The organism is Bacillus sp. FSL K6-0138, from assembly GCF_037982765.1.
GTDB classification, from domain to species: domain Bacteria; phylum Bacillota; class Bacilli; order Bacillales; family Bacillaceae; genus Bacillus; species Bacillus glycinifermentans.
In genome coordinates this window covers 1,566,602-1,624,272 of sequence record NZ_CP150286.1, presented here as the reverse complement: position 1 = coordinate 1,624,272, position 57,671 = coordinate 1,566,602, and the positions used below count along the sequence as shown (strand labels likewise).

Annotated in this window: 45 protein-coding genes and 6 pseudogenes (2 of these 51 running past the window's edge); 19 read left to right on the top strand and 32 right to left on the bottom strand. The window is 45.8% G+C overall.

Going from position 1 to position 57,671, the window contains the following annotated elements; translation table 11 throughout:
• Both MHB78_RS08745 and MHB78_RS08740 read left to right on the top strand, forming a co-directional pair.
• A protein-coding gene (locus tag MHB78_RS08745) for an AraC family transcriptional regulator (protein WP_046131542.1) crosses the window boundary here: on the top strand, positions 1–266 show its 3' portion. It extends 763 nt beyond the left edge of the window; only the last 266 of its 1,029 coding nucleotides appear in the window; its start codon lies beyond the left edge, outside the window; its stop codon occupies positions 264–266.
• 38 nt (positions 267–304) lie between these two features.
• Positions 305–1,099 (top strand): SDR family oxidoreductase, encoded by a 795-nt coding sequence (locus MHB78_RS08740; RefSeq protein ID WP_046131541.1) that lies wholly within the window; start codon positions 305–307, stop codon positions 1,097–1,099.
• Positions 1,100–1,264: 165 nt separating this feature from the next.
• Here the strand turns inward: MHB78_RS08740 and MHB78_RS08735 are convergent.
• From MHB78_RS08735 to MHB78_RS08715, 5 genes and pseudogenes are all read right to left on the bottom strand, one after another.
• Positions 1,265–2,526 (bottom strand): annotated as a pseudogene (locus MHB78_RS08735) (autotransporter-associated beta strand repeat-containing protein).
• Positions 2,527–3,227: 701 nt separating this feature from the next.
• Positions 3,228–3,617, bottom strand: coding sequence for a tautomerase family protein (locus MHB78_RS08730; protein WP_046131539.1), 390 nt, complete (start codon positions 3,615–3,617; stop codon positions 3,228–3,230).
• Between the two features lie 875 nt (positions 3,618–4,492).
• Positions 4,493–5,245 (bottom strand): metal-binding protein ZinT, encoded by a 753-nt coding sequence (locus MHB78_RS08725; protein ID WP_046131538.1) that lies wholly within the window; start codon positions 5,243–5,245, stop codon positions 4,493–4,495.
• Positions 5,246–5,721: 476 nt separating this feature from the next.
• Positions 5,722–5,844: a hypothetical protein gene (locus MHB78_RS08720; RefSeq protein ID WP_269082047.1), complete on the bottom strand. Its 123-nt coding sequence runs from the start codon at positions 5,842–5,844 to the stop codon at positions 5,722–5,724.
• Positions 5,845–6,065: 221 nt separating this feature from the next.
• Positions 6,066–7,280 carry a cytochrome P450 gene (locus tag MHB78_RS08715; RefSeq protein ID WP_046131537.1) on the bottom strand — a complete coding sequence of 405 codons (1,215 nt, stop codon included), beginning with the start codon at positions 7,278–7,280 and terminating at the stop codon, positions 6,066–6,068.
• Positions 7,281–7,508: 228 nt separating this feature from the next.
• Here MHB78_RS08715 and hpaB point away from each other — a divergent pair, with 228 nt between their 5' ends.
• On the top strand, positions 7,509–8,954 hold the full coding sequence (gene hpaB, locus MHB78_RS08710) for a 4-hydroxyphenylacetate 3-monooxygenase, oxygenase component (RefSeq protein ID WP_046131536.1): 1,446 nt from the start codon (positions 7,509–7,511) through the stop codon (positions 8,952–8,954).
• Between the two features lie 700 nt (positions 8,955–9,654).
• Positions 9,655–9,996, top strand: coding sequence for a DUF4064 domain-containing protein (locus MHB78_RS08705; protein ID WP_046131535.1), 342 nt, complete (start codon positions 9,655–9,657; stop codon positions 9,994–9,996).
• A 65-nt stretch (positions 9,997–10,061) separates the two neighbouring features.
• Here MHB78_RS08705 and MHB78_RS08700 read toward each other — a convergent pair whose 3' ends face one another.
• The 3 genes from MHB78_RS08700 to MHB78_RS08690 all read right to left on the bottom strand — a co-directional run bounded on the left by MHB78_RS08700 (position 10,062) and on the right by MHB78_RS08690 (position 14,739).
• A complete protein-coding gene (locus MHB78_RS08700; RefSeq protein WP_046131534.1) occupies positions 10,062–11,480 on the bottom strand; it encodes an amino acid permease in 1,419 nt (472 codons plus the stop codon).
• Entirely contained in the window at positions 11,477–13,165 is a 1,689-nt protein-coding gene (locus tag MHB78_RS08695) for a M20/M25/M40 family metallo-hydrolase (RefSeq protein WP_046131533.1), read from the bottom strand. Before MHB78_RS08695 ends, MHB78_RS08700 begins: the two co-directional genes overlap by 4 nt.
• A gap of 308 nt (positions 13,166–13,473) precedes the next feature.
• The gene (locus MHB78_RS08690; RefSeq protein ID WP_046131531.1) at positions 13,474–14,739 is read right to left on the bottom strand and encodes a Glu/Leu/Phe/Val dehydrogenase; all 1,266 of its coding nucleotides are present in this window, start codon (positions 14,737–14,739) and stop codon (positions 13,474–13,476) included.
• A gap of 254 nt (positions 14,740–14,993) precedes the next feature.
• Here MHB78_RS08690 and MHB78_RS08685 point away from each other — a divergent pair.
• Positions 14,994–16,373, top strand: a pseudogene (locus MHB78_RS08685) (FAD-binding oxidoreductase).
• Between the two features lie 120 nt (positions 16,374–16,493).
• Here MHB78_RS08685 and MHB78_RS08680 read toward each other — a convergent pair.
• From MHB78_RS08680 to MHB78_RS08660, 5 genes and pseudogenes are all read right to left on the bottom strand, one after another.
• Positions 16,494–17,381 (bottom strand): TauD/TfdA family dioxygenase, encoded by an 888-nt coding sequence (locus tag MHB78_RS08680; protein ID WP_046131530.1) that lies wholly within the window; start codon positions 17,379–17,381, stop codon positions 16,494–16,496.
• Between the two features lie 271 nt (positions 17,382–17,652).
• Positions 17,653–17,838 carry a YezD family protein gene (locus MHB78_RS08675; protein WP_046131529.1) on the bottom strand — a complete coding sequence of 62 codons (186 nt, stop codon included), beginning with the start codon at positions 17,836–17,838 and terminating at the stop codon, positions 17,653–17,655.
• Positions 17,839–18,028: 190 nt separating this feature from the next.
• Positions 18,029–18,205, bottom strand: coding sequence for a hypothetical protein (locus MHB78_RS08670; RefSeq protein ID WP_197672603.1), 177 nt, complete (start codon positions 18,203–18,205; stop codon positions 18,029–18,031).
• Positions 18,206–18,544: 339 nt separating this feature from the next.
• Positions 18,545–20,146 (bottom strand): xylan 1,4-beta-xylosidase, encoded by a 1,602-nt coding sequence (gene xynB, locus MHB78_RS08665; protein WP_046131527.1) that lies wholly within the window; start codon positions 20,144–20,146, stop codon positions 18,545–18,547.
• 40 nt (positions 20,147–20,186) lie between these two features.
• A pseudogene (locus MHB78_RS08660) lies at positions 20,187–21,547 on the bottom strand (MFS transporter); the annotation flags it as partial.
• A gap of 552 nt (positions 21,548–22,099) precedes the next feature.
• On the opposite strand from MHB78_RS08660, the gene MHB78_RS08655 reads away from it, so the two are divergent.
• From MHB78_RS08655 to MHB78_RS08645, 3 genes are all read left to right on the top strand, one after another.
• Positions 22,100–23,011: an AraC family transcriptional regulator gene (locus MHB78_RS08655; RefSeq protein ID WP_046131525.1), complete on the top strand. Its 912-nt coding sequence runs from the start codon at positions 22,100–22,102 to the stop codon at positions 23,009–23,011.
• Between the two features lie 177 nt (positions 23,012–23,188).
• Complete coding sequence (locus MHB78_RS08650) at positions 23,189–24,130, top strand: sugar phosphate isomerase/epimerase (protein WP_046131524.1); 942 nt, start codon at positions 23,189–23,191, stop codon at positions 24,128–24,130.
• Between the two features lie 12 nt (positions 24,131–24,142).
• Positions 24,143–25,321 carry a Gfo/Idh/MocA family oxidoreductase gene (locus tag MHB78_RS08645; protein ID WP_046131523.1) on the top strand — a complete coding sequence of 393 codons (1,179 nt, stop codon included), beginning with the start codon at positions 24,143–24,145 and terminating at the stop codon, positions 25,319–25,321.
• A gap of 113 nt (positions 25,322–25,434) precedes the next feature.
• On the opposite strand, the gene MHB78_RS08640 is transcribed toward MHB78_RS08645, so the two are convergent.
• The 6 genes from MHB78_RS08640 to MHB78_RS08615 form a co-directional block, all read right to left on the bottom strand.
• Positions 25,435–27,465: a GH32 C-terminal domain-containing protein gene (locus MHB78_RS08640; RefSeq protein ID WP_046131600.1), complete on the bottom strand. Its 2,031-nt coding sequence runs from the start codon at positions 27,463–27,465 to the stop codon at positions 25,435–25,437.
• A gap of 129 nt (positions 27,466–27,594) precedes the next feature.
• Positions 27,595–28,422 carry a PTS fructose transporter subunit IID gene (gene levG / locus MHB78_RS08635; RefSeq protein ID WP_046131522.1) on the bottom strand — a complete coding sequence of 276 codons (828 nt, stop codon included), beginning with the start codon at positions 28,420–28,422 and terminating at the stop codon, positions 27,595–27,597.
• 24 nt (positions 28,423–28,446) lie between these two features.
• The gene (locus MHB78_RS08630; protein WP_046131521.1) at positions 28,447–29,253 is read right to left on the bottom strand and encodes a PTS mannose/fructose/sorbose transporter subunit IIC; all 807 of its coding nucleotides are present in this window, start codon (positions 29,251–29,253) and stop codon (positions 28,447–28,449) included.
• 19 nt (positions 29,254–29,272) lie between these two features.
• On the bottom strand, positions 29,273–29,761 hold the full coding sequence (locus tag MHB78_RS08625) for a PTS system mannose/fructose/N-acetylgalactosamine-transporter subunit IIB (protein WP_046131520.1): 489 nt from the start codon (positions 29,759–29,761) through the stop codon (positions 29,273–29,275).
• Positions 29,761–30,192: a mannose/fructose/sorbose PTS transporter subunit IIA gene (locus MHB78_RS08620; RefSeq protein WP_046131519.1), complete on the bottom strand. Its 432-nt coding sequence runs from the start codon at positions 30,190–30,192 to the stop codon at positions 29,761–29,763. The genes MHB78_RS08625 and MHB78_RS08620 overlap by 1 nt, the downstream gene beginning before the upstream one ends.
• Before the next feature lie 188 nt (positions 30,193–30,380).
• Positions 30,381–33,179, bottom strand: coding sequence for a sigma-54-dependent transcriptional regulator (locus tag MHB78_RS08615; RefSeq protein ID WP_046131518.1), 2,799 nt, complete (start codon positions 33,177–33,179; stop codon positions 30,381–30,383).
• Positions 33,180–33,726: 547 nt separating this feature from the next.
• Between MHB78_RS08615 and MHB78_RS08610 the strand changes: the two genes are divergently transcribed.
• The gene (locus tag MHB78_RS08610) at positions 33,727–35,097 is read left to right on the top strand and encodes an amino acid permease (RefSeq protein ID WP_231947370.1); all 1,371 of its coding nucleotides are present in this window, start codon (positions 33,727–33,729) and stop codon (positions 35,095–35,097) included.
• A 122-nt stretch (positions 35,098–35,219) separates the two neighbouring features.
• Here MHB78_RS08610 and MHB78_RS08605 read toward each other — a convergent pair whose 3' ends face one another.
• On the bottom strand, positions 35,220–35,633 hold the full coding sequence (locus tag MHB78_RS08605; protein WP_046131517.1) for a YjdF family protein: 414 nt from the start codon (positions 35,631–35,633) through the stop codon (positions 35,220–35,222).
• A 536-nt stretch (positions 35,634–36,169) separates the two neighbouring features.
• Between MHB78_RS08605 and MHB78_RS08600 the strand changes: the two genes are divergently transcribed.
• Positions 36,170–36,406, top strand: coding sequence for a hypothetical protein (locus MHB78_RS08600; protein WP_046131516.1), 237 nt, complete (start codon positions 36,170–36,172; stop codon positions 36,404–36,406).
• 95 nt (positions 36,407–36,501) lie between these two features.
• The gene (locus MHB78_RS08595; protein WP_046131515.1) at positions 36,502–37,284 is read left to right on the top strand and encodes a thermonuclease family protein; all 783 of its coding nucleotides are present in this window, start codon (positions 36,502–36,504) and stop codon (positions 37,282–37,284) included.
• Between the two features lie 129 nt (positions 37,285–37,413).
• Here MHB78_RS08595 and MHB78_RS08590 read toward each other — a convergent pair whose 3' ends face one another.
• Entirely contained in the window at positions 37,414–38,268 is an 855-nt protein-coding gene (locus MHB78_RS08590) for a helix-turn-helix transcriptional regulator (RefSeq protein ID WP_046131514.1), read from the bottom strand.
• Positions 38,269–38,515: 247 nt separating this feature from the next.
• Complete coding sequence (locus tag MHB78_RS08585; protein ID WP_046131513.1) at positions 38,516–39,718, bottom strand: MFS transporter; 1,203 nt, start codon at positions 39,716–39,718, stop codon at positions 38,516–38,518.
• A gap of 234 nt (positions 39,719–39,952) precedes the next feature.
• On the opposite strand from MHB78_RS08585, the pseudogene MHB78_RS08580 reads away from it, so the two are divergent.
• Together MHB78_RS08580 and MHB78_RS08575 are read left to right on the top strand one after the other, a co-directional pair.
• Positions 39,953–40,066: pseudogene (locus tag MHB78_RS08580) on the top strand (YrhK family protein); the annotation flags it as partial.
• A 36-nt stretch (positions 40,067–40,102) separates the two neighbouring features.
• Positions 40,103–40,360: a YciI family protein gene (locus MHB78_RS08575; protein ID WP_046131512.1), complete on the top strand. Its 258-nt coding sequence runs from the start codon at positions 40,103–40,105 to the stop codon at positions 40,358–40,360.
• A gap of 46 nt (positions 40,361–40,406) precedes the next feature.
• Here MHB78_RS08575 and catA read toward each other — a convergent pair.
• Positions 40,407–41,058 (bottom strand): annotated as a pseudogene (gene catA / locus MHB78_RS08570) (type A chloramphenicol O-acetyltransferase).
• A 217-nt stretch (positions 41,059–41,275) separates the two neighbouring features.
• Here catA and MHB78_RS08565 point away from each other — a divergent pair.
• Together MHB78_RS08565 and MHB78_RS08560 are read left to right on the top strand one after the other, a co-directional pair.
• Positions 41,276–41,845, top strand: coding sequence for a bifunctional transcriptional activator/DNA repair enzyme AdaA (locus MHB78_RS08565; RefSeq protein ID WP_046131598.1), 570 nt, complete (start codon positions 41,276–41,278; stop codon positions 41,843–41,845).
• Positions 41,842–42,351 (top strand): annotated as a pseudogene (locus MHB78_RS08560) (methylated-DNA--[protein]-cysteine S-methyltransferase). Before MHB78_RS08565 ends, MHB78_RS08560 begins: the two are co-directional and overlap by 4 nt.
• A gap of 39 nt (positions 42,352–42,390) precedes the next feature.
• Here the strand turns inward: MHB78_RS08560 and MHB78_RS08555 are convergent.
• Together MHB78_RS08555 and MHB78_RS08550 are read right to left on the bottom strand one after the other, a co-directional pair.
• Positions 42,391–43,236: an aldo/keto reductase gene (locus tag MHB78_RS08555; protein WP_099047065.1), complete on the bottom strand. Its 846-nt coding sequence runs from the start codon at positions 43,234–43,236 to the stop codon at positions 42,391–42,393.
• A gap of 28 nt (positions 43,237–43,264) precedes the next feature.
• Positions 43,265–44,491 (bottom strand): MFS transporter, encoded by a 1,227-nt coding sequence (locus tag MHB78_RS08550; RefSeq protein ID WP_046131510.1) that lies wholly within the window; start codon positions 44,489–44,491, stop codon positions 43,265–43,267.
• 155 nt (positions 44,492–44,646) lie between these two features.
• Here MHB78_RS08550 and MHB78_RS08545 point away from each other — a divergent pair, with 155 nt between their 5' ends.
• Positions 44,647–45,018 (top strand): helix-turn-helix domain-containing protein, encoded by a 372-nt coding sequence (locus MHB78_RS08545; RefSeq protein ID WP_046131509.1) that lies wholly within the window; start codon positions 44,647–44,649, stop codon positions 45,016–45,018.
• A 45-nt stretch (positions 45,019–45,063) separates the two neighbouring features.
• On the opposite strand, the gene MHB78_RS08540 is transcribed toward MHB78_RS08545, so the two are convergent.
• Complete coding sequence (locus MHB78_RS08540; protein WP_046131508.1) at positions 45,064–45,867, bottom strand: uroporphyrinogen-III synthase; 804 nt, start codon at positions 45,865–45,867, stop codon at positions 45,064–45,066.
• Positions 45,868–45,961: 94 nt separating this feature from the next.
• On the opposite strand from MHB78_RS08540, the gene MHB78_RS08535 reads away from it, so the two are divergent.
• Entirely contained in the window at positions 45,962–46,906 is a 945-nt protein-coding gene (locus tag MHB78_RS08535) for a cupin (protein WP_046131507.1), read from the top strand.
• A 53-nt stretch (positions 46,907–46,959) separates the two neighbouring features.
• Here MHB78_RS08535 and MHB78_RS08530 read toward each other — a convergent pair whose 3' ends face one another.
• Positions 46,960–47,850 (bottom strand): LysR family transcriptional regulator, encoded by an 891-nt coding sequence (locus MHB78_RS08530; RefSeq protein WP_046131506.1) that lies wholly within the window; start codon positions 47,848–47,850, stop codon positions 46,960–46,962.
• Between the two features lie 119 nt (positions 47,851–47,969).
• Between MHB78_RS08530 and MHB78_RS08525 the strand changes: the two genes are divergently transcribed.
• Together MHB78_RS08525 and MHB78_RS08520 are read left to right on the top strand one after the other, a co-directional pair.
• Complete coding sequence (locus tag MHB78_RS08525) at positions 47,970–49,202, top strand: MFS transporter (protein WP_046131505.1); 1,233 nt, start codon at positions 47,970–47,972, stop codon at positions 49,200–49,202.
• A 115-nt stretch (positions 49,203–49,317) separates the two neighbouring features.
• Complete coding sequence (locus tag MHB78_RS08520; protein ID WP_046131504.1) at positions 49,318–49,683, top strand: YoqO family protein; 366 nt, start codon at positions 49,318–49,320, stop codon at positions 49,681–49,683.
• Between the two features lie 38 nt (positions 49,684–49,721).
• Here the strand turns inward: MHB78_RS08520 and MHB78_RS08515 are convergent, their stop codons facing one another.
• The 5 genes from MHB78_RS08515 to MHB78_RS08495 form a co-directional block, all read right to left on the bottom strand.
• On the bottom strand, positions 49,722–52,937 hold the full coding sequence (locus MHB78_RS08515; RefSeq protein ID WP_046131503.1) for a cytochrome P450: 3,216 nt from the start codon (positions 52,935–52,937) through the stop codon (positions 49,722–49,724).
• 33 nt (positions 52,938–52,970) lie between these two features.
• Positions 52,971–53,543, bottom strand: a complete 573-nt coding sequence (locus tag MHB78_RS08510; RefSeq protein WP_046131502.1) for a TetR/AcrR family transcriptional regulator — start codon at positions 53,541–53,543, stop codon at positions 52,971–52,973.
• Between the two features lie 226 nt (positions 53,544–53,769).
• Complete coding sequence (locus MHB78_RS08505; RefSeq protein ID WP_046131501.1) at positions 53,770–54,135, bottom strand: hypothetical protein; 366 nt, start codon at positions 54,133–54,135, stop codon at positions 53,770–53,772.
• Between the two features lie 94 nt (positions 54,136–54,229).
• Positions 54,230–57,367 carry an Ig-like domain-containing protein gene (locus tag MHB78_RS08500; protein ID WP_046131500.1) on the bottom strand — a complete coding sequence of 1,046 codons (3,138 nt, stop codon included), beginning with the start codon at positions 57,365–57,367 and terminating at the stop codon, positions 54,230–54,232.
• Positions 57,368–57,538: 171 nt separating this feature from the next.
• On the bottom strand, positions 57,539–57,671 hold the end of the coding sequence (locus MHB78_RS08495; protein WP_046131499.1) for a class I SAM-dependent methyltransferase. Its footprint extends 470 nt past the window's final position; 133 of the gene's 603 nt are visible here — the last part of the coding sequence; its start codon lies off the right edge, out of view — the gene reads right to left on this strand; its stop codon occupies positions 57,539–57,541.

The window sequence follows — 57,671 nt, the reverse complement described above, 5'->3', positions numbered from 1 at the left end:
TGGGGATGAGCGAACGCACCTTACAGCGCCGGCTTACTGACGAAGGCACAAGTTTCAAACATTTGTTGACACAAGTCAGGCATGAGCAGGCGCTGGAGTACTTGGCAGACCCCTCGCTCGATATTAAAGAAGTGGCCTTCATGATTGGGTATGAAGACCAGAACTCGTTCTACCGTGCCTTCCGCCTTTGGGAAGGGGATTCTCCTTCAAATTGGCGTACTGAACACTGCTTAGATACACACTCGGGAAAATTGACATTGTCTTAGGAAGCACTTTTTTAACATGATTAAAGGAGAAATGTATGATGGATATGGGATTAAACAATAAAACAGCTTTAGTTACAGGATCAACGAAAGGGATAGGTAAAGCAATTGCCATTGAACTTGCCAAAGAAGGCGTGAATGTCCTCATTAACGGGCGACATGAAGATGAGGTAGAACGAACTGTAAATGAACTAAAAACAGATTTCCCGGCTACCTCTCCTCAAAATGCTGCAGCTGATATTGTAGATATCGGGCAAAGAGAAGCTTTATTTAAAAAATACCCCAATATTGATATTTTAGTTAACAATATGGGTATTTATGAAATCATGCAATATGAGGACGTGGATGATGACGTCTGGGAAAAATACTTCCGCACGAACGTTCTTGCTGCAAATAGTTTATCTAAATTTTATTTGCCTAAAATGCTGAAAAATGATTATGGCCGCATTATCTTTATCGCGAGTGAAGAGGCGATTATGCCTTCAGGTCAAATGCCGCAGTATTGTATGACAAAATCAATGCTTTTATCATTGTCCAAAAGCTTATCTAAATTAACAATAGGAACAGAAGTGACAGTCAATACGATCATGCCGGGACCAACGCTCTCCGAAAATGTGCAGCAAATCATTGAAGGTATGTACCCTAATGAAGAGATGGCTTTTTCAGAAAAAGAGAAAGAATTTATGATGGCAAACCTGCCCCAATCTGAAATACAGCGATTTATCAAGCCGTTTGAAATAGGCAGGCTTGCTGCATTTGTATGCAGTCCTTATGCATCCGCATTTAAAGGTTCTCCAATTCGTATGGATGGAGGGATGGTGCCGACTATTTTTTAATATTTTTCTGTTCACCATTATGTTCCAAGGTTAGCCCGGTATCGTTACGAGTATCAAGCTGGCGCCAATAAGCACCAGCTTGAAAAAAACTCTTTATCGAGCAAATCCCCCGGCAACACCCCCTGCCACTTTCGGCTTCTGCTTTTTTAATCTGGGAGACACAACCTAATTTTCAGTGACTTTTAATTGGATGCTGTTGGACTTATAGATCATCTTCACTTTGTACTTGCTTGGTAAACCCGAGGTCTCGATCGAAGAAAATGATCCGTGGCGCTTATTAAAGGCAATGATAGCGGCCCCATCAGCCGGAACATAATTGTCCGAAAAAATAAGGCGTAATGTCCCTTTTATTTTTGCCTTGCCCTTAATGTAGAGCAGATCATTTTTACCGCTAAGATTGAGCTCAAGTATACCCCTGGCAGATTGTTTGTAGTCCCCTCTGATGATCAGTTTTCCTGACACATCTTCTCTCAGGGTGCCGCCGTTGTTTGAAACATCACCTCTTCCAAAAGCCGTCTCTGAGCCGCCTTCAAGCGTTCCCTGATCTACCCGTGTACCGCCGGAATATGTATTGTTCCCCTCCAGCTTTAACGTTCCCGTCCCCTTTTTGGTCAGCTTCCCAGTGCCGGAGATGTCGTTGCGCCAGCTATCCAGTGCATGAAATCCGCCTTTGGAAGAATCCATGGTCACGGTGACGTCTTTTGCAAAAGCACCGTATCCATCGGCGGCAGTAAAGAGATTAAGGCGTCCCCAGCCTTCAGCATCATCAAGAACAGGATATCCGGAGGGAAATCGCTTTTCCAGCGAAATGGGCGAGGATAGTTAAAGTATTCCTTAGCCGGGTTTGCTGAAGAATATGCGCCGCGCAACGTATTGACCAAACTCACGATGCTGCCGAGACTGGAACTCGTGCTGCCTGAATTGGTTCCTTCATCATTGTATTTTTTTATCGCGGCATCTGCCGGGATACTGTTGATGGTAGTCGTCGCGCCTGCACGCTTCCGATATATATCAGTAAGCGGGCCAAGACCGTCAATCACACTGTAGCTCTGATTCCTGCGATCATCAAAATATGCAGCATTTTCCTCAGCGGAAGTACGGCGTTCAGCAATGTCAACAACTTTTTGAATGTTGGCATCCAACACGGTGCTGTTCTGTTTGGTCCCGCTATCCCAGGTACTCCCGGGAGTCCAAAGTTTATTAAATTCGGAAAGCACCCCGATCGCAGGATTGGAATTCACTGTCGTATGAGCAGCGCTGTTATTTTTGTAATGATCTACGAAATATCCTGAAGGAGGGGGCGGCGGCGGAGTTATTGTTTTTGCTTTAGTTGTTGTGCCCGCATAACATTCACTCAAGGAACATTGGAATAATGCCAGAGAAAACAAAGCCACTAATAAATGCTTCTTCATCCTTATTAATTTCATCTTTACGCCATATCTCCCTTACTCTTAATCCCATCTTATCTATGATCGTATCTTAAACTTGTTAATCTAATAGCATTGTTTTATTAATGTTTTGTTTATATTTATAGGCGTCAAGCATGGAGCTGGAAAAAGTATCGGCGGCTTCGGTTTTGATACAAAGAAAAAAATCGCGAAAAAGCTCTGAATGTGAAGCGCGCTGATGAAGATGTTTTATGCGTTTTACCGCGGAGAAGAAGAAACGGAAGACAGTTAATGAATGCAAAAAGCTGCTGACTTCCGGCAACAGCTCACACAGGAACATCTATCTGTAGAAATCCATTATATTTCTTTTACAGATTCTGTTCATGGGAAAGAACCAGGCATCAACGATATGCTGGCTCATTTCATTAAAAATCTATAATAACATCCCTTGATCAGCTTCATTCTCTTTACGCCTGCACCCATCATATATTTTCTAGGTTTCACAGAGTCCAATCTCATTAAGGACTAGAACGTATTCTATAGATTTTCCGGGAGTAAAAAAAGCGCCCAGTAAGTGAACATAAATATAGAACCCTGAAATGCAGAGGGTTCTACTGACTGCTGTACATATATGCGGCAGTGTATCGTTCAACGCTTGCGGCGCTGTTAGAGGTCTGCGATAACCGCGGAGCCGAATCCGCCGCAAGACGCATCTTTGGCATCACCGGTGTGTTGAAACCTTACAGCTTTCCAGTTAAAAACTGCGCCTCACCAAGCCCGAAACTCCAATCGGCATCACCATTTTCGGTAATGGACACCATTACATCTTCCGGGGAAATACCGCATTCCACTTCAAGCCTTTCAGCCAGCAAGGCATACAATTTCTCTTTTTGGCTCTTCGTTCTTGTTTTACTGGTGATACTGATCACAACCAAATCCTTGGATCTATTAAATCCCAAGCCTGTATCTTGGATAATAAGCTCATTCGCCGGGTGCTGATGAACAATTTGATAGCGGTCTCTCTCCGGAACGTTAAATGCTTCCACCATCGCATTGTGAGCGGCATCTAGCAATGTTTTTAATGCTTTTTCATCACGGCCTTCTATTAGATCGAAACGTAATAATGGCATGCTGTTTACTTTCTCCTTCATAGTTTTGTTAACAAAATCAAGGTCAGGTTCTATCCGCCCCTGATCCATTGTTTCGATTTTGTATCACAACAGATAGATCAAAAATGATATCTGCTGACTTGATAAAAACATAACATATAACCAAAATATAATCAACACTTAATCATCCCGTTAGAACCAGTGCAAAATATGCAAGTTCTAAAATCGTTTGACTATAATTGATTGGGGCGCTGGTATATAAATAATAGTTGATCAGAAAATGACAACAATATGATCATAAAGGTATTTTTTGAAAACATTTTTAGAGGTTTGAACATTCTCATATTCCAGAGTTTATGCCCTGTCGATTTTCGCCGTTGCGATAGGCGTTCTTATCCTGTTTTTTTAATCATCAAAGTAAAATTATCTTTATATCTCCTGGTAAACAAAAGTGAAACGTTTTAATAAAAGTTCACATCGTCATCTGACGTATTTTCGCCTGACATCGTGAAGCAAACGATTAAAGTTAATATAAAAAAGATTGCTCATTTCAGGATTTTCAACCTAAATAAGCCGCAACGAAAAAGGCAAAAAAAGCGATAGTAAGAGGCCGGGACTTGAATTCCGGCCTTTTTTTTCTTTCGCTATTTCTTTTGACGGCAATTGTGACATTGTTGCCGGAAGGGGAAACTTTTGCTTTATCCTGCTATATCGGCAACAGGTTTGGCTGAATGGCCTCGCGGTCTCGCTTACTGTCAGTTTTTACAGCAGCGGCAGCAAGCGTTTTCCACCTTTTGAGAGTTCCGATCTTGGAATTCAGAGAATGGACCGTTTGCAGAACAGTTTTATTGCAAAAAAACACCATACTTCATGGTAATAATCATGTTACTCCTAATTTAATGCGCCATCATCTCATGGGCAATATCGTGCCTATCCATTTCTGACGGGTAATATGTAGGCCAGTTTTTGACTTCATCAAGTAAAGCTTCACGGTCGTCACCCCAATACAGATGATAGTGACCGGCTTTGTTCGGATAGATACTATGATCACTAAACTGAATATACTGAGGAAGTCCGTCAGCTTCTTTAGCCAGCTTAAAAATGTATCTTACCCCTCTATTGCCCGCATCATATGTTAGGATTTCGTATCCGTCATAAGTATACACGCCTGAATATTCTTCTCCATTTTTGAAGAACGTTACAGTATCTTGTTGAATTACGATACGGTCAACATCTGTTTTATACCCATTTTTATAATACTCTTTATATTCTTTAGCTGTCATGTCACCTTCATGTTCTGCTTTATAAGAAAATACTTCGTCAAGAGTACCGTCCTGCAGGAATGGGTATACAGATTGCCAGTCTCCTTCCCAATCAGAAAGCGAACGATCCTTTACTTGACTGTCTTTAAAGTAACCTTCATAAATTTTTTCTGTTTTTTCATCATGTGCATGATCGTGAGCATGTTCACTTTCATGTGTGTGACTTTCAGATGTTCTTCTCTTTTTCGAAGAGTCTTCTGCAACTGATGAGGATGTTGTTGTTTTATTAGACTCCCCTTCGGATGAACCTGAAGCCTGACATCCTGCCAAAACTAGTAATGAACCAATAGTTACTATACCAAACCTCTTTACAAATGAAATTTCCATTGCAACACCTCTTTTAATAAATCGTAAATATTACGATTTATATTATACATATATCTTATGCAAACATCAAAGGGAAAATGCTCTAATATCGCTGAATGGTATCCGGCAGCGGAATGACAAGCTTCAATTAGAACATTTATCTTCATTTCCGTTTGTTGTTATAAAAAAGGTTTTATTAGTCATCTATTTTTATTAGTCATCTATCAGCCCCGCATGCTCATATCGGTGACAATGATTGCCTATCATTTCCGCATCAATTGACCGAACTCCCCCCTCATGTAGTCGGGGCCTGGTTAATGAAAATCGAAAAACAAAGGCGTCATCCTCTGCCGCTATCAAACCTTGATGTTAAGAAAAAATCAAAACGGAAAATGGCAAGAGTGATTCTAAACTTTCGGTTCCGCGAATCCCAGGTTATGTACAGAGGATAGAAAAACAACAAAAGAGACGGACATCATCCATATCCGTCTGTCATGTTATACACACTTTTTATACCGCCCGCTTGCGCCGATGGCTGAGCGGACGCCGGATCCAGATTGAACAATGATCGGACGGTTGGCGGGTATGTCATGAATGCGGTCCGGAATCGTTCCAAGCATGATATCCTTTGCTCCTTCAATGGACCCTTTTTTCCTGAAACAGCCTCGCCCCTACCGTAAATCCCGCCGTGCCTCCGCGAACGATGATCACCGATAATGCCCCTTTATCTTAAAACCTCCCAAACGAAGAGCCAGATGTGCAAAATGGCTTTCCTGCGATTCTCTGTTGTCAGGTCGACCGGCGTGATAAAGACAGACCGGCCGCACGGTTCAGAACCCCTCTAGAAACATAGCGGCAATTCTTCCAAAGACCTCATCAAAAAGTTCCCTTTCCATTTGATATCTTCCCTTCTGCCTTGTATCTGTACATCCGGATAGCGGCGCAATAATGCAGGAACGGCAATCTTTGCTTCCAGACGGGCCAGCGGTGCGCCAAGACAAAAGTGGCTGCCGTGGCCAAAGGCAATATGACGGTTGTTCTTTCTGGCAATATCAAACACATCAGCATCCGGGAATACCTTTTCGTCGCGATTGGCAGATGCTAACGAAATGACGATAACATCTTTTCTTTTCACTTCTTGTCCATGCAAAGTTAACGGTTCAGCCGCCCAGCGCAGGGTAGTCAATTCAACGGGACTGTGAAACCGCAACGCCTCTTCAATCGCTGAATCTATCAAATTCGGGTTTTGCTGAAGCGTCTCCAATTGATCGGGGTGATTGAGCAGTGCAAAGATCATGTTGGTGATTAAGTTCACTGTTGTTTCATGCCCGGCAACGATAAGCAGCATAATCGTCGAGTAGAGCTCTTTTGTGCTTAATGTCGTTCCTTCGCTTTCAGCCTGGATTAAGGCGCTGATTAAATCGTCTGCAGGTTCGTTTCTTTTTTTATGAACTAAATATTGCAGGTATTCGGCGAATTGCTTTATTTTATCCAAGCTTTCGGGAGTGTCAGTGAAATCGATGATGGCTTGCGACCAATTCTTGAATTTTTGGCGATCTTCAAGGGGAATGCCGAGCATTTCACTGATGACGATAATTGGCAAGGGAAATGAGAAGTCTGCTACAAGATTCATGGAATTGCGCTGTACATTATCCAATAGAGAATTAGCGATATGCTGGATTCTGTCTTCGAGCTGTAAAATCATCCGGGGAGTAAACGCTTTTTGAACAAGGGAGCGCAGGCGGGTGTGATCAGGTGGATCTGAGTTGAGCATGTGCTCTGTCAAAGGCTCTTTAGTTTTTGATATAACGGGTTTTTCATTTTCAGCAAACACATTTTCAACATCTTTCTTTAACCTGGCATCCTTTAATAAATGCACAGCATCATCGTATCTCGTAATAAGCCAGCCTTGGCCGAGTTCTCCTAAAGAAACTGGATAAAGAGGACGGGACGCGCGCAATTCTTTATAAAAATCATACGCTTCATGTTTAAATGCAGCTGAAGATAAATCGATTTCTGATAACACGGCGGAGCTCTTCTCATGTTTTGAAGACATCAATCCAACCTCCATCTCCTCGAAATTTTGTAAATATAACCCTTTATTAGAATTATAAACCACCTCCATTTATTATGCCACTAAATCTAACATCCGTATTTCGCCGGTACGAACCTTTCAGATCAATCCTCTTAAACAGGCTTTTTCAAAAACAGAATATTGGAACATGTCTCTATCACTATTAATATATTGACAGTGTCTAACGTTACTGCAGAAGGAGCGATATCAATGGGAATTATCAGCGGGAAGGAGTTTTTAGACCGATTAAACCAACTAAAAAATGAAATTTGGTTTGATGGCAAAAAAATAGAGGGAAACATTTCTGAACATCCTGCATTTAAAGGCATTCTGGAAACTAAGAGCTCACTTTATGATTTGCAAGCGAGCGGCGGCTTAATCGATGAGATGACTTTTTTTCTCCCGGGAAAAAAAGAGCGGATTGGGTTATCATACTTACAGCCGAAAACAAAAGAAGATTTACAAAGAAGAAGGAGAATGATTGAACACTGGGCAAGACACACACATGGAATGATGGGAAGAAGCCCCGATTACATGAACACTGTCATCATGAGCTTTGCGTCTTCCGCCTCGCTTTTACATGATAAAGAAAACTGTTTCCCTGAACATATTCGGGCGCTTTACGATCGGGCGATGAAACACGACCTTTCGTTTACCCATACATTCATTACGCCCCAGGTCAATCGCTCCCAAATGAATATGGCATCATCAGAAAATCCCATATCCGCAAAAATCGTTGACCGTAATGAGGAGGGAATCGTGATTAAAGGCGCCCGCCTTCTTGCGACTCAAGGCGGCTTAACAGATGAAATTTTAGTTTTATCAGCACCAAGATTTTATTTTGAAGAGGATGAAGCTTTTGCTTTTTCCATTCCCTCTAATACGCAAGGCATAAAATTCATTTGCAGGGAATCGTTCGTTTTAGGGGAGTCTGCATTTGATCACCCCCTTGGTTCAAGGTATGAAGAAATGGATTCTGTCGTTGTCTTTGACGATGTTTTAGTACCATGGGACAGGGTATTTTTTTATGGTGATGTGGAAACAGCCAACGGCTTTTTAGCCGCAAGTTCTTTTAATGCTTTTTCATATCATCAGGTCATCACCAGACAAATCATAAAAACAGAATTTCTTTTAGGCGTTTCCCAGCTTCTCGTGGATACGATCAATGTATCTGAGTATCAGCACATACAGGAGAAATTGTCGGAAATCGTGATCGGCCTTGAAACATTGAAGGCGCTATTAGAGAAATCGGAACATGATGCAATGTTAGATGAATGCGGATATATGCGGCCGAGTTTGATTCCGCTTCAAATCGCCAGCACTGTCTTCCCTAAAATATATCCCCGTTTTACAGAGATCATTCAATTAATCGGAGCCAGCGGCATGATGACAATCCCGGCCGAAAGCGCTTTTGATTCTGAAATTAAAGAGGATCTTGACCATTATCTGCAAGGAACCGGCATAAACGGAAAGGACCGGGTCAAACTTTTCCGTTTGGCATGGGATCTCACAATGAGCCCTTTCGGCACAAGACAAACTCAATATGAACGGTTTTTTTACGGGGACCCTGTTCGTTTGGCAAGCCGGTTATACCAATGCTACCCAAAAGAAATATATGTGAAGGCGGTACAGGAATTTTTACATGCAAAAAATTAAAAAAAGCGGGAAAGAGCCTTTGATCCCGCTGCGCTTTGAAATGAGGCCGGAATAAATCACAGCACCGGCCTCTTTTTGCCCGTGAATGCTCCCGGAACGAAAATCTGTTGAGTTTCCCCCTGACGCGGGAATGATTTCCATAAATTACAAATTCTATTCACTGAGCCATACTTCCTGCTATTATTTTTTAAACATAAAACTTTAGACCTCCCACTCTTGTTTTTTCAGCAAGGCGGTTAAATGCGTCTTTTCGGTTGGCGACAGGCCTTAAAGGTCAGTTGTGCCAATGGATTTCGCAACTTTTCATGTACCAATCGTGTCCAATCGCCGATAAAATCTATCTTAAAATTGGTAATACCCTGTTGAAATGTCATGATTTTTATCCTATGATAAAAGAGTTACATACGAATAATGAATGGGGAGGTATCAAATGTAATTCATCTTGTCGCTCCGTCAACTGATATATCTTCATTGAAAGATACGATTGTCAAGGTATGGAACTTCTATCCTGATCAAGCACTGCGGCAGCGGAGATACGCAATTATAGCCAATTCGATTTTAAATGTTTGCCGACAAGATCAGGGTTGCATTAAGCATGAACAACATGGATAGCGAAAACCTTGATGACGGAACAACTGAAGCCGTATAAAAAATAAAACTGCAGCATTTGCTGTACCAGTTAAGTAAGGAGATTGATAGAATGAAAAGAACAACTGAATTTGTTTTAGGTTTAATCGGCGGTATTTTCGGATTTTTTGGAGCGATCTTCGCTTTGTTTATCGGCGGTATTGATGCCACTTTTAACGGAAGCAGCGAAATTATCGGATTGGGCTGGGGAGCCATTTTCTTTTCAATCCTCGGCATTGTAGCCTCTATCGTTGTGAAAAGCAAGCCTAAAGTAGGCGGAGTTTTGCTTATCATTTCCGGTATTGGCGGAGTGATTTCTATTTCTATGTTCTATATATTGCCTGCCGTTCTTTTGATTATCCCTGGCATCATGGGACTTGTTAGAAAAGACAAGACAAATACGACAGCGGCATAATGATAGCCCCTCAATGAGGGGTTTTTCTTTTATACTTCATATACATTCCCTTTTTCGATAGATTTCTATTGGGCTTGATCTATTTCTCTATGTCCAGTCCCGCTTCTTACCCGTTTTTTTATGCCGAGATGATAATACGCATAACAGAAGATGATTAACGGCACCCCGCAATAGAGTCCGATTCGCTGATCAGGTATGAAAATGAGGCTGATCAATATGGCTCCGTATAAAACAAATCCGAGAATCGGAACGACCGGATAAAATGGCGTCTTAAATGTAAGTAATTTCACATCACCTCCCCCGGCGATAAAGCGCCTCCTAAAGAAAAATTGCGAAGCGCAGATCGACATCCAGACGACAACGGTAACCATTCCTGAAATCGAGATGAGCCACAAGTATACCGTCTCCGCAGCTACAACGCTTGTCAGCAATGAAAATCCCGAAATTGTAATGGTCACCAGCAATGCGCGAAGCGGCACTCCTTTTTTAGACAACGGCGTTAGCCGCTTGGGCCCCATCCCGCTTTTAGACAGCGACCACAGCATTCTGGATGCGGCATACAGCCCTGAATTTGCGACAGACAAAACTGCTGTTAAAATGACAAAATTCATGATATCAGCAGCATAGGGAATCCCGACTTTATCGAGTACGGCGACAAACGGACTTTCTACGACACCCGCCGTCTGATACGGAAGCATCGCAACCAATACAAACATGGTCAAAACAAAGAAAAATAACGTGCGCCACACGACGTTTCGAATGGAACGCGGCAATGTTTTTTCTGGATTCTCGCTTTCTCCGGCTGCAATGCCGACTAGCTCAGTTCCCTGAAATGAAAAATTCACCATCACAAGCGTAAAAAGGACCGCAGGCAAGCCGTTGGGAAACAGCCCTCCGTCAGTTGTAAAACGAGAGAAAAAAGGAGCCGGCTCTCCTCCCTTTAATCCGATCAAGCCAAAAATCGCTCCGCACCCGATTACAATAAATAATACAATGGCCGCAACCTTAATGCTTGAAAACCAAAATTCGGTTTCGGCATAGCTTTTTGCCGACAATGCATTAATGAAAAAAATCACAACCCCAAAGGTTAAACACCAAACCCAAATAGGCACCTCCGGAAACCAGCGCTGCATAAGAATTCCTGCTGACGTGAATTCCAGTCCTACTGTATTGGCCCAGCTGAACCAATACAGCCACCCGATCATGAAGCCCGTGGAAGGCCCTATGTATGTCGCGGCATACGACTGAAACGATCCTGACACCGGCTGTGCCACTGCCAGCTCTCCAAGGCACAGCATAACCACATACATTAAAAAGCCGCCCAACATATAAGCCAAAATCGCTCCGCCCGGACCTGCCTGACTAATGGTGAACCCGGAGCCCAAAAACAGTCCTGTGCCGATTACGCCGCCTAAAGCGATCATAAAAAGGTGGCGGCTTTTCATCGTGCGTTGCAATTCGTTGTATCCCTTTTGTTCTGTCATGATATCCCTCCATCAGTATTCAATTTGTACAACCCATGAAGCAAATGGACCGACGTTTTTCTGATCAGCTCCGGAAGCACCTTAAATGTATAAGGCTTGTACACTCTCTCCGTCCATTTATGCCCGTCCTTTCCGTAAACCCCCATATTAATTGACGGAATATTTAATTGACGAATATCTTCGAAAGGAATCGTCCCGATCGTCTCCCATCCGGGAAAGTTTCGTATAAATGAAGCAATTTCCTCATTCGTTTCATGCAATGACAGAAAGCTTCCATCCGCTAAATAAGGGAAGAATTTTTGATATGCAAATGTTTCTCCTGTTTTTGCGGCCATCTCTTCGCAGGCTTCCTTTACAACCTTCAGCAATTGCCGGTCGCGGGCGTCTTCCTCTCTTAAATAGTTATGGGGTAAATACGGCGGAGCATAAAATAGTATGACCTTCGCACATTGCTCCGGATCGAGCTTTTGCAGGGCTTCGACAACTTTAAAGCACCTCATTCGCAGCTCCAGATGCTCAAATTTCTGATGCGTTTTCTTTATGCAGGAATCGGGATCCGCCCCCTTTTGCTTCAATTCCTGAATATAATTTTCCAGTGTAACGACTCGAATGTTCCACGATATGTCCTTTCTCGGCAGGTGGGTTCGCATAAGGAAATCGTCATAATAGTCCGATAATTTTTTCTCTGTGCAGGCACACGCTTCCAGCGCCACTTCATGCAGTTGATCCATGATTTCTTTCGCGGTTTTTTCATAGATGAAGTAATTAAAATATAAATAGCTGCTTAGGGCAGTCTGAACATTGTACGTTTCTTTATTATCCCACTGATACAGACAGGACGGCGGCAGGGTCAGTTCTCCTTCAATATTTTCGGCGAGATTCATGTTATTGTGAATTCTGTTTGTCAGTTCAGATGCGATGAAATTCGGATCAATGCCTGCCAGTGTATCCCCCACGTGAACCTCGCGGCCGTAAATATAAAAGCACGGCAGGAGCTTTCCGGCAGCGCCTGTATATATGTAGCGCGTGTCATCGCCATCGTATAGCGGTGTGATAAAATCTGTGTTGATGGCGGCCAGATAGTTAAATTGTCTTTCGTTTCTCAATCGCTTCAATTCGGAAACGGCTGATATAATCCCGGCGTGCTGACTTTCTTCATCAGGATTCGCCATAAATAAAATATGTCCCGGCAGCTCATCAAGATGCTCGGTAAAATATAAAATATTGACCAAATGAACAGCGATCCCGCTTTTCATATCAACAGAGCCTCTGCCGAACAGCCAGTCTCCCGACAAAGCGTCTTGCCTGACGTCTTCATTAAATTCATATTTGGAAAAATAGTTGACGAGATAATCCGGATCGAGCGCATGCTCCTTTAGAATCCCAAAATCTTCAATGCCGACCGTGTCTATATGTGCATGATATATAACGGTTTTTTCACTTCGATGATTGCCCGTTACAAGCGCAAATACATTTTTCCTGCCAAGCGGGTCACCTGGAATCGGCTGCTCCCATACCCGTTCCGGGTGCTTTCGGAAATAAGGAAAGCTTTTCAGTATCTGTGAAATATGATCAGCTATGTCCCTCTCACCGGATGTTCCGTTCAAACTTTTTATGCTGACCAAAAATCTTGTGAGTGTTTCAGTTTTTTCTTCCAATGTCATCCCGTTGATTTGTTCATACATAACATGCTCCTCCATTTTTCAATACATTGTGATTTTTAAGTAACCGCGCCTTCTGCCGCTTATTTTTTGAATAAATGGCACCTCCTTTGATATTTTCACATCATAATGATGCAATATTTGTGCCTGTCTGAAAAATCGCTAGTTTTCGTGACATTTTTCCCAGAAAAAACATGAAAATGGCGTGGTACACGGAGCAAATAGATGCAAAATAAATTGCAAATTGCCTTATTTTTTGCAGAAATAACGAAAAATTTTTTTGCACCCATTGCGTAAAAATCGGCCGCATGATTGCTGCGGCCTACGAATCATTATACCCAACCTCTAAAGCGCGAAGCCTCGCTTATTTTTCTAACCCCCTCCATATATGCCGCTAAACGCATATCCACTTGATGGGTAAGAGAAGTTTGATAGATATTTTGAAATGAATTGACCATAACTTCGCGCAGTTTCCTGTCGACTTCTTCGGCTGACCAGTAGTACCCCTGATTATTTTGCACCCATTCAAAGTACGAAACCGTGACACCGCCTGCGCTTGCCAAAATGTCCGGGACAAGCAGAATACCTCTTTCATTCAGCACTTTTGTGGCGTCAAGCGTTGTCGGTCCGTTAGCTGCTTCAACGACGATTTTCGCTTTAATATGATGCGCATTGTCCATTGTAATTTGGTTGGAAATGGCGGCCGGTACAAGGATATCGCATTCTTTTTCCAGCAATTCTTGATTTGTGATGACGTCTGTAAACAGCTTCGTAATGGTGCCGAAGCTGTCGCGTCTGTCAAGCAAATATTCGATATCAAGACCGGCCGGATCATAAAGCGCTCCATATGCATCCGAAATGCCGATAACTTTCGCTCCGGCATCATGCATAAACTTTGCAATGAAACTGCCTGCGTTGCCGAAGCCTTGAATGATGATGCGGGCCCCTTTTAAAGAGATGCCTTTTCTTTTCACCGCTTCCTCAATGCATATGGTCACTCCGCTGGCTGTGGCGGTTTCGCGACCGTGCGAACCTCCCAAAACGAGCGGTTTTCCCGTAATAAAGCCGGGGGAATCAAATTCTCTGAGACGGCTGTATTCATCCATCATCCAGGCCATAATTTGCGAATTGGTATAAACATCAGGAGCCGGGATATCTTTTGTCGGTCCTACAATCTGACTGATGGCGCGGACGTATCCGCGGCTGAGCCTCTCTAATTCACCGAAAGACATGCTTCTCGGATCACACACAATGCCGCCTTTTCCCCCGCCGTACGGAAGATTGGTAATCCCGCACTTTAAAGTCATCCAAATGGACAGCGCCTTCACCTCGTCTTCGTTCACCTCAGGATGAAACCTTACTCCTCCCTTTGTCGGCCCGATCGCATCATTATGCTGAGAGCGGTATCCGGTAAACACCTTGACAGACCCATTGTCCATTTTGACCGGAATCCGGACAGTCAATGTGCGGATCGGTTCTTTCATCAGTTCGTATACTTCTTCGGAATAGCCCAATTTGCGCAAGGCTCTTTTTATAATCGTTTGTGTGGAATGCAACAGATTTAAGGATCCCTTCTCCTTAGTTGGTGACATCTTCATACTCCCCTTATGAAAAATTGTTGGTCATAAACGGCTGGAACGGCACGACTTAAAAAAGCGCTTTCATTTTACGAAGTATTCAACACATCATTGCATCCTCCCTCATATCTCACTCTACAAGAATATGATGCAAGATCCGTGCCAGTTTTTTCGAATTTAAATTCAGCCCGCTTTCATAAGCCGCATACTTTCTTCCAAACTGGCATACATTTTCACAAGCATTTTTGCAAACGGTGTTAAGTCTAATGAAAAGAATGGACGTGGTAGGATTGAGCACAGAAAAAAAATCTGTTCGGCGGGAAAAGGAGCCGGAATTAACAGGACGGATCGTTGTACCCGGTGAAACGGGGTATCATTCGGCCCGAAGGGAATTCAACACCTTTTTCAATAAATTCCCTCTTGTCATCGTCTTCGCCAGAGAGACTCGGGACATTGTTAACGCCATCCGCTGGGCGCGTTATCGGGATGTGCCCATACGCATACGATCCGGCCGCCATAGCTATGAGGGGTTGTCGGTCGTTGACGCCGGCATCGTTATCGATGTTAGTGAGATGACCCGGGTAGAGATTGATTATAAGAGAGGGACAGTCACTGTACAAACCGGAATTCGCGACTATTCTTTATAACTGATTCTTGGACCTGAGGGACTGGTGGTGCCGGGCGGACTTTGTCCGACTACGGGAATTGCCGGATTGACTCTTGGTGGAGGTCAGAGCAGTCTGTCACGACCGTGGGGACTGACGATCGATAGCTTGCTTGAACTCGAAATGGTCGATGCTAATGGTCAGGTCATAAGAGCCAATGCCACTCAGAACAGCGACCTGTTTTGGGCTTCGCGGGGCGGCGGAGGGGGTAATTTTGGCATTTGTACCTCCTTCCGCTTCCGGACACATCATCTTGAAACAGTTGCCTACGCCAGCATAAACTGGGACTTGGGTAATATGGAAGAGGTGCTGCGTGTCTGGCAGAAGTATACATTTCCGAACTCCGATGAAAAGCTTACTCCTCTCCTTACCATAACATCAGGGCGAGAGTCTCTGCTGCTGATGCAGGGCGTCTACCTTGGTTCAGCTGCAAAGTTGCGGCAATTGCTGCAGCCTCTGCTTCACACAGGCTCGCCGCAACAGGTATTTATTGAAGAGATGCCTTGGCTTGAGGCAGTTGAACGGATAGCGGACACCCAGCCTGATTCTCCCTTGCCCTTCAAAAGTGTAGGACCCTTTGTGAATGAACCGCTGCCAGATGAGGCCATCACAACGATCAGGCGCTTTATTGATAAACCGCCTACCACCTCAGTGACGGTTTTTTTCCACGGATTGGGCGGCGCCGTGGCCAGAGTGCCAAAAGATGCTACAGCCTACTTCTACAGAAAGGCTTTATCGAATATGTCTATTTTTTCTACATGGAATACACAGGAAGAAGCTGCCCTCGGCATCCGCTGGGTGGAGGATTTCCGGCAGGCGATGCTGCCCTTTACCGAGGGAGTGTACGTGAATACGCCTGATCTTGCAATCAAGAACTGGCCTAGAGCATACTATGGCGGCAACTTCGAGCGATTGACCCGGGTAAAAGCCAAGTATGATCCAGAAAATGTCTTCAACTTTCCTCAAAGCATTCCTCCAGCCCGGTTATAAATGTTTTAGGTAACGTATAATGATGAGTTTTACCGGATGTGTTGCAGAAAAAGGATAAAATTTGAAAGATTAAAAAGAGGCCTGGACAAATCCAGCCTCTTTTTTCTAAACACTGAATCTTCATTTTTTACCGATCAGTGAGCTTGCTTCATTTTTTATGTTCACCGGTACACTTTTTCCTACAGTCACCCGCCGTACGACACGGTGTTCATCATAGTCGGCGACCGCGTAGTGTTGAGTGGCGAGATTATCCCAAATCGCTACATCGCCTTCAGTCCATTGCCAGCGAACCGTGTTTTCCAGCCGCGTGACATAGTCATCAAAGATGCTTAACAGCCTTTCTGAGGCGCCCGTTGTAAAGCCTTCGATTCTTCCTGCAAAGCCGCCCAGCAGAAGGTGTTTTTCACCTGTTTCGGCATGTACATGAACAACCGGATGCCTCGTTTTAAAAATGGTGGATTCGAATATCGCCCGGCGCCTTTTTCTCGCTTCATCATCAGGCAAGTCTTCTGATCTGGTATATGCATAATCGAATTCATTCGTGTGAATCGCCCACAATTGATCGGCCAGTTTTTTGAGACTCCCGGGAAGCTCTTCATAAGCGGTATTTGTATTGGCCCAAACGGTATCTCCGCCAACCTTTGGAATGATCACCGCTCTGAGGATCGAATATTTCGGGACTTCCGGCGCGAATGTGACATCGGTATGCCAATGGTTTGCTCTTGCACCGCTGTCAGAATCAAGCTCGAAAATATAGTTGGATTTTTCTTTTACAGGAACCTTTGGATGAACGTACGGTTCCCCAAGCAACTTTGCAAATTCCTCCTGGCCTTTATCATCTAAATGATGCTGTCCCTTCAAAAATATGACTTTGTAATCGGCTAATGCTTGTTTGAGCGTGTGAAGCGCAGCCGAATCTAAATCCCCGCTTAATGTTACCCCTTTGATTTCAGCCCCGATTCTTCCTGATACCGGCTTAATCGTAATTTCCTCCGTTTGAACCGTCATCCGGTTTCTCCCCCTTTATTCATTATCGTTACCCGCTCTCGGCTTCCCATCCCATCCTATCTTGGACGACATCATACGGTATAGCCGCTGCTTGCTTTTTCAGGATGAAACACAGTCCCTCCTGTCGGATAAATCGTTGGATGTCCCATTTCTTTCTCCTCGTTCCCTTTTTAAAAATAAAAAAGTCCTCTTAGTTACTGTTCTTCTTCCAGTGAACGGTAAACTAACAGGAGCCCTTCGGTGGTCCGATCGGAGCATATTCATTTTTTTATCACCTGGCGTTCTTCTGATGTATTTTTGTTTTTGCTTGTAATGGCAAACGGTGTTTTTCCAGTTTTTCGATTTGCGTCACTTGTGAATCATGAACGGTGATTTGAACCGTTCCATATTCCAGACTCTCCAGTAAAACCTTAACCTTATCCAACACATACTGATCAATTCCTGCTTTTAAAGGCAACCCAGATCATCCCCTTTTTAATTAATCGGTTCTTTCTTAAGACTTGATGAAAAATAACTTACATTTTAATATTTAATATAATTCACATAATACCTACCTGTAAAGTGTGAATTTTAATAATGATCAAAAAAATCCCTTTTTCCCCTTGAATTCGGATGTTTAAATTCAAAAGAAAATCGCAGGTTTTGCTTTAGAAGACCTCTTTATTAATGGCATGCAAAAACAATAAAAAAAGAGGGCCTCCCCTCTGCTTCAACAGCTTGCACACCGCCCGCTCGGGCAGCCGAACGCTTTGCGGAAGAATTTCTTCATGAATATCAAATTTCTCATGATAATGCGGTGCGGCGATGTGTGTTCTGATGATCATACAGGTGCCTTTTTCGACGCGCTTCAAGCTGATTCACCAGATTTTTGTATTCATTCGTCAGAAAAATGAGTTGATTCATGTTACACTGCTTATAAACACCCTTTGGTTAGACAAAAAATCGCCTTGATTGGGCGCTTTTTCTGTTCCTTTTTCAGGAAAAAGGCTGTCCAAAAGGCCATGTTCTTATGAACTTTTAGGACAGCCCCCCTGATTTACAGATCCTGATTGTATCGATCGGATTTCACTGCCTAAAACACGTTTCCCAAAATAATGAATTTATAGCAAGACATTTTAGCCAGAATCTCACTGGACTTTACAAACGGTCGTTAATCCTTTCATTCACACCTCTTTATACATAAAATAGGCAAAATCGGCATGCTTATTCGCTCCGCTTGTATCTTGGCACTGCATTCCTACAAAAGCTCCTGTGAAGAACCCTCCTCCGCGGACATAATCATCTGATAACTTTTTCGATTCCAGCATGATCTCAATGATATGCCAGTCTTCCTTGTTAAAGGAATACGAGTAATAATATGTTTCCTGTTCAACATTTACTCTTAAATAAACATATTGGATGTCGCGGGGAATAACGATTTTATCTGTTATCGGCTGTGAAAATGAAAAGTTATCACATATCGTGAGGTCCAGCATTCGCCCAAGGTCCTCATCATAAGTGATTTGAAGGGCCGTCCAGTTTTCGGTGTTGTAGTAATTCACCAAACCCGCCGCTTGCTGAAAGCTCTCCGGACGGAATTCAACAGCAGTTTCCACTATAAAACGGAGACTTTGCCAGCGCCTTGCGACAAACGCCTGGGTAAATTTCGATGTCAGCGATTCATGGCCAAATAAGCGCAAATGGTTCGGCCTTTCGGTTAATGAGCCTAATTCTTTCGTAAACGGGATCCGCAAGGTCTGAAAGTTAATATTTAATGTCGAATCTTCAAATTGATCAACTTCTGGATATGTCGCAGGAAACGCAGTTTCAGGTATCCGGGGCGCGTCGGCCTCAAGACTCCCCTCTTTTCCCCCAACTACATAAGGCCATCCGTCTTTCCACTCCAATTTTTGTATCGCTGTTTCTCTTCCCAGCGGACAGTATCCTCTTTGGTGAATAATCGAATCATCATCAGGGCGGATCGGGCGCCCGGTTAAATGAGCTAAATACCACTCATCTGTATGTGTTTGGACAATTGATGCATGACCGCACTTTTGCAACGGATTTCGCGGGTCATGCCAAGACGTTAAAATGGGGTTATCCGGATGGATTTCATACGGCCCCTCGATATGTTTTGACCGGGCCATCGTAACGGCATGTTCGTACCTTGTCCCTCCTTCTGCTGTCAATAAATAATAATAATCTCCGATATGATAAAGGTGAGGCGCTTCAGTCAGCTTGATATCCGAACCTTTAAAAATGATTTTCGGATGATTGATTAACCTTTTTTCCTCTGCGGAATATTCCTGCATCACAATGCCTCCAAATGAATGGCGGCCTATTCGATGATCCCACATCATATTTAATAAATATTTTCTTCCATCTGTATCATGGAACAAAGAAGCATCAAAACCGGAACTATTTAATTTAATCGGCTCCCCCCAATCGCCATCAACGGTTTCGCAAGTGACTAAATAATTATGACAATCTTTCCAGGCCCCATCGACAACCTTTACGTCCGTATAGATGAGCCAAAACTTTCCGTCGGCATAGCTTAAACAAGGCGCCCATACTCCGCCTGAGTCGGGATTCCCTTTCATATCCAATTGTGAAATCCTCTGTAATGGATGTGCAATCAAATGCCAGTTGTCTAAATCTTTTGAATGATGGATTTGCACGCCTGGAAACCATTCAAAGGTAGATACAGCAATATAATAATCCTCGCCGACTCTGCATATGCTCGGATCGGGATTGAAACCTTTAAGCACCGGATTGATAATTTTCATCCTCTTTCCTCCTAAAATATCGTTTTGAAAGGGCGGTTTCACGAGATTCATTCATATTGTCCAAGTAACTTTATCCTTATTCTCTAATTCGCGTACGACTTTTGCATATTTTTCTTCGCTTAAATTGTAGAAATTAATGTCGATCATAGCTAAGATAAGAAAAATAACAGGAACAACGGTTGTCGTTATTAATATTCCGGTCAATGCTTCAGGAGTTTGGGCCTGCCCTGCAACATAGCCGAACTTGTCCAATATCAGTCCCGGAACGACCCCGCCGAGAGCCATGCCAAACTTAAAAAAGAAGCCGATAATGGCATAAATCAATCCGCTCAAACGTTTTCCGGTCTTATATTCCCCATATTCAATTGTTTCGGGAATAAGCGCCCACATATACCCCCCGGCTGTCACACTTCCTACTGCGGCAATGACGCGAAAGAAGAGCACCAGAAACACGTTGCTCGGCGGTACGATATTGAGTAATAAAGCGGTATTTAATAGCTTCCTCTTTCCGAGCCATTTATTGATTCGTGGTATAAACGGCAGGATGGCCAAAGCAGGCAGGCTTCCGAGCAAGCCATACCATTTGACAAGGTCTTCTCTGCCTGCGTTGTACGTCATGTAGTATATTCCGACAGAATTGCTTATAGAGTTGACGCCGAAGATAATGATAAAGAATATGCTGAGAACAACTAATGGACGGTTAACCCCAAATTGTTCAAATATATCGGAAAATTCAATCTTTTCTTCAGGCTTTTGCAGAGTTACTCGTTCTTTTGTACTTTTAAAACAAAAGATTAATAGACATGCGCCAATAATGCCTAACATGCTCATTGTCAGCTGCCATCCCAGTGCTTTGTTTCCGGTCGTATCACCTAAATAAGCTGAAAGTAAAGGAACAAAAAAAGATACGATGAGTCCGCCAAGATTGGCAAAGACCATCCGGACAGAGGTAATGCTGACGACCTCCTGGTTATTTCTAGTCATCGCGGAAGTTAGTGCGCCGTATGGAACATTGATCGTCGTATATGTGAGAGATAAGCCGACATACGTAATATAAGCGTAGATTAATTTTCCTGTATCTGAGAAATCCGGGGTTGTGAAACAGAGGATGGCAAGTACTGAAAGCGGAAACGCACCAAACAGCAGATACGGCCGAAAACGCCCAAATTTGCTGTTTGTCCGGTCTACTATTGTTCCGATAAAAGGATCGGCAAGCGCATCAATTATCCGAACAACTAAAAACATCGTCCCGGCAGCGGCTGCTGACAAACCGTAAACATCGGTATAGAAAAATAAAAGATACGTTGAAACCGTCGTGTAAATTAAATTACATGCTAAATCTCCGGAAGCATAGCCGGATTTTTCAAACATACTAATTTTTTCAAGGGTTTCGCTAGCCATTATTCTTTCCTCCCTAAAAAGCTTTTGGTCACAGGAACAAAACTGCAAATGCCACTAACAGTTGAATGCCATGGGACAAGCCGCCTTGACTTTTGAAATAGACAGCTTCTGCACCACCCCCTGTTTGCCTTTCCATACTTTTGAATTTTCAGAGAAATTAGAATTGCATGCGAACCAGGGAGGATGGGAAACCTTATTTGCTGCATGCCGAATCATGTTCGATAGGTACCAAACCTTTTTATGCGGAGCATACAATTCGATTTTGGCTCTGCCCAAATCTGGAGGTCTGTCTTTATTTTCTTCTAATGCTTACACTTTGTTTACTCATTAAACTAAGTGTAAGCCAGCGTGAAAGCGTTGTCAATTATTAGTTATATATCTCAATTTTTGTTTAATAGAGACGGAAAAATTCCTGATTGAAATAAAGCTTCAGTTTTTGAAGACTCCGTCCTCCCTACATCTCACCTTTGCCGCTACAATAGGGATGTTTTATTTTTACACGTCTTGGTATGATGAGAAAAACGACAACTAAAGGGAACAGGAGGCGTTTGCATGAATGTGAATCACCTTGTTTCAGGCAGAACAGCTTTAAATCAATATGTGCATCACTTAGAGCCTGACGGCGCTTCATTTTTCGTCCACTATTGGGGATCTATGCCAAATCACTATCATACACTCGTTCACAAGCATTCTTTTTTTGAAATTTGTTATGTGATAAAAGGAGACGGCTATTATCTCGAGCACGGTTATCAATATCCGCTGAAGGAAAATACGATTTTTATGTCAAGGCCGGAAATATTGCACCAAATCAAAAGCGAGACCGGGCTGTCCATTCTTTATGTCGCTTTTGAGTTAAACGAAGATAGATCAAGCACTGAATGGATTAAAGTAATAGAGGAAATTAAACAAACCGGGATTGTTGCATTATCTGCAAAAGATGAAGAAGCCCCGTGCATGCTTTGGAAAACATTAATGCTGCAAGCGGCGCAGCCTGTAAAGTTTTTTTGCAAAGAGATCCTGGAAAATCTGTCGCAGGCTTTACTCCTGTCACTAATTCAAACCATACTCCCCTCTGCCCATCATTCGAAGCAAAAGCAGCCCGTTCAAACAACTTCAGCTCTGCTGACTGAGGTTAAACTGCATATTCAAGACAACCTGTCACAATCATTAAAGCTGAAAGATGTCGCAAACCACTTTCATATCTCAGGACGGCACTTGTCCCGTTTATTTTCGGCAGAGCTCGGCGTCAGCTACTCGGAATTCGTGCAGAACGAAAAAATCGTCAAAGCTGCTGAATTGCTGAAAACAACGGATTTATCGATCAAAGAGATCGCGGAAGAAATCGGTTTTACCGTCCACTATTTCACGCGTGTCTTTGCCGCCAAGATCGGAAGTTCCCCCGGGCTTTTTCGGTCGCTTTACAAGGAATCAAAAATGACCGTATTTCACGCCGGCAAATTATGATTTGAAAGAATGATGTCCTGAAACGACAAAAGAATGTCTCTATCTGATAAAGACGAGACAAATTTCATTACTTTATAATCTTAAAAAGAAAGCGATTACAAATCACAGAGGAGGGATGATCGATATGAGGCGCCTGCCGTTCGCCAGGCCGATCAAAAAATCCAAGGAGGAATTTCAATGAAACTATCTTATGTAACCGACAGTTTAGGACATTTACCTTTTGATGAAATGCTGGACGCAGCCGCAGAGCTTGGAATTAATACACTGGAGATGACAGCCGGAGGCTGGTCGCCTGCGCCCCACTTAAATCTCGATGAACTGCTGCAAAGCAGCGATAAAAGGCGCGAATTCGCAGAGACGCTGGAAAAACGGAATATGACGCTTTGCGCCTTAAATTGCTCGGGAAATCCTTTAGATCCGGGAGAACTCGGCAAAGAGCACAGGGAAGTCACAGAAAAAACGATGGAGCTTGCAGGATTATTAGGCATCAAAAAAGTCATCATGATGAGCGGTTTGCCGGCCGGAAGCCCTGAGGACAATACGCCGAACTGGATTACATACACGGTGAGCTGGCCGCCTGTCTTAAAAGATATCTTAACCTACCAGTGGGAAGAAGTCGCGATCCCTTACTGGAAAGAGCTTGTCAAAAAAGCGGAAAGCTGCGGCGTTGAAAAAATCGCGCTGGAAAATTTCAGCTCACAATTAGTCTATAATCCCGAGACTCTCTTTCGGCTTCGAAACGCGGTTGGCTCGATGGTGGGGCTGAATCTTGATCCGAGCCACCTATTATGGATGGGGGCAGATCCAATCATCGCTGCAAGAGAACTGGGCGAGGCCATTCATCATGTCCACGGAAAAGATGTCAGAATTGAAAGATATTTATCTGCCGTAAACGGTGTGTTAGAAACAAAGGAAGTGACTGATACGGCGAATCGGGCGTGGAATTATGTAGCTGTCGGATGCGGACAAGATTTGCAGTGGTGGAAAGAATTTTTCTCGGTCGTGAAAATGACGGGTTATGATGGTGAAGTTTCTTTGGAAATGGAAGACCTTACGATGTCACCGGAAGCTGGCATCAGAATATCGATCAAAGCATTAAAGCAAGCAATCAGCCAATAGGAGGGTTTCGTCATGCTGAATGGAGAAAGGATCATTTCAACGCCTTTGCGCTGGGCAATGGTAGGCGGAGGAAGGCTCAGCCAGGTTGGATATAAACATCGCACAGGCGCGTTGAGAGACAATACAGCCTTTCAATTAACAGCCGGCGCATTTGATATTGATGCTGAAAGGGGAAAAGACTTCGGGATGAACATCGGAGTGAGTGCAGAACGCTGTTATCCCGATTATCAAACGATGTTTGCGGAAGAAGCCAAGCGAGGCGATGGCATAGAGGTGGTCTCGATTGCCACTCCGAACCGCACCCATTATGAAATCTGCAAGGCTGCGCTTGAAGCGGATTTGCATGTCATCTGTGAAAAACCGATGTTTTTCACCTCAGAAGAGGGCTATGAAATCAAAGCCCTTGCGGAGAAAAAAGGAAAAATTGTCGGCGTGACGTACGGTTTTTCCGGCAATCAAATGCTGCTTCAAATGCGCGCTATGATTGAACAGGGGCAAATCGGCGATATTCGCCTGGTTGATTTGCAGTATACACACGGATTCAGCGCAACAGATGAAGTCGAAAAAACCAGCGATGCACAAAAATGGCGCGTCGACCCTGCAATCGCCGGACCAAGCTTTGTGCTGGGCGATCTGTCGACTCACACCTATTATATGTCACAGCTCATTATGCCGCACATGAACATAAAAGAGCTGCTGTGCGACCGCCAGAGCTTCGTCAAGAGCCGCGCCCCGCTCGAGGATAATGCCTACGTCTTGATGCATTATGAAAACGGAGCGGTCGGTACGATGTGGGCCTCCTCAATCAACGCCGGGTGTATGGATGGTCACAGAATCAGGATCGTCGGCTCTAAAGCGAGTTTGGAATGGTGGGACAGCAAACCGAATGAACTAAAGTATGAAGTGCAGGGAGAGCCGATCCAGACGCTCGTTCGCGGCATGCCTTATTTGGACAGCCGATGCAATGCAGATGAGCGGCTTGGCGCCCTGCATACTAAAGGACTGTCTGAAGCGTGGGCCAATATTTATTTGAAATTCGCCGTCGCGATTGGCGCCAAAAACCGCGGAGATAAACAAACGTTACAAAACCTGATTTATCCTGATATTGACGCCGGCATTGAGGGCATACGCTGGGTCGAAAATTGCGTGCGTTCAGCAGAGCAAGGCTCGGTGTGGGTCGATTTTCAATAATTATCGTGAAGCGCGTTTTTGTCCCGTGCTAGCTAACGTTCCCCTGGAAAAATTGCACATCCCCACCGTCCTATGAAGGCATTAAGGCCGGGATCCAAAATCCCGGCCCTTTGTCATTGATTAACGTACACATTCTGAAAGACTGCCGTTGCCTCCCATACGTTCAAACCGAATGTTCCATGTTTGAATGTTGAATCATGCGCATCAATCACCAAACGGTCATCCAAATAGATTTTAACGTTTGCGCCTCGGGCGACAGTTTTCAGATGATACGTTTTATTGACATCTATCGGTGTTTTGTGCTCGGCTATGACAGAGGCTGATCCGTTTTCAAATTTGAAAAATTTGACTACGTCATGCTTGGCATCCACATTGGCCAGATAGCCGTTTTTCACATCTTGACCAGCCCGAAAGACAAGGGCTCCAGCCCCCCTTCCATTGCCATCTTTAATCGTAATGTCGGATTCGTAAGTGAAGTCTGTTCCGGAAGCTGAAGATGTAATAAAAGAATCACCGTCAGAGCGTCCTTGTTTTCCATCAATGGTGTCGGCCCACAACCCGTTTACGGTCGTCCAGCCCGCGAGGTTTGACTTGAGAGGGGACTTTCCCCAAGTTTTTTTCAGAGGATGAATCGTTAGGGAATTTAGCTTTACAAAACCGTTTGAAGCATACACCTCCAGCCCGTTGCTCGATTGATCCGGGAAGATGAGGTCGGTCAGCACTTGCTGTCCATCGTTTCCAAATACTTCGACAGAAGAGCGGTCGACAAAAATGCGCATCTTCACCTTGCCATTCACCGGCTTCAACGGAGCAGCCTGCTTTCCGGTGTTAAAGCTTGGATGGAAGGCGACGTTTCCGGTTTGGCTGCGGTCAACGAACAGAGTGCCGTTTCCCTGATGATAGCCGATTTTTGTATATTGATTTTCTCCTTTTCGAACCTTAAAACCGAATTCAGAAGCCGATCCGGCGCTCACTTGAAATTCTGCATTGATTTCGTAGGAGTCTCCCGGTAAATTAGCCGGCAGGCTGCGGCCTGCGGAGGATATAATCTTATGCCGCCACCCTTGAGAGGCTCCTCTGATCGAACGCAGCGCCTTTACCGGGGCTTGCACAATTCTGGCTCCGTCAGAAAACGCTTTCAATTTTACCTCTCTTGGAATCGTCATGGCCCCTCTCCACGGGGATGTAGGAACATCGTTTGCATATTGCCAATTGCTCATCCATCCCAGCCAAAGCCTGCGTCCGTCTGAAGACGGGATGTCGGACCAGGAGACAGCCGCATAGAAGTCTTTGCCGTAGTCCGTCCATAGGGTTTTGCCCGGCGGATTTTCATTCTTAAAAGACTTGCCGTCAAAGCTGCCTACGAAATATTGCATGCCTGATCCTCCCGAGACGGACCCGTTTCCAACACTGACTTGCATCACCCATTTCTTTTCATACGGATTGCCGTCTACTGAAAGCTGAAACAAATCAGGACATTCCCATACGCCTCCATGGCTGCCTTGCCCCTCTCCAAATTCGCTCGCATAGGTCCATTCCTTCAGGTTGGGAGATGTGTATATCATGATTCGGTCACCGGCCGCCAGCACCATCACCCACCTTTTTGTTTCTTCATGCCATAATACTTTCGGATCGCGAAAATCCTTTTTTCCCGGGTTCGGAATGACGGGATTGCCCGGATATTTCGTCCATGTTCTTCCTTTGTCATTGCTGTAAGCGATGCTCTGGACCTGTTCCCCTTCGCGGTCCTGCGTATAAACGGCAATGAGCGGCTTTTCTTTTCCGGTCTGAAAACCGCCTGTATTGTTCCAATCGACTACGGCGCTGCCAGAAAAAATCGTGCCGTTATCATCCGGTGACAGCGCGGCCGGAAGATGCTCCCACCTGACTAAATCCTTGCTGACCGCATGGCCCCAGTGCATCGGCCCCCACTGCAAACCATATGGATGATATTGATAAAACAGATGGTATTCCCCAGCATAATAGACCATTCCGTTTGGATCATTCATCCAGTTCGCTTCAGGAGTGAAGTGGTACCTTGGCCGATGTTCCTCCTCATAGTAGCTTGGGTCGGCTGCGTAAACAGGCCCGGCCGGCAGCATCATGGTCAGCATTGCTCCGAATTGAAGCAGCCTCTTTTTCACTTTATTCACCCTCTCCCTTCCTATCTTTATTGGATATTCAAGCACATTCCGATTTTGCTCCAAACAGCCGCCCCCGCCGGAAATGCCGGGGGCGGCTGTTTTTAAGAATTCGGGATGACTTCCAAAACCTTATGCCAAAAAACCGGCCCAATAACCGAGAATACCGATGATAAAAATGCCGAATATAATAAGAAGCGGATTCACGCCTTTTCGCAGCATCCACGCGACGAGCAGCGTCAAACCTAAAGGCAGCACCCCCGGCATGATGCTGTCCAAAATACTCTGCACCGTTTGAACCTCCACTTTGCCTGATTCGTTCTTAATTCTGGAAACGACGATTGGGATGTTGATGGTGGTCCACTTTGAGACAAGAGCCCCCATGACAAACAATCCGAGTATCGAAGCGCCTTCGGTCAGCTTTTGAATCCGGTTCCCGACCAAATCCTGAAGAATTTCCATTCCTTTCACATAGCCGTACTTTAAACCGTAATATTTCGTACTTAATCTTATGGCATTGATGAAGAAAAAGAACAGCAGAGGCCCGGCAATGTTCCCTCCTAAGGCGAGCGATGCCCCCAAAGCCGCTAACACCGGGCGCAGCGTCCCCCAGAAAATCGGATCGCCCACACCCGCGAGCGGTCCCATTAACCCGATTTTCATACCGCTGATCGCTTTTGCATCAATTCCTTTTTGATTGGCCATCTCTTCTTCCATGGCGGCCGTCACGCCGAATATCGGTGCTGTCAGCCACGGGTGTGTATTGAACCATTCGAGATGGCGCTGCAATGCTTCGTTTCTTTTCGCTCCCGGACCGTACAGTTTTTTAATCGCCGGAATCATCACATAGCAATAGCCCATTGCCTGCACACGCTCAAAGTTAAAAGATCCGAGCAAAAAATTTGAACGAATGAACATGCTGAAAATTTCTCTCTTTGTTAATCTTTTTTCTGTCTCCATCTTCTTCGGTCCCCTCCTCATTGATTAGGCATCAAGATCATCATCATCATCGTAAGCAGCCGAGCTGCTGTTTGCGGCTGCTGCTGCGACCGCTCCCTGCGCGCTGTTTTTTTGCATGACCTGCTGATACAGAAGGGCAAGGCACAGTCCGAGAGCGCCGAACCCGACCAGATTGAAGTCTGTAAACGCCGCCAACAAAAAGCCGATGTAGAAGAATGGCTTCAAGTAAGGAATGTTCATCATATTGATCACCATCGCATACCCGACGACAACGATAATTCCTCCGCCTACCTGGAGACCTTTTGTAATGACTTCGGGAATATTCCCTAAGAAAGCCTGAACAGCGCTGACGCTGATCAGCGCCACAATCAACGTCGGGATCATAACTCTGAGCGCCTGAAACACCATTGCTGTAATATGCATGATTTCGATACCTTTCATATTTCCATCCTTGGCGTATTTGTCAGCGCGGTGGATTAAAAAGACGGTAATCGTGCGGACAAAAATCGTCAGCGCCTGCCCTGCAGCTGCCAATGCCACTGCGACGGCAATTCCTTCGCCGATTCCCTGATCGGCGGTAATCACCAAAATGGTTGAGATTACAGAAGCGATGGCTGTATCCGGCGCCATGGCGAGGCCGACATTCATCCAGCCCAAGGCCATCAGTTCAAGGGTTCCGCCCAAAATGATGCCGGTTTTCAGGTCTCCGAGCACCAAGCCGACCAATGTACAGGCAATCAGCGGACGGTGCGTCTGTCCCTCGTCCAATACGCTTGCGATACCGGTAATGCCTGCAATAATCAACAGCAATATAATTTGTATTGAAGACATCTTCACATATCCCCCTTTTCTATTTTGCGACGTTTCTCAAAATCTGCATAAAGTCTTCGCTGGTATCTGAAGGGAGCTGTCTCAATTCAAGCTTCACCCCCAATTCGTTCAATCGTTCAAACGCCTCTATATCTTGTTCTGTCACACTGACTGATTTTGTGATCTGCCTGCGGTTATGCTCGAATCGCATGCCTCCGACATTTACCGTTTTAATCGGAACACCTGCTTCAATCAGGGATACAATATCGCCCGGTTTTTCAAATAGCAGCATCGCCGTTGTCTCCGCATACCGCGGGCTATGAAACGCTTTTGCCATTTTTGAAATAGAGACGGCGCTCGCTTTTACATTTGAAGGGGCAACAGAAAGAATCAGCGTTTTTCTCATGTCATCTGCCGCCACATCATCTGAGACAACGATGATTCGGTCAGCCGCATGGATTTTAATCCATCTGGTCAGCACCTGGCCGTGAATAAAGCGGTCATCAATCCTAGCTAATACAATGTTCATCACAATTTATCCTCTCTTTCGGCTCTTATCGCATGTTCTAAATGTTCGCTGCACACCTGGAAGCTTTCCTGACTCATTGTTTTCAGCCTGTTCAGCAGTTCTTTAAGCGGCATATGTCCTCTCAGGCTTAATGCCTCCAGCAGGATCGGCAGGTTCACCCCGGCCGCCATATCCATTCTTTGATCCTTCACGATATAAGGAGCGGCCGCGTTGTATGGCGTTCCGCCAAATATATCCACTAAAAACAGCACCTCATGTTCCTTTGGAATGCGCTTTAGCGTCTGCTGATATTTTTTCTGCAATGTTTGGATGCCTTCCCCTTTCAAAAACGGCACCGCCGTCAGATGGTCTTCTTCGCCGAAAATCATGTTTGACGACTCTTTCAGTGCTATTGGAAAATCTCCATGACCGCTGATAATAACTGAAATCATTGATGTTTGCTCCTTTCTTTTGGCGTTCGCTCTTTTATGATGCAAGTATCGTGCCAACACAAATTTATTAAGCGCTTTCAACGAATCTCTTTTTGTTTTTGAAACACATTCAAAACAAAAAATAAACCTGTATTAAAATGGAGGTCCATTTAATACAGGTTCAAGTAAAAAAACAGCTTTTAAAACATCTAACCATGCAGCTCTTCGGCAAAGATGGCGGCTATAAATAATTTTTCATCTTCGCAGATTTCAAGCCCAAGCTTCTGTTCATAAGGCTTTAACGTCCGCTCTGTTATGCGGTAGACCTTTTTCAGCTGATCGTCTATTGCTTCTTCTTCTGAAAAAGCGATCGGATGATCTTTAATCACCCTTTCGAAAGCAAAAGCGGTGTGCATGATGACCTTGATCATCACCGCATTGTTCAGCATGATGCCTAATTCATCTTGAATCGTTTGCAGCCATTCTAATAAAATGTCAATAATATGATAAGGATTTAAGAAAACGAGATACTTTTTCAAACTATCCTCGCAAAGCTCCCGTACAATGATGTTTGGACCGGCCAGTCCGTCGCCTGCAGGAACGGTGCCTTTTGCAATCGCCTGGTGGATCATCCGCTCGCCTTCCCCTTCTATCAACACTTCCAGAGATACATGGGGAGCATCGATCTTCGGATTTTTCGTTCCCACCGTGGCAAGGATCTCATACTCTTTTTCGATTTCTTTTATGCTGTTTGCTAATTTAATAGACGAAACGGTCAGGATTTTGATCGGGTCGTCTGCGGCCTGATTGACGATTGTTGTTAAGATCTCCTCGAGTTTTTTTGCCGTTCCGCTCCCGGTCGTACAAATGGAGACCAATGCCTTCTGTTTGCCGGGCGGCTGAGGTGTGCGGCCCCACTGCGCGGTAAAATCCTTTGTAACCGATTCATATATGGCACGCAAGTTTAAATTCAGATAATTAACCTTTCTGACGGCATCGAGCACCATTGATGTCGTAACATTGCTGATCGTTTTAATACTGATGCCCGTTTTTTCTTCGAGCTTCGTTTCCAGCATCGCAAGCGATCCCATGTCGACAAGCATCAATACTCCTTCTCCTTCATCCACTTGTTTAATTTTCGCTTCCAGGCGCTCCATGATTTGCGACGGGGAAACCGCAAGAGGCATGTCGACCGCCGCAATCGGGGTGCTGCCTAAAAGTTCAATCGCTACGTCCACCATGGAGCTCGCCATGCTGTTTCCGTGAGCGGCGACGACAATCCCCACTCTTTTGTTCCCCTCCAACGATTTGATCGACTGAACCAGCATTGTTAAGTAGATCACTTCTATTTCCGGAACGATGATTCTAAAATACTCTTGAATCTTATCTTTAAATATCAGAGCAACTTGATATTCCTTCACATAGGTATCGCGGATTTCGTCAGTCTCCTGTGCATTTAAGACATCAGTTTGCTTGACCCGCTTTAAAAATGCATCAATATGCATGCTCAAAAAATAGATGAATTTGCGGTCGAATTTGCAATTCAGCTCATGTTCGGCAACTTCTTTCAGCTCTTTCGTAAGGCGAATCACTTCATCGTCGGCAAATTTCAGTAAGTTGTAGTTGTGAAACGTTCGCTGATGAAAAAAACTTCTGACGTGCAGATGAAGGTCAGTCAAAATATATTGATTGATTTCTTTTTTTGATAAGCCTTCTTTGTTTAAAATGTTGACCTTTTCCTCAATCAAATCATACAAATTAAATGTGAGATCATCGTCGATTTTTGTTGTTTCATCTTCCACAATCGGCGATATGATGGTGGTGATATTTACATATTCGGAAATCATTTTGCTTCTCTCGATATTTTTGCTGCTTGAAATCCAGTCCTGTTTGATGTCATCAGGGAGATCCCGGACGGTCAGTTCGACAACATCATCCCTGTCAAGATGATGCAAAAAGCCGTGAGCACATACGAGCTGCACATTTGATTTCAGCTGCCCCACATTCCCGAATTTTGCGGAATGAATAAGGACATTATATACATCGATGTGCACATTCAGATTTTTCTTGATCCGCTCGGCTTCTTTTCCCAACAAAAACGTTGTCAGCTCAACTCTTTCTTTAAGAGACCGTTCTTCAAGCGAAGGGATATGTATGGTCATCGGAATTCTTCGCAAAAATGTTTTCAACAATGCAGAACTCGGATTTTCCGTCGTAGCGCAAATAAACAATACTTTTGATGTGCGCCTGTGCTCCGTTTCGCCAAGCCTGTTATAAGCGCCGCTGTCAATAAAATAAAACAGCATTTCCTGACCCTCGGGAGGAAGGCGGTGGATTTCATCCATAAACAGAATGCCTCCGTCGGCCTGTTCGACTAAACCTGCCTTGTCTTCGTCAGCGCCTGTAAACGATCCTTTTTTATGCCCGAATAATTGAGAGAGCAATAATTGGGGATTGTTATAATAATCCGCACAGTTAAATGTAATAAAAGGAGAACCGGGTTTGAGAATGTCAGAGTAAATCGCAAATTGATAAATCCGGTTCGCAAAAAGGGATTTGCCGGAACCTGTCGGCCCTAAAAGCAGCATATGCAGACCGTGCGGAGGATAAAAGACGGCCGCTTTCGCCTGGGAGATCGCTTTCTTTAAGCTGCCTTTTGCTCCGATCATCAGTTCCAAAGGATTGGTGGAAATTTTCCGGGGCACCCTTTTTTGATTGCCGGAACACTGATGAAGTCCGTCTACTTCCATCTTTGCTGTATTCCATTTAATGTTGAATGTTCTTTCAACGACTTCCACCGGAACGTAACGGACGGGGAACGTCTTCACCTTTATCTCTCTTTTAGCGCGGACGAGGTTGTTCAATTCAAAGCTGACATTGGAACGCTCCATTTGCAACTCTTGGGCGATATCCTTTGCTGAAAGACCTTGCATCTGCAAAAGCTGATCCGGGGAAACTTCACGAAAATGATGCAGCAGCCGGCGGTATATTTTATCGATTCTTTTCATGAGATTCATCCTTTGTCATCAAGCCGGTTAGGCTTCAATATTATCAGCAGGATTGCACAATCGGGTGAACATGTCTCTATAGAAAACCGCGGAAGTCCGCCGAATCGAAAAAGGCCTTTTGAAGATTGGCGAACCGCTCTTTTTTGCTTTTATATTCATCTGAACATGATCTCATTTCTGATATTAGTGTTTTTTTCTTATAAACTCTCACGGCTTTCCTCCTCCTAAAGTATCAATCTGTAAACAGTTTACCACTCTCAGGGAATATATTGGGGAAAATTCTGATATCGGTGAAAATGAATTTTCTGAACTGAACAGCCCTTCTGGATGGCCGCTTTCCCGGGGATCACAGGGTTGCCTTCAGCTGAATCCGCATCTTTCCCTGAAGCCTTTTTGATGAAACGTAAGACCAAATGCACCGTGTTCTTGCTGACGGCATCTTGGCCGAAACTCCTAAAAAATAGTTTCTAAATAACCATTTTGGTGTATAATCAATACATAAAAATAACGAAAGTTGAGACAACAAAACAAAGTGGGGGACAAAAGAGTGACAAATGATATACATAAACAAAAATTGTCGAGGGGTTTAAAAAACAGGCATGTCCAATTAATCGCGATCGGCGGGGCGATTGGAACGGGCTTGTTTCTTGGGTCGGGAAAATCGATACATTTTGCAGGACCGTCGATTTTATTTGCTTACTTGATCACAGGGATCATTTGCTTTTTGATTATGCGCTCCTTGGGAGAGCTGCTCTTATCGAATTTGGAGTATCACTCGTTCGTCGATTTCGTACAAGACTATTTAGGAAACATGGCGGCGTTTATCACCGGCTGGACCTACTGGTTTTGCTGGATTTCAATCGCGATGGCCGATTTAACGGCAGTCGGCCTCTATACCCAGTATTGGCTGCCAAGCGTTCCGCAATGGGTGCCGGGGTTAATCGCGCTTATCATTCTGCTCATTATGAACCTTGCAACAGTCAAGCTTTTTGGAGAAATGGAATTCTGGTTTGCATTGGTTAAAGTCATTGCCATCCTGGCGCTGATCGTCATTGGTCTCTTTATGATTTTCACAGGCTTTACCACGCAATCCGGCGCAGCAAGCTTTACGAACCTTTGGAACCACGGCGGCATGTTCCCGAACGGGTTTAACGGCTTTATCCTCTCGTTCCAGATGGTAGTTTTTGCGTTTGTTGGGATTGAGCTTGTGGGGCTTACAGCGGGCGAAACAAAAGACCCGGAAAAAGTCATTCCAAAAGCGATCAACAATATTCCGATCAGGGTTCTCCTTTTCTATATCGGCGCCTTGCTTGTCATTATGAGCATCTATCCTTGGAATGCCATTAATCCGAGCGAAAGCCCGTTCGTTCAAGTCTTCGCAGCGATCGGAATCGTGGCGGCGGCGAGCATTATCAATTTTGTTGTGCTCACATCCGCGGCTTCTGCGTGCAACAGCGCGGTATTCAGCACAAGCCGGATGGTATACTCGCTTGCCAAAGAAAACAATGCACCTTCTTCATTGGCAAAATTGACTTCCCGTAAAGTACCGAACAATGCGCTGTTCTTTTCAACTATCGTTATTTTAATCGGTGTTACGCTGAACTATATCATGCCTGAAGGCGTATTTACGCTGATTACTAGCATTTCCACCGTATGTTTCATCTTTATTTGGGGAATCACCGTCATCTGCCATATGAAATACCGAAAAACAAAACCTGATTTGGCTAAAGAAAACAAATTTAAAATGCCGCTTTATCCGCTTTCCAATTACCTGATTCTCGCCTTCCTGGCGTTTATTCTCGTGGTTCTCGCACTTGCGGAAGATACCCGCGTTTCCTTGTTTGTAACTCCTGCCTGGTTTATTTTGCTGATTGCGATTTATAAAATGCGAAAAGCGAAGGCTCATCAGGCTGAATAAAGGAAAAAGCGTGCCGTATAAACATTCGAAAGCCCTCTAATATTTAGAGGGCTTTCTCAGTTCTAATAGACAGCTATGTTCATGGATGGAAAAACGGAAAGGATAACCACGAGCTGGATCCGCTACTTTCCCCTGTGCTTTTCTTTCGCTTTTTGCTTTCTCAGCAGGTACTTTTGCTCCTTTTCGATGTCGCGCTGCTGTTTTTTCAAGCGCTTTTTCATCGCTTTTTTTGCGTCAAGCTCCTGTTTGATCGCTTGCTGGGCTTTCATTGACCTACCGGCAGTCTTCATTTCTTTGGAAACGAGCCGCTGCAACCTTTTCGGATTGATCTTCTTATTCGCTTCAGCTTTTACGCTGATTCCTTCCTTTTCGGCTTGAGAAATCAATTCGGCAAGCTGATGGTAAACAAAATGCAGCACTTCCGAATCCTTCGGCTCTTTGCCGAACAAATGGCGGAATGCCTTTAATTTTCCCTCTTGTACAATCTCAACGATTCCAACCCAAAACTGGCCGTCATAGTAAATCGTTAATTTCATAACGATTCCCTCCTCTATTAATGTGACAGAAGAATGACGGACATCCCGAGGAGGGGAAGGTTACTGACATGATAGACATGCATCCGGACTACCAACCGGATCGTGTTTTTTCATTCTTCACTATTAATGTACCAGATTTTATGCGATTCCAAAAGACTAAATGAAAAAGAGCCGTCTGATGACAGCTCTTTTTTCTTAAGCCCCCTTCAGCGCTTCATCCTTTTTTGCCAGCAATACAGACAGAAATAAAGCAACGAGGAGCATGACAGTACATGACGGCCACGCCCAGCCAGCCAAAATCAGCAAAACAATCCCCCGGCTGTTCCGCAAATGCTTGAACCTGCGTAATAAAAAACAAGTACAACAAAGACGTTATTTATCACCTGCGGCCGAAACGTTCAGGCACTATGTCATCGCTTTTTCGGAATTTAACTCATAGTGACGACGGGTAAAATGGCCAGCATTCGGTTCAGTTTGCGTTGTACTCTATGAAAATGGTACGATTTTCTATGTAATATTTCATCCAGAGGTGCATAATGAACAAGATTAGGAACGTAAGAGAATATTTTAAACAACATCGTAGAATTAGTTTGCTTGTTGATGTCATGATGGCCGTTACTTTTATCTCTTTGAGTATTCTCCTGTTTGGAAGAGACCCTGGAGCTTTTGTTGGATTTTTTATTTATATTACCGTCAGCAATTTCATTGGCACGAATTTATCAATAAGCAATCCAGATATTTTTGGAGGAGCGGATAAAGCAAAGGAACGATAAGAAAAACGGCTTTGAAAATAAAATTCCCCTTGAAAATTTTACTTTTTTAGCTGATGATATAGTTTGTTCAAATTACAGCTTAGGGGGATTTTGCTTTGAAAAAATGTTGTTTGGCAATCGCTGCCCTCGTGTTCAGTTTTTCTTTGGCAGCCTGCAATTCCAGTGCCGTTTCCGGCTCAAAACCAGAACGATCCGGTGCAGCGGATGACGGTCGTACAGATCGCGCGGCTGTCACCCTTGTCCGTGCAGTCGACGGCGACACGATTAAAGTCAAATATAATGGAAAAGTAAAAACAGTCCGCTATTTGCTTGTCGATACGCCGGAAACAAAAAAACCGAATTCATGCGTTCAGCCATACGGAAAAGAAGCTTCTGAAGAAAACAAAAAACTGGTCGAAAGCGGCAAGCTGGAATTGGAATTTGATAAAGGCGGCCGCACTGACAAGTACGGAAGATTGCTGGCCTATGTATACGCTGACGGAAAGTCGGTTCAGGAACAGCTTTTAAAGGACGGCCTTGCAAGGGTAGCCTACATATATCCGCCAAATACAAAGTACGTAGATGAATATCAAAAGGTTGAAAACACCGCTAAGAAAAAGCACATTGCGATATGGAGCAAGTCCGGCTATGCGACAGACAAAGGGTTCAACGGATGCGTCGTTGGAAAAACAAAGACAGCGCTCAAGTCGGACTCCGCGAAAAAATCTGCTGCAGCAAGCAAAGACTCAAATTCTTCCGCTCCGGCATCAGGCGGCAAAGAAACGTTTGCCAATTGTACCGAATTGAGAAAGAAATACCCAAACGGTGTTCCAAGCTCCCATCCTGCTTACCAGGCTAAAATGGACCGCGATCACGACAATTATGCATGCGAGCGGTAATACCATGCAAAATAGCCCGATATCCGGGCTATTTTTGTTTATTTCCGCGGGCGGATCATGCATGCTTAAGTTTCATCTAAAGCATGGGGATCCTCCATGTTCATGACCGCGGTAAAAATACGGCCTCTTTTACGAGCTGATGGATCGGGCAGATAGCAAACGATTGAGCTTTGCGATCGTGTCCTCTTTTTCCAGGGGTCTAGAGACCGTCAGCTTCAAATCGGGCGAATCGTATATTTGCAGAGTGACATGCTCCATAAACATGGCGCCTGCCAGGGGGTGGCGTATCTCTTTTTCACCGGGGGGCGTTCCGAGCACTTCATGATGATTCCACCACCTTCGGAATTCGGGGCTTTTATCGGACAATTCATCTGTCAGCTCCCTGATCCATTCCTCCCCGAAAAACCTTGCCGCCGTTCCGCGAAACTGCGCAAGCAATCTTTTTGCATGACTTTCCCAATCTGCGAAAAGGCTTTGATATTCTTTGGAACAAAAACAACGCCAGATCGCGTTCTTTTCTTTTTTGCTCATGCGGTTAAAATCGCCGAACACCGCGCAAGCAGCTTCATTCCAGGCAATCACGTCCCATTTTTCGTCTGTGATGTAAACGGGACAAGCCTTTAAATTGTGTTTGATAAGGTTCTGGACGACCGGGCTCAAATCCTGTCTGGAACTTTCCCTATGATACAGCGGAATTTGCTGTCCGGCCAAAAGAAAGACATGCTTTTTTTCCTCATAGTTTAATTTGAGCACTCTTGAGATGCTTTCCAGCACCTGTGTCGATACTTGGATATCCCTCCCCTGCTCGAGCCACGTATACCAGGTCACTCCTATCCCTGAGAGCTGTGCCAGCTCTTCTCTTCTGAGCCCTTTCGTTTTTCTTCTGGGGCCTATCGGCAACCCGTATTCTTCAGGCGATACAGTTGACCTTTTTAACTTCAAAAAATCGCCGAGCTCTTTCCTTTTCTCTTTTATTCTACTCAAAGGCACTCACTCCTCCGGCATGCGGGAATCTTCTTAATATGATTCTACATGAATCGGGAGCAAAATGAATATGAAACGCGCCTTATTCCGGTTTCTTTCTGCAAACACTTCATAGGCAGCGTTAATATCGTATTTTAGCCCACTGGCACGAATATTTGAAGCTGTTTACGAACGCCATATAATGATCTTTATCGAATTGTTTTCATACTTTAGGCCCTTTATAATCATTTTCGTTTGTATGATCCATTTATTCCCTCTCTATTTCTTGGGCTGACTGATCGGGAATCAAAAGCGAAGTAAAGGCAATGCCGATCATGAACATTCCAAGCAAGCAAACGCCGGTCCAACGAAATTCGGTCCAGGCCAAAACACCCGCATATGAGCCCAACGCGCCCCCCAGGAAAATCATGACCATGAGCATGCCGTTAAGGCGGCTTCTCATATCAGCCGACAATTGAAAAATCATGGCCTGGCATACAACCTGATTGGCTTGTGTCCCCATTGTTACGAATAACGCTCCAATGATAACGGCGATTAAAGATTGTTTTCCTGAAAAAAGCAGCATAAAAGCAAGCAGCGAGATAGACATGCAAACCACATTGGCAAAAACCGCCCCCCTCTTGTCAATAATCCGTCCGATCACAGGAGCGGCGAAGGCGCCGCCGATTCCGACGAGTCCGATCATGCCGGCAGCTTGGCTTCCGTAAGAATAAGGCGGATCATTCAGCAGGAAGACGAGAGTCGTCCAAAATAAACTAAAGGCGCCAAACATAAGCCCCTGGCTCAGGCAGGCTTTTCTCAACGTGTGTTCCCTGAAAAGCAAAGGTCCCAGAGATGCAAGGAGTTTTCCGTAGTTAATGGTGTGTGAAGCCTTGTTTTTCGGCATAAACAAGCGAATCAGCAACATGATGATAAGCGTTGACCCGCACGTTATCCAGTACACCATCCTCCAGCCGGCATGCGAATCGATGATTCCGCTGATCAGCCTTGCCCCCAATATTCCGCACACCAAGCCAATCGCAACATTTCCAAGCACTTTTCCTCTCTCGTTTTCATGTGCTAAATCGGCTGCAAAGGGAACGATAATTTGCGGAATAATCGTGAAAAAACCTAACAAAAGCTGTGCGGCCGCAAGCCAGGAAAAATTTGCAGCAAGCGCTGACCCTGTAGAGCATAGACATACGAGGAACAGTAAAGCAACAATCAGGCGTCGCCTTTCAAAAATGTCGCCAAGAGGAACCAGCATGAAATTCCCCAATGCATAGCCGGCTTGGGTGATTGTAGCGATCATCCCCGCCTGTGCAGCTGTAACGTGAAACGTATGCCCCATGCTGACCAATAGCGCTTGATTCAAATAAATATTAGCAACGGTGACCCCTGAAGCAACCGCCATTAGAAATACAAGCCCGCCAGAAATCCCGTCCGCCTTTTTTCGGTTGTCTTTTTCCATCTTGTCACCTCCCTAAACGATATTCGAATTATAATGCACCGGAAACGCCGGAAAATAGCAGTCTATTTATCATAGTATTAGGAATACCAGTCATTCTCGTTTATCAGAAAATTTCTGAGGGAGATGGGAGGGAAAAAGCCGCGGCACATGAGATAAAGGAAAAAAACGATTGATACAGGTAAGAAAAAGTAAAAGTGCTTTACACAGATTTTTTCTGATCTATGAAAGGAGGAGGGGAATTGGCTTTTTGCAATCGGAAGCTTTCAGCTTTTAATCAGGCCGGCGATCCGCTTGATTCATGATGCCCATTACCGAAAGCACCTGAAACAGCAACCTCCGGGTGATTAATGTTAAAATAGAGGTACTTTGAGGGAGGAACTTATCATGAAAAGATATTTAATGCTGACGACCCGGACAGAAAACTTTAACACTGCATATGTGCCTGCTCATTACGATTTTTTGGATCGGCTGAAAGCGGAAAACCGTTTAGAATTGTACGGCCCTTTCAGCGATGAAACAGGCGGTGCATACCTCATCCGCGCCCATTCTATTGAAGAAGCAAAACAAATCGGACAGTCCGATCCGCTCATCGAAAACGGCTCTTCCGTTTTGGTCGTGAAAGAATGGCTGACGAAAGAATAGCTTCTAAAAAAGTCCCTCTCACGTTGAGAAGGACTTTTTTTAGCATCTAAAGGAGCCATTCCCCGCAGCAATCGGCCAAACGCTCTACATCATTCATAAAAACGCCGGCATGATAACCGTCGCACACGGCATGGTGGACTTGCAGGGAAACGGGTAAATAGGCATCATTCCCTTGAGAAAAGTATTTTCCGTTCGTAATAATCGGGAGCAGGTACTCTGTATTTGCAAGATGAAGCTCAGGAGCTTGTAAAGCTGGTCCACGGAATCGAAGAGACCGAAAATGAATTGGCGGGCACGTCTTTTTTTGCCCACAGCCCTTTTTTGTCTCCAAACCGCTCGATATCTCCAAGATACGTCTGATAAAAATGCGGGAATTCTTCCGAGTATTCCGACCATACGGCAGAAAAGGTCTTATCCTCTTGATGAAAGATCGTATAGCACGGGTTCAGCCGTTCCCAATATCCCAATTCCCCTTTGTCATTGAATGCCGTTCTAAATTCGGGGTAGGCGTTGACGACCTTTGACACCATGTAAATAAATGCGGGATAAAGCTTTATATTTTTGTCACGCAGCCTGTCGAGCAATCCGGTGATGCGAATGTTTGCCGTCATGCTGAATGAGCATTTTCCGGCGTTCATGTAATGCTCAAAATAAGGTTTTCTGTGCCAATGTTCAAGATCAATTCTTTGAAAATTCATGGTTAGCCTCCTAAAATAGAATGATTTTTTATTTCAGGAGGCGTGATCCACTGCTTTGACCAATACCCTCACCTCTTCAAATCTTCTTTCACTGTAACACTATACAGGGCATCAGATCAATTCGGAGAGGATGGCCTTTGTCATCTTGCTTTTTCATTCCCAAAGCCACCGCACCGGACCGCTTTCGGGTTATACTGACATACATCGGGGTGATCACATGAATGACAAATCCGGCCTCACGCCTGAAAATTGGCGGGCTATTGTTGAAAACGATTCATCATATGACGGAGTGTTTTATTATGCGGTTAAAACGACAGGCGTATTTTGCCGTCCTTCCTGCAAATCGAGGGTCCCTCACATTGACAATGTACGCATTTTCCCGAATGCGCAAAAAGCTTTGTCAGAAGGATACCGCCCCTGCAAGCGATGCAATCCGGACGGACCTCTTTTGCCTGATGAGGAGCTGGCGGAGCGGGCCGCTCTGATCATCGGCGAACGCTATCACGAGCCGCTGACGCTCTCTGAATTGGCTGAAATGTGCCATGCCAGCCCTTTTCATCTTCAGCGGACGTTCAAACGGATCAAAGGCGTTTCTCCGCTTGAATACATGAGCCGAAAAAGGATATGTGAAGCGGGCAAGCTTCTTGCCGCTTCAGACGAAACGATCGCACAAATCGCCGCCAAAGTCGGCATTGCAAATGCGGATTACTTTTCCGCCCTGTTTAAAAAGAAAACAGGGCAAACGCCGACGTCGTTTCGTCAATTGAAGCGGGAGGCGGAGCAATGACCGGCCAAATCGTATATTGGAGCAAGCTTAAAGCTGACGAATGGAATCTGTATATGGCGGCGACCGCTGCGGGCCTTTGTTTTACGGGCTCATATGATGAACTGGCTGCCTGGTTTGCCAAGCGGGACCTTGCCGATTGTGCAGTGCTCGATGATGAAGCATTGCGGACTTACGCGGATGAACTGGCCGCGTATGTGAACGGCGGACGGAAAGATTTCAGCTTTCCTGTCGACCTCTGCGGAACCCCCTTTCAATTGTCCGTCTGGCGAGCATTGCAGGACATTCCTTATGGAGAAACTTGCTCATATTAGGACATCGCCGAAAGGATCGAAAAGCCGGAGGCCGTCCGTGCCGTGGGAGCGGCGATCGGCGCCAATCCGCTGTTGATCGCAGTTCCCTGTCACCGGGTCATCGGAAAGAACGGGAAACTGACAGGGTACAGGGGCGGCTTGGAAATGAAAAAACGCCTGCTCGCGCTGGAAAAAGAATATCAATTCTTATGGTAAAACAAACACCGTTCGCATATCGAACGGTGTTGTCTTTATTTAAAAATCGAAGTTATCCGGATCAGGACCGACCCGTGTGTTCTCGTTTAAAGCATCGATTTGCGCCATTTCTTCTTTTGTCAGTTCAAAATCGAAAATATCCGCGTTTTCGGCAATGCGCTGCGCTTTAGTCGATTTTGGAATCGTGATGACGCCGTTTTGCAAATCCCAGCGCAAAATGACCTGTGCTGCGGTTTTGCCGTGCGTTTCCGCGATTTCTTTAAGAAGAGGATGATCGAGCAATTGCCCCTGCATCAATGGAGACCATGCTTCAAGCTGAATGCCGTGCGCCTTGCAAAATGAATGCAGCTCTTTTTGAGTCAGGCGCGGATGATACTCCACCTGGTTGACCATCGGCATGATTTCAGCGTCTTTCATCAAGTCTTCAAGATGATGGATTTGAAAATTGCTGACGCCGATCGCTTTGACGCGCCCCGCTTTGTAAAGGGCCTCCAGCGCTCTCCACGCCTCTTTATAGCGGCCTTCAACAGGCCAGTGGATCAAATATAAATCCAAATCATCAAGCCCGAGCTTGCTGAGGCTCTTCTCATAGGCTGCGATTGTCTCCTCATAGCCCAAATCCTCATTCCATACCTTTGATGTCACAAAGAGATCCTCGCGCGAAATGCCCGCTTCTTGTAAACCTTGGCGGATGCCTTCTCCGACTCCCTCTTCATTTCCGTATATCGCTGCTGTGTCAATGCTCCGATAGCCGTGATTAATCGCCGTCTTTACGGCATTTACCAGCTCCGGGCCTTCTTCCACTTTAAATACCCCGATGCCAAACCAAGGCATTTTTACTCCATTATGCAATTCTGTTCGATCCTGTAAATGTTTTGCAGTCATCATTGACCTCCTGTTTTCGTTTATTTTTTTAAATGCAGTCCCGCAGAGACTCTTGCAGCACCGGTCCCTGTTTTTTCTCTTTTCGTTCGAGCATAAGGCTCACGCCTGTAAGCAGAACGGCACAGACAACCATGACTCCCCCGGTCCATGGGGCGTGGATGATCCCGATCGACTCCGTTATGATGCCCCCTAAGTAGGAGCCGATGGCAATGCCTGCGTTAAATGCTGCGATATTGACGGCGGATGCGACATCCACCGCACCCGGTACGAACCGTTCAGCAAGCATGACGACATAGACCTGCAGCCCCGGAACATTCATAAAAGCCAGCAAGCCCATTAACATGATCGTTATCAAGCCCGCAACCTTAAAAGGCGCTGTAAACGTCAAGGCGAAAAGCACGGCCGCCTGGGCGATGAACATATAAAACAATGCAGCCAGCGGCTTTTTGTTTGCAGCCTTTCCGCCGATGATGTTGCCGATTGCGATCGCAATTCCGTACACGAGCAAAATAAGTGCGACGGCCTCCTGTTTAAAACCTGTGACATGCTGAAGGAGCGGGGATAAATAAGTGAAAACGACAAACGTGCCGCCGTACCCCAAAGCCGTAATGATAAATAAAAGCAATAAGCGGACATTGGTCACAAGCTTAAACTGACTTCGGAACGTCGTCCGGGCGCCTTTTGGCAAATTGGACGGCACAAGGATGCTGTTTGCGATAAAAGCAATCGCGCCGACGGCAACGATGGCCGTAAAAGCAAGCCTCCAGCCGAATTGCTGCCCGATAAAGGTTCCGATCGGAACACCCGTAATCGTCGCCACGGTGAGTCCCGTAAACATAATGGAAATCGCGCCCGCCCTTTTATTTTCCGGCACAAGGCTTGCAGCAATCGTTGAGCCGATTGACATAAATACCCCGTGCGAAAAGGCCGAAAGAACGCGGGCCGCCAAGAGGATGCCAATGCTGCCGGCACACGCGGCGATGCCGTTTCCGATCATGAAAACCAGCATAATCAAAAGCAGCAATGTTTTCCGCGACATAAGGGACGTTACAGATGTTAACACGGGCGCCCCGAATGTTACGCCCAGGGCATATAAAGAAACAGTCAGCCCTGCTGTCGTAACCGAAATATCCAGATCGTCCGCAATGAGCGGCAGCAGGCCGACGCTGATAAATTCTGTCGTACCGATCGCAAATGCGCTGACGGCTAAAGCCAAAAGCGCCGGTATGCTTCGTTTGTTTTGAAAAGAAGACATATCATTCCCCCTTGATTTTTTGTATAGCAAATGATCGCCGGCAAATGATATTATGGTACATATCAGTGATGAAAAAAAGTACGTACTTTTAAGTATCATAGGAACCAAAAAGTATGATAGGTACTTTTAAGTGCCTATCAGATCGGAGGATGAAGATGAAGCAGAAAAAATACAATATCTCTGTCGAAGCAACCCTTGAAGTTATCGGCGGAAAGTGGAAGTGCGTCATCCTTTGCCATTTGACGCACGGCAAAAAGCGGACGAGCGAATTGAAGCGCCTCATGCCGAACATTACGCAAAAAATGCTGACCCAGCAATTGCGCGAATTAGAAGAAGACGGCGTCATTAACCGGATCGTGTACCAGCAGGTTCCGCCGAAAGTCGAATATGAGCTCAGCGAATACGGGTGGACGTTAAAAGACATATTGGATTCCCTCTGCGATTGGGGAGCAAAGCACATTACGAAAGTTTACGGAGACAAATTCGCGGTCTTGGAGGACAGCGTGTTGAATGATAAATTGAAGTAGCAAAAACGACATTCCTTTGTTTTGGAATGTCGTTTGTGTTTAGCGCTATGAATAATAACGGGACAGCTCCATGATCATCGCCCCCATCCGTTCCAGCTCAGGGGCAAGCAGCCGATCTATGCCTTCTTCCTTCAGCGCTTCCGCCGTCACCTTCCCGACGGCTGCCGCTAAAACGGATTCCCCAAAAGCTTTGACGATGTCTTCGGCTGCACCCTTTTCTCTCGCATAATTGAATAGCGAACGGACTTGAACGGCCGTCGTGAAACAAACCGCATCGACCTCGCGGCTTGCGATCTCCCGGCACAATAAAGCAACGGTTTCCTCTTTCGGAGGGATATGCCTGTAAGGCAGAATCGGACATACGGACGCCCCTTTCTCCTCCAGAAACCTCAAAAGTGACGGCGCATTTTCTCCATGAAGCTGCACCATGACCCGTTTTCCGGTCAAATCGTAAGGCTCCAGCGCGCGAATCAGTCCTCCCGTCGTTCCGTCTTCATCGGAAGCTTCCGGGGTAATGCCGAGCTTTTTCAAGGCAGCGATCGTTTTGTAGCCCCTTGATGCCGCTTTTGCCCTGCGGATCGCCTGCAAAAAGCGTTCGCCGATTCCAAGTTTTTCAGCTACATTGACAAGCGTTTCAGTACCGATCCCGGTCGTAAATATCACCCAATCGGCACCATTTTCAACAAATGCCTTCAAATCGGGTTCAACCTCTTTTTCCGCCAAAAAAACGGTTCCCTGCAGAGAGCGGACGACGGGAATTCCGCCTTGTTTTTCGATGAGCGTGCTGATTTCGTCTATTTTTCGCGAACCGCCGATTGCAATTCGTTTTCCGTTCAATCCTTTTGCCACAACCAATCCCTCTTTCTTTATCTTTTTATCAGTTTGCTAACATCTTCCATGTGAAATATGATAGAATTATCAAAAAATAACAGGAGGTTTTCGTATGTCTGCCCATTCTGAAACCCGTGCCGAACAGTTGACAAAGCATGCCCGTTTTTTCGAGTATACCACTGCTTCCGATCCGGTTGGAAGCGGAATCATCAGCCCGGTTCCAATTAAAGAGTTCGGTCCTGAATTATACCGTTCCGGGGAAACGCGGATCATTCCTTTGGACATTTCAAACGAGCTTAAAACGGATTATCCTGCATCAAGCCCGTCCCTTCTCGCCCATTTTGTCAAGATTCGTACCGGGGATACGATCAATACCAAACCGAACGCAACAAGCGAATTATATTACGTGATTGAAGGCGCCGGTACAACCGTTTCCTGCGGAGAAACGATTGAGTGGCATACAGGCGATTTTTTCACGCTGCCTGCCGGTTCAAACAGCCGACATACCGCTTCTGAAGACTCATCCATCTATTATATTACAGATTCGCCGCTTCTTCGCTATTTAGGCGTGAATGCCGCAGAAACTCGCTTCAAACCGACTCTGTACACCGCTGAACAGGCAAAAGCAAAATTAGCCGAAGCCGCCAATGCCCCTGACGCCCGTTTTCGTAACCGTATTTCCGTTCTCTTAAACAATGACAAATTCGATCAGACGTTAACCATTACGCATGTGCTGTGGGCCATGTTCGGCATCGTCCCTCCGGGTTCAAGGCAAGCGCCCCACAGCCATAAATCGGTCGCCCTCGACTTTGTTGCCTATGCGGCACCGGGGACGTATACATTAGTCGGGAGCAAAATCGATCCCGATACCAAGGAAATCATTGATCCGGTTAAAGTGGAATGGGTCACCGGAAAAGCGTTCATCACACCGCCGGGGTTATGGCATTCCCACCATAATGAATCAAATGAGGCAGCCTACATCATTCCGATACAAGACGCAGGATTGCAAACGTATCTTCGCACATTGGATATTCAGTTTCAGCATTATGAGAAATAACAAACATTTTTTAAGGGGTGCGGCTTTTGCCGCGCCTCTTTTGGAAGACGGGCCTACGGGCGGGCGTTCCTTTGATAGTATTCAATGACAAACTGCTTAAAGTTGAGGGCTGCAGGCGATAAATAGTGGTCTTTTAAGACGGCAAGACCGATCTTCCGTTCGGAGCGGTAATCCGCAACACGGCAGAATGCGACGGGAAGATGGACATGCTCAGCCGTTTTCGGCAAAATCGCCGCGCCAAGCCCAGCTGACACGAGCCCCAAAATGGTCGAAACCTCTTCTCCTTCAAACGCAAGCTTCGGGCTGATCTCTAGATCCCGGCACATTTGATCGAACACATAGCGAAGCCCATACCCCTGTTTAAAGCCGACAAAATCCTCCCCCGCAATGGCTTTCATCTCAATTTCGTTTTGGCCTGCCAGCGGGTGGTCGGCGGGCAGCACCAAATAAAGCTGCTCTTTATCAAGGATGGTCCACTCAAGCAGGTCGTTCGGCAGAGGCGGAGAGCTCAGGCAAATATCGGCCTCACCTGTTTCCACCATGTGCTGAAGCACTTCATTCGCCCCTTGATAAAGTCTGAACTCCACATGCGGGTGCCGTTTTTTAAAGCCGGCAATCAGCTGCGGCATAAGCCGGGAGCCTAGCGTATGCAAAAAAGACACCGATATTTCTCCATAGTCGGGATCTACGCTTTTTTTGACCTGCCGGACGCCTTCATCGAGCGTGTGGCGGGCTTTTTTTGCATTGGCGAGAAACTGTTTGCCGTACTTTGTGAGCCGGACGGACTTTGATCCGCGAATAAACAAAGGAACGCCCAATTCTTCTTCAAGCTTTTTGACGGACCGGCTCAGAGCCGGCTGGGAAATGCACTGCTCCATAGCAGCTTTCGTAAAGTGGCGATGCTTGCTGACCGCAATAAAATTGTCAATTTGATGGAGCTCCACTGTCTCACCTCTTTATCATAACCAAAACGTATTATAATCATAGTTATTATAAATTAGACACATTGCAAATGAAAGCGTAGGATGAATCATAGAGCAGATTTCCGAAATGAGGGACCAGCATGAATTACATTCAGCCGCATACAAAGGTTTATCAAAAAGCAAGCATTGCATTATTTATCAGCGGTTTTGTCATATTTGCGACATTGTACACCACACAGCCGCTGATGCCGGTATTTGCGAAAGAGTTCGGCATATCAGCCGCGTCTGCAAGCTTAACATTATCCATTTCAACCGGTATACTGGCGTTTGCTTTGCTAGCTGCAGCCGCATTGGCGGACGGGTTTGGCCTTAGAAACATCATGACGATGTCGCTTTTTGCAACATCTGTCCTCGGACTTTTAACGGCGTTCAGTCCGAATTTTGCCGCCCTGCTTGTAATGAGGGGGCTTCTTGGTTTTTTCCTTGCAGGCGTTCCAGCCATCGCCATGACGTATGTCGGCGAAGAGTTCGATCCGAAGGGACTCGGAAAAATGATGGGACTCTACATAAGCGGCACGAGCCTTGGAGGCATGAGCGGAAGGCTGTTGACCGGCCTTTTGACAGACCTTTTCGGCTGGAGGGATGCGCTCGCCATCATCGGCATCATTTGTGTCGTACTAAGCTATCTGTTTTGGGTTTTCCTGCCGCAGCCGCGGCACTCTGCAAGAAAGCAAACCAATCTAAAAAAAACATGCCTGGCCTACCGGTCTGTCTTTGTGAACGGACGGCTCATGCTGCTCGTTTCCCTCGGCTTCATCTTAATGGGCAGCTTTGTCACGATGTTCAACTATATCGGATTTCAATTGATGGGCCCTCCTTACCGGCTGTCGCAAACGATTATCGGTTTGATTTTTATCGTCTATTTGGCAGGAACGCTCAGCTCGGTTTACATGGGAAAGAAAGCCGACCGCTACGGCACTTCATTCATGATTAAGATCGCAATCGCCATCATGGCTTCAGGCGCCTTGATCACGCTTTTTACCTGGCTGCCGCTGAAAATTGCCGGCATCGCCGTTTTTACGTTCGGATTTTTCGGGGCGCATTCGATCGCCAGCTCCTGGGTCGGCCAGCAGGCGGGTGAACGGCGCGTTCAAGCTTCATCTCTTTATTTGCTGAGCTATTATCTCGGCTCAAGCTTAGCCGGTTCATTCGGCGGTTTTTTCTGGACTCACTTTGAGTGGCCGGGAATCATCTCTTTTATTGCGGGACTGCTTTTGATTGCCTATCCGGTCACCTTCTTTGCCGGAAAAGATGCAAGGGAAGCCGAAGCAAAGAAACAGCTTAAGCCTTATTCAAAGAATGCCGATATATAAGGAAAAGCCGGCATGGCAATTCTTTTTGTAGGTCAGCCGTTTTTTAGAGGTGCATGGATCTCGTCATGTTGGCTGTCTCCTTATATCCGCTATAATTGGATGGGGGGGTTTTGGCATGAAGAAAACGGGATTTTACGGATTGATTGCATCCGTTGTTTTCGGAAGCTATTTGAGATGGATCTTGAATGACAGCGGGATTCTGACCGATATCATCGCTTTGTGCGGCTTTGTGTTCATCCTGATGTACTCGTGGGATGAATCGAAAAAGGAAAGCCGTAAAGCCCTTTTATTAAAGGGGACAGGCGTGGTCATCTTAACGCCTTTATCGGTGTATATGATCTTCAAGGGCCAGGAATCAATCAACAGCCTTGCTTTTTTCAGCGGCTGGGAAACAGCCGCTAAAGTCGGGTGTATCTTATTGGTATTGCTTGTAGCATCAGTCCTCATGACATTTATACATAACATCAGCTCCAAGCCGTAACAAAGAGGCATCCGGACATCCGGATGCCTCTTTTTGTTTTAAACTTGCGGCTGCGCGGATACCGACGCAGTTCCGCCGGAAATTCCCGCGCCGGACCAGACGTCTTTTGCGTAGCGTCCTTCTTCTTGCAGTTTAGAGATCCAGCTTTGCGCTTCTTCTTTGCTTGCCTGCAAAATGTGTTCGTACGCTTCGCACAAAGCGTCTTCAACGGCCGGGGCCATGTTTGCGCCGTCTCCGCAAACGTACAGGCGGCCGCCGTTGTTCAGCAGATGAATCAGCCTTTCCGCATCCTCTTTTATCAGATCCTGCACATACGTTTTCGGGCCGTCTTCAAACCGCGAAAAAGCAGTGTGCAGTTGTACGATCCCGTGCTGTTCTGCTTTTTCCAATTCGTCGCGGTACAGAAAATCGTGTTCCGGATGGCGGCAGCCGAAATACAAATGGGCTTCGCCGAGTGTTGCTCCTGCTTCTTTTACAATGCGGCGCGCCTGAAGAAAGCCGCGGAAAGGCGCAATTCCCGTTCCCGGTCCGACCATGATGAGCGGCGTTTCAGGGTCATCGGGCAACCTGAAGCCTGACGAAGGCTCCCGGACAAAACACGATATGCTGTCCCCCGGGGCGAGTTCTGCCAGATAGTTTGATGCCACACCGCGGTACTGCCCCCGGCCGCTCAGCGCAGGTCCGCTTACAACGGCGACGGTGATGCTCGTGTTCCGGGCATGTTCCCGGGGCGAGCTGGAAATGGAATAGTACCTCGGTTTTAATGAAGGCAGAAGCGTCAAAAAGCGTGCGAGCGGCAGCTCGCAAGCCGGATACTGCTCAAGAAGATCGAGCATCGTCAAACGCTTCTGCAAGACCTGCGCTTTGTAGGCTTCATCCTCCAAAAGCGCGGCAAGCTCCCGTTGATGAGGCGGACAAACGGTATGCTGAGCCAGCTCGCGGATCTGGGCTCTTGTGGCCGGCTCCTGCAGTTCAACGCTGTTTTGAAACAGTGCTGTGACATTGACCGGGCGATCTAAAGGCAAATGGGAGACGCGGCGTTCTCCGCTGATCAAAACGTGTTCATCTCCGCTTAATCCAAACCGCTTGAGCACCCTGTCGACGAGCGCATTGCTGTTTTGCGGCAGCACCCCGAGATGGTCCCCCTCCACATATGCAGTTCCTTCCGGCAGAGAGATTTCGATATGTCGCGTGCTTCTTCCGCTGTCCGGGCTCTGAAGTTCGCGGTTCGTTAACACTTGTGCCGTGAACGCCCGATACGTTTTCACAAGAGGCGAGCCGGCCGGTGCGCTGATGAATTCGACGGACAGCTCTTGTCTGTCTGCCTGCTGCTTATGCTCCGTTATGGAAAATGCTTTTCTCAAATTAGGCCAAAGACCGTTTTTCCAAGCTTCAAAGCTTCCTTCAAAATCATCGTTGGCATCCCCTTCTCCACGCGTATAGAGCCTGATCGCGCCTTTTTTTTCAAATGCGTCGTCAATCAGGCGGGGAATCCGCTGATACGTGCTGGCCCAGCTGGTGTTTCCGCATCCGAACACGGCGTATTTGACACCTTGTAAGTCTTTTTCGGGATCTTGTTCAAGCCAATTGACGAATTCCTTCGCATTATCGGGCGGGTGTCCGTTATACGAAGCTGTTACGACAAGCACCGCTCCCTCCTTCGGGATCCTGCCTTTATATTGATCAAGCTCAGCTGTTCTGCTTTCCCAGCCTTGCAAACGCGCTTCGTCTGCGAGCTCTCTTGCGGCGTCTTCGGCAGATCCGAGATTTGAGCCGTACAGTACAAGGAGCGGAGTACCGTGGGCATCTGCCGCCGCCTGTGAGTGAATGTCTGTTCGGGAAGCGGCTTGCTTTTCTTGATGGGCCGCTGCTGTCATCAGCGCCATCTCTCTTCTCGGCTTGACCCGCATCGTAAACCCGTCCGGTTTAATGGTAAGCGATTCTTTTATTGTTAAGCGATAATTCGTGTGGTCTTCCAGTTCAAAATACTGAAGGATCATCCCCAGTACAAGCGTGGCTTCATGAAGCGCGAACTGCATGCCGATGCAGGCGCGCTGGCCGTTTCCGAACGGTTTGTACGCGTTTTTCGGAATGCTGTTCATTCGTTCAAACCGCTCAGGCCGGAATTCTTCGGCGTCTTTTCCCCAGACGCTTTGATCCCTGTGCAGTTTCGGAATTAAAACGGACACGCTCTGACCCTTCGGAATCAAATATTTGCCGCCGATCACCGTTTCTTCCTTGGCGTACAAAGAAAACGAAGGAGCAGTCGGAAAAAGCCGCAGCGACTCGTTTAAAATCATGCGAATATACTTCAGCTGCTGAACTTGTTTGTACGAAGGCACAGGATCTGTAAGCACCCGGTCGGCCTCTTCATATGCCTTTTTGAGCTTATCGGGATGCTGAAGGAGCAGATAAAGCGCGAATGACAATAAGCCGCTCGTCGTCTCGTGCCCCGCAATCAAAAAGGTGATGATTTGATAGCGGATGTTTTCATCATCGAGCCTTTCTCCTGTTTCAGGATCCTTCGCATGAAGCATGAGGGACAGCAGGTCGTTTCCGCTCCCGCCTCCGGTTTGTCTTCGTTCAGCGATGATCCGGTCGACGAGCGAAAACATCGATTCAACATCACGGTTAAACTGCCGCCTTGTCTTAACCATCAGCTTATCCTGCCATTCGAGGCGTTTCGTCTGCCTCATCGCTTCATTCAATCCGCGGCCCAGGCTTTCGATAAACGGGTGCTGCCCTTCGCGGTAAAAACTGTTAAAGCGGTAGTTGAAGCCGCATAAGCCGATCGTATCCAGCGTCAGGCGCGTCATATCATCCGGAACATCGATGCTCTCATTCTGATTCAGACGGGACCATTTTTGAATAAGCTGCAGTGCGATATCCTGCATCATGGAGTGGTAGCCCTTCATCGCTTTCTGACTGAAGCTCGGCAGGAGAATGTTGTGGGCTTTCCGCCAATTCGGTTCATGCGTCCAGCTTGTAAACAATCCGTCTCCGCTGAATTCGCGAACCTTCAGGAGGCCCTTCCCCATGTTTTTATCAAACCTTGATTCGTCACATACCTCAGAAACGAGCTCATGACTTGAAACAAAGACGCCTACCGTTTCCCCAAACTGAAATTGAAAAATAGGGCCCATTTCATCCGCGATTTTCCACAGAGACTGGGACACCTTCGTTTTGTCCAGCAACGGAAGGTTGCCGAGCGGTCCGTATGTTTTCGGGATTGGGATCGTGCTTAGCTTGTTCATCAGGATCATCCTTTCTTTTTGTGAAAATCCTTATTAATCGTGACGTTTAATCGCATGCCAGGAACATTGTTCAATTTCTTCGATTAAGCCTGAAGGATCTTCAATTTCTCCGGCTTTCACCAGCTTTTGAATGTGGACAAACGCTCCGAATACCATCGCGGTTAAAATATGCGGAGGCAGCGGATGAATGATGTTTGCCTCTTTGCCTTTCTCAAAAAACAAATAGACAAAATCCAAAAGGTCGTTCAGGACGCTCCGGCTTGTTTCGGTTAAGTAATGCGAAGTTTTATCAATTTCCAAAAAGTAAAGCGCATAGACGTTTTCGTGCGCAAATTCGTAGAGGCAGCGGAAGATGTGGTGAAATTGGCTGCGCACACTCAAATGTTCGGGGTAGCCTTCCTTAATCTTTTCTGTAAAGCGTCTTACACTGTTTTGAAACAGAACATTGACAAGCGCCTCCTTGCTGTCAAAGTACCGGTAAATCGTCCCTGCTCCGACGTTTGCTTTCTCTGCGATCATCGGAATCGTTGTGGCATCGAATCCCCGGTCTGCGAATAGAACGTGGGAAGCCTTGATGATCTTTTCATATTTGCTTTCTTGTTCCACCTGTATTCACCTCCACATCGCGGAATGAACGTTCATTCCGCAACCGTCATTGTTGTTCAAATTAGACAGGCGTTCGCAAAATTCCTTTTTTAATATAAAAATTTTTAAACAAAAAACAAAATGGGTAAAATCTACCCATTTTGCTCACCGGTTCTAATTACACAAATCCACAATAGATCCCGCCAATTTGGCAACACGATCGATTAGTATTCTTATATATTATTTTTTATAACGTTTCTATCAGAACCGCAGCAATAAGCGGATGTCCGTTTCGCAAGCCTTGGTACATTCCGTATACCCTCACATTGTCTCCCGGCTGCACCCTGCGGCCGGTGAGATTTTCAACATAAACGGTTCCCGCCTTGACGGATAAAGCGAATATTCCTTCCTGGTCCGCAGATGCCGCGGCGCCTTCTGCGTATACTTTCGTTTCTTTTTCGACTTCGCCTTTCTTCATTTTAAAAATGTCCGCCTCAACAGCCTGCTTTTTCAAGTCATCGTCGAGCTTTTGCTTTGTCGGCAGTTCTTTTGTTTCTAAAAATGCGGATGATGCAAGTGAACATAATAAAACCGGCATGAGCAGCCATTTCATCGTCAATCCCTCCTTATTTGCAGTTTGAACCATTTCAGGCGGGGCATAAACCCGAAAAAGGAGCTGATTGAACATCAGCTCCCGGTGTACAATACTATTTTGCTTTTTTCACGGTTGTTTTTCCCGCTTTGCTCGTATTTCCCGCTTTGTCTTTCGCTGTAACCGATATTACGGTATTCGCTTTTTGTTTTTTTATTTTAATGGAGAACTCGCCCTTTTTATTTGCTTTGCCGGTACCGATCGTTTTTTTGCCGGCTTTGACGGTGATTTCGGCATTTGCTTCGGTTTTCCCTTTTACGGCCGTGCTGTTATTCGTCACCGCATATACTCTCGGTGCTGATGGCGGTGTCTTGTCTTGAACGGTCGTTTTCGACGCTTTGCTGATGTTGCCGGCTTTGTCTTTCGCCGTTACGATGATCGTCGTTCCAGCTTTTTGTTTGTTGATTTTCAAGCGGTATTCGCCTTGGCTGTTCGCTTTGCCGGTACCGATCGTTTTTCCTTTTACCTTTGCTGCTACTTGAGCGCCCGCTTCGGTTTTGCCTTTTATTTCTGTACTTTTATCAGAGACCGGGTTGATTTTTGGCGGATTCGGCGGAATTACGTCAGCTACCGTCACTTTGACTTCGGCGCTTTCCCTGTATGCATCCTTCGATGCTGAAACGTATAAAACGGAATATTCTTTTTGTTTGCCGATCTTGGCTTTGAATGTTCCGGAAGCATCTGCCTTCACTGATCCGATGATCTTCTTGGACGCATTTTTAATGTTGACTGTATAGCCCGACGGCGCTTTCCCGGCCACATATGCGTCATTGTTGGTGACGCGCTTGACAGACGGTTTTTTCGGCGCTTTTTCTACGACGGTCCTTAAGCTTGCCTCAGCCAGGTAGCCGGATGCTACGACCCGGAGAACTTGATCGGCAGCCTGAGCCGGAATTTTCACCGTAAAGGTTCCTGATTTCCCTGCCGTTCCCGTTCCGAGCACCTTGCCTCCGCTCAGCACTTTGACCGTTGATCCGCTTTTCGCCTTCCCTGTTACGGCTTTGTAATGGTCCAATACCGGATTCACCTTCATGTTCAGTTCCAAAACGCTGACGGCATGGTAGGCATTCAGCCTTCCCCATCCAGAAACAAAGTCATATCCCGGAGCCGGAAGTTCAGGTTCCTCAAAGCCATCATCAAAATCCGAACCCGGATTGTCCTGTTCGGCAAATGCAACATCAGCCGCTGTTTCCGTCAGAAGTTTTTCGACTTGCTTCGGTTGCAAAGACGGGTTCTCTGACAAAAGGAGTCCGGCAACAGCTGCAACATGCGGCGAAGCCATCGATGTTCCGCTCATATACGTTACATTACCGTCGGGAACGAGGCTCGGGATGTCGGTTCCCGGAGCTACCATATCCAGCCCTTTTCCATAATTGGAATAGTCGGAGACAAGATCGAGATGATTGGTCGCGCCGACGGATATCGCGTATCTCGAAGACGCCGGATACGAAATATCTGAAGAGCCGTCATTGCCGCTTGCCGCCACCACCGTCACATTTTTTTCAGCCGCATATTGCAGGGCGTATTCCAGAACGCGGCTGTACGGTCCGCCAAGGCTCAGATTGATCACTTTTGCCCCGCGGTCAACGGCGTATATGATCCCGTATGCGATCTGCTCCGTGTCTCCGCTTCCTGATGAATCCAAGACCTTTACAGGGAGTATTTTTGCGTGCGCGTTGATCCCTGCCATTGAGTAGTGATTATCAGCCGCTGCTGCGATAATGCCTGAAACGTGTGTGCCATGTCCGTTATCATCCATCGCATTCGTATTGCGGCCGATGTAGTTGTACCCTTCGTCTTTTTTGACAGCGCCGCTTAAGTCTGCAAGCGTATGATCAACACCCGTATCGACGACGGCAATGACCGTTTCGTTTAATGCTTTTCCATTCAGCAGTTTTTGAAGCTTTTCGAATTGAATGTCAGCGTTTGCAGAGCGGTCTTTGCCGTTATTTTTGAGCGACCATTGGTAGGAGTACTGGGTGTCAGCCGATAAAGCGTGATACTCGTGAACCTGCTCGACGAATTCCACTTCAGGCAGTTTGGACAGCTTGGCCGCTGCTGTCTGATATTTCTTCGCTGCTGCTTTGTATCCGTCTGAATCGTTTTGCTCCAGTTCGACGACGTACATGTTTTTAAACGTTTTGCTTTTTTTGAAGGAATCAACGGACTCTGCTCCGTATGCTTTCGCTTTGGATGAAAAGGATCTCAAATTTTTGCCGTCTTTTAATTTCACGATGTAGCGGCTTTCAGGTGTACTCGATGCAGCTGAATCCGCAAGCCCCGCTTTTGCCAAAATCGTTGATACTTTGCTGCCTGTCAGATTTGCGATGTCTATATCTTCAGCTATTTGATCGAGCTGCTTTTTTAAAGACTCTGGCACCGAATCGCGCGCCGCCGAATAAAGGCTGAGGATTGCCTTTTGATCTTCCTTTGTGACCGTGTATGTGCTTGACGCTCCGTTTTCGGCGACATCGCCGAACAGTTTTTTCAATTGGACAAGATCGCGGTAAACACCGTCCCGCAGCGATTTGTCAAACATCATTTTTGCGCTTATGAAAGGAGCGGTTTTATAGTATAAAGATGACAGGTCTTTCCCTTTTTCCGTTTTTTGCAGCACGCCATCTCTGATCGTTCTTAAATCTTGCAGAATGCTTTTGCCGTTTTCCCTTTCTGATGTGCTTAATTCTGCCGGGCACTCTTCTTCGGCAACCTGATCTGACGGAGGAAGGGTGACGCCCTCATAGCTGATGGTGTAAGAAATGCCTGTATTTGAATCAGTTTCGGTTTCTTCTTCATTATGGTTTTCGACTTTTACGTAGTACGGGCCTTTCCAGGCGATCGGAAAGTCGATCGCGGCCGGGTTTTTTGCATATGAAAAGCCGTTGTATCGATCAAAAGTCTGACCATCCGTTGCATGTTCCAGGCTGGAATAAACGGAGATATTCAGTTCCTGATCGGATTGAAGCTTGATTCGAAAATGCGTAAAATCCGCGAGATCCTTTTCAGAAGGGTCGATTTTATACCAGTGTGCTTGATCGCTTTCTTTAAACTCCGCTTTTACGGGGTCTGCGATCGCAAGCACCGTCTCATCAACAGGGCCATCGGCCGCCGCCTTTCCAATCGGAAGCTGGCCAAAAATCAGGGCAAACATTAGAATGAAAACAATCGAACCGCTAATTTTCCTTTTTTCCATAAGTACCTCCGCAAAATATAGTAAAGTCGTTCACCCCGCTATTAAACCATGTTTAACAGTTTATTGGAATACATTTCTTTTAAAAACAAAAATATGATATTATGGAACTAAATTCATGGCATATAAAAAGCCCTCTCGGTGGTAAGAGGGCCGGCTTTTAGGGGATGATCGTCATTTTACCGCCGTCACGCAGCAATAATTTTTGTACATATGTACGCTGATTTCCCTAAAATGATGTATTTCAAGCAGATGCCTGATCTGCTCTTCCGAATATAACGTCAAATCTTTCGTTTTCTTTGACTTT

Bases quoted from the DNA above. Each gene is read 5' to 3' on its own strand.
- MHB78_RS08555 (WP_099047065.1), bottom strand. From the start codon at position 43,236: ATGACTGCAAAACATTTACAGGATCGAACAGAATTGCATAATGGAGTA.
- xynB (WP_046131527.1), bottom strand. From the start codon at position 20,146: ATGAAAATTATCAATCCGGTGCTTAAAGGTTTCAATCCCGATCCGAGC.
- MHB78_RS08630 (WP_046131521.1), bottom strand. From the start codon at position 29,253: ATGTCTTCAATACAAATTATATTGCTGTTGATTATTGCAGGCATTACC.
- MHB78_RS08720 (WP_269082047.1), bottom strand. From the start codon at position 5,844: ATGCTTGGAACGATTCCGGACCGCATTCATGACATACCCGCCAACCGT.
- MHB78_RS08565 (WP_046131598.1), top strand. From the start codon at position 41,276: ATGAATGACAAATCCGGCCTCACGCCTGAAAATTGGCGGGCTATTGTT.
- MHB78_RS08525 (WP_046131505.1), top strand. From the start codon at position 47,970: ATGAATTACATTCAGCCGCATACAAAGGTTTATCAAAAAGCAAGCATT.
- MHB78_RS08500 (WP_046131500.1), bottom strand. From the start codon at position 57,367: ATGGAAAAAAGGAAAATTAGCGGTTCGATTGTTTTCATTCTAATGTTT.
- MHB78_RS08645 (WP_046131523.1), top strand. From the start codon at position 24,143: ATGCTGAATGGAGAAAGGATCATTTCAACGCCTTTGCGCTGGGCAATG.
- MHB78_RS08690 (WP_046131531.1), bottom strand. From the start codon at position 14,739: ATGAAGATGTCACCAACTAAGGAGAAGGGATCCTTAAATCTGTTGCAT.
- MHB78_RS08515 (WP_046131503.1), bottom strand. From the start codon at position 52,937: ATGAACAAGCTAAGCACGATCCCAATCCCGAAAACATACGGACCGCTC.
- MHB78_RS08605 (WP_046131517.1), bottom strand. From the start codon at position 35,633: ATGAAATTAACGATTTACTATGACGGCCAGTTTTGGGTTGGAATCGTT.
- MHB78_RS08545 (WP_046131509.1), top strand. From the start codon at position 44,647: ATGAAGCAGAAAAAATACAATATCTCTGTCGAAGCAACCCTTGAAGTT.
- MHB78_RS08585 (WP_046131513.1), bottom strand. From the start codon at position 39,718: ATGGAAAAAGACAACCGAAAAAAGGCGGACGGGATTTCTGGCGGGCTT.
- hpaB (WP_046131536.1), top strand. From the start codon at position 7,509: ATGGGAATTATCAGCGGGAAGGAGTTTTTAGACCGATTAAACCAACTA.
- MHB78_RS08705 (WP_046131535.1), top strand. From the start codon at position 9,655: ATGAAAAGAACAACTGAATTTGTTTTAGGTTTAATCGGCGGTATTTTC.
- MHB78_RS08575 (WP_046131512.1), top strand. From the start codon at position 40,103: ATGAAAAGATATTTAATGCTGACGACCCGGACAGAAAACTTTAACACT.
- MHB78_RS08725 (WP_046131538.1), bottom strand. From the start codon at position 5,245: ATGGAAATTTCATTTGTAAAGAGGTTTGGTATAGTAACTATTGGTTCA.
- MHB78_RS08700 (WP_046131534.1), bottom strand. From the start codon at position 11,480: ATGACAGAACAAAAGGGATACAACGAATTGCAACGCACGATGAAAAGC.
- levG (WP_046131522.1), bottom strand. From the start codon at position 28,422: ATGGAGACAGAAAAAAGATTAACAAAGAGAGAAATTTTCAGCATGTTC.
- MHB78_RS08655 (WP_046131525.1), top strand. From the start codon at position 22,100: ATGAATGTGAATCACCTTGTTTCAGGCAGAACAGCTTTAAATCAATAT.
- MHB78_RS08505 (WP_046131501.1), bottom strand. From the start codon at position 54,135: ATGAAATGGCTGCTCATGCCGGTTTTATTATGTTCACTTGCATCATCC.
- MHB78_RS08650 (WP_046131524.1), top strand. From the start codon at position 23,189: ATGAAACTATCTTATGTAACCGACAGTTTAGGACATTTACCTTTTGAT.
- MHB78_RS08740 (WP_046131541.1), top strand. From the start codon at position 305: ATGGATATGGGATTAAACAATAAAACAGCTTTAGTTACAGGATCAACG.
- MHB78_RS08520 (WP_046131504.1), top strand. From the start codon at position 49,318: ATGAAGAAAACGGGATTTTACGGATTGATTGCATCCGTTGTTTTCGGA.
- MHB78_RS08715 (WP_046131537.1), bottom strand. From the start codon at position 7,280: ATGTCTTCAAAACATGAGAAGAGCTCCGCCGTGTTATCAGAAATCGAT.
- MHB78_RS08550 (WP_046131510.1), bottom strand. From the start codon at position 44,491: ATGTCTTCTTTTCAAAACAAACGAAGCATACCGGCGCTTTTGGCTTTA.
- MHB78_RS08695 (WP_046131533.1), bottom strand. From the start codon at position 13,165: ATGTATGAACAAATCAACGGGATGACATTGGAAGAAAAAACTGAAACA.
- MHB78_RS08620 (WP_046131519.1), bottom strand. From the start codon at position 30,192: ATGATTTCAGTTATTATCAGCGGTCATGGAGATTTTCCAATAGCACTG.
- MHB78_RS08680 (WP_046131530.1), bottom strand. From the start codon at position 17,381: ATGACGGTTCAAACGGAGGAAATTACGATTAAGCCGGTATCAGGAAGA.
- MHB78_RS08730 (WP_046131539.1), bottom strand. From the start codon at position 3,617: ATGCCATTATTACGTTTCGATCTAATAGAAGGCCGTGATGAAAAAGCA.
- MHB78_RS08535 (WP_046131507.1), top strand. From the start codon at position 45,962: ATGTCTGCCCATTCTGAAACCCGTGCCGAACAGTTGACAAAGCATGCC.
- MHB78_RS08670 (WP_197672603.1), bottom strand. From the start codon at position 18,205: ATGATCATCAGAACACACATCGCCGCACCGCATTATCATGAGAAATTT.
- MHB78_RS08615 (WP_046131518.1), bottom strand. From the start codon at position 33,179: ATGAAAAGAATCGATAAAATATACCGCCGGCTGCTGCATCATTTTCGT.
- MHB78_RS08625 (WP_046131520.1), bottom strand. From the start codon at position 29,761: ATGAACATTGTATTAGCTAGGATTGATGACCGCTTTATTCACGGCCAG.
- MHB78_RS08600 (WP_046131516.1), top strand. From the start codon at position 36,170: ATGAACAAGATTAGGAACGTAAGAGAATATTTTAAACAACATCGTAGA.